General features: G+C 51.1%; 47 protein-coding genes (1 of these 47 only partly in view). 25 read left to right on the top strand and 22 right to left on the bottom strand.

The features are described 5' to 3' along the window. The 6 genes from OZ401_RS22025 to OZ401_RS22000 all read left to right on the top strand — a co-directional run. Positions 1–998, top strand: the 3' portion of a protein-coding gene (locus OZ401_RS22025; RefSeq protein ID WP_341470683.1) for a nuclease-related domain-containing protein. The gene continues 46 nt to the left of window position 1, outside the view; the window shows 998 of its 1,044 coding nt (coding positions 47–1,044); the start codon falls outside the window, past its left edge; it ends in the stop codon at positions 996–998. 8 nt (positions 999–1,006) lie between these two features. Next, the gene (locus OZ401_RS22020; protein ID WP_341470682.1) at positions 1,007–1,510 is read left to right on the top strand and encodes a PaaI family thioesterase; all 504 of its coding nucleotides are present in this window, start codon (positions 1,007–1,009) and stop codon (positions 1,508–1,510) included. A gap of 1 nt (position 1,511) precedes the next feature. Next, a complete protein-coding gene (holB, locus tag OZ401_RS22015) occupies positions 1,512–2,555 on the top strand; it encodes a DNA polymerase III subunit delta' (RefSeq protein WP_341470681.1) in 1,044 nt (347 codons plus the stop codon). A 207-nt stretch (positions 2,556–2,762) separates the two neighbouring features. Beyond that, positions 2,763–3,695: a PSP1 domain-containing protein gene (locus tag OZ401_RS22010; RefSeq protein WP_341470680.1), complete on the top strand. Its 933-nt coding sequence runs from the start codon at positions 2,763–2,765 to the stop codon at positions 3,693–3,695. A 2-nt stretch (positions 3,696–3,697) separates the two neighbouring features. Further along, on the top strand, positions 3,698–4,234 hold the full coding sequence (locus tag OZ401_RS22005) for an NUDIX hydrolase (RefSeq protein WP_341470679.1): 537 nt from the start codon (positions 3,698–3,700) through the stop codon (positions 4,232–4,234). Positions 4,235–4,239: 5 nt separating this feature from the next. Next, positions 4,240–4,848, top strand: coding sequence for a hypothetical protein (locus tag OZ401_RS22000; protein ID WP_341470678.1), 609 nt, complete (start codon positions 4,240–4,242; stop codon positions 4,846–4,848). A 146-nt stretch (positions 4,849–4,994) separates the two neighbouring features. On the opposite strand, the gene OZ401_RS21995 is transcribed toward OZ401_RS22000, so the two are convergent. The 4 genes from OZ401_RS21995 to OZ401_RS21980 all read right to left on the bottom strand — a co-directional run bounded on the left by OZ401_RS21995 (position 4,995) and on the right by OZ401_RS21980 (position 11,254). Then, a complete protein-coding gene (locus OZ401_RS21995; RefSeq protein ID WP_341470677.1) occupies positions 4,995–6,443 on the bottom strand; it encodes a DUF512 domain-containing protein in 1,449 nt (482 codons plus the stop codon). 332 nt (positions 6,444–6,775) lie between these two features. Further along, the gene (locus OZ401_RS21990; protein ID WP_341470676.1) at positions 6,776–8,311 is read right to left on the bottom strand and encodes a site-2 protease family protein; all 1,536 of its coding nucleotides are present in this window, start codon (positions 8,309–8,311) and stop codon (positions 6,776–6,778) included. 26 nt (positions 8,312–8,337) lie between these two features. After that, a complete protein-coding gene (locus OZ401_RS21985) occupies positions 8,338–9,549 on the bottom strand; it encodes a 1-deoxy-D-xylulose-5-phosphate reductoisomerase (protein WP_341470675.1) in 1,212 nt (403 codons plus the stop codon). Positions 9,550–9,847: 298 nt separating this feature from the next. Then, a complete protein-coding gene (locus tag OZ401_RS21980) occupies positions 9,848–11,254 on the bottom strand; it encodes a C39 family peptidase (protein WP_341470674.1) in 1,407 nt (468 codons plus the stop codon). Between the two features lie 347 nt (positions 11,255–11,601). Between OZ401_RS21980 and OZ401_RS21975 the strand changes: the two genes are divergently transcribed. The 3 genes from OZ401_RS21975 (at position 11,602) to OZ401_RS21965 (ending at position 14,967) form a co-directional block, all read left to right on the top strand. Next, the gene (locus tag OZ401_RS21975) at positions 11,602–13,401 is read left to right on the top strand and encodes a hypothetical protein (RefSeq protein ID WP_341470673.1); all 1,800 of its coding nucleotides are present in this window, start codon (positions 11,602–11,604) and stop codon (positions 13,399–13,401) included. Further along, entirely contained in the window at positions 13,392–13,520 is a 129-nt protein-coding gene (locus tag OZ401_RS21970; RefSeq protein WP_341470672.1) for a hypothetical protein, read from the top strand. The genes OZ401_RS21975 and OZ401_RS21970 overlap by 10 nt, the downstream gene beginning before the upstream one ends. Before the next feature lie 85 nt (positions 13,521–13,605). After that, positions 13,606–14,967, top strand: a complete 1,362-nt coding sequence (locus OZ401_RS21965; RefSeq protein ID WP_341470671.1) for a hypothetical protein — start codon at positions 13,606–13,608, stop codon at positions 14,965–14,967. A 104-nt stretch (positions 14,968–15,071) separates the two neighbouring features. Here the strand turns inward: OZ401_RS21965 and OZ401_RS21960 are convergent, their stop codons facing one another. After that, positions 15,072–15,698: a hypothetical protein gene (locus OZ401_RS21960; RefSeq protein ID WP_341470670.1), complete on the bottom strand. Its 627-nt coding sequence runs from the start codon at positions 15,696–15,698 to the stop codon at positions 15,072–15,074. A 282-nt stretch (positions 15,699–15,980) separates the two neighbouring features. Further along, positions 15,981–16,895 carry a DMT family transporter gene (locus tag OZ401_RS21955; protein ID WP_341470669.1) on the bottom strand — a complete coding sequence of 305 codons (915 nt, stop codon included), beginning with the start codon at positions 16,893–16,895 and terminating at the stop codon, positions 15,981–15,983. Between the two features lie 383 nt (positions 16,896–17,278). Between OZ401_RS21955 and OZ401_RS21950 the strand changes: the two genes are divergently transcribed. The 3 genes from OZ401_RS21950 to OZ401_RS21940 all read left to right on the top strand — a co-directional run bounded on the left by OZ401_RS21950 (position 17,279) and on the right by OZ401_RS21940 (position 22,046). Beyond that, positions 17,279–18,373, top strand: a complete 1,095-nt coding sequence (locus OZ401_RS21950; protein ID WP_341470668.1) for a threonine aldolase family protein — start codon at positions 17,279–17,281, stop codon at positions 18,371–18,373. Between the two features lie 74 nt (positions 18,374–18,447). After that, positions 18,448–21,291, top strand: coding sequence for a DUF6311 domain-containing protein (locus tag OZ401_RS21945; protein ID WP_341470667.1), 2,844 nt, complete (start codon positions 18,448–18,450; stop codon positions 21,289–21,291). 71 nt (positions 21,292–21,362) lie between these two features. Then, positions 21,363–22,046 (top strand): IS1096 element passenger TnpR family protein, encoded by a 684-nt coding sequence (locus tag OZ401_RS21940; RefSeq protein ID WP_341470666.1) that lies wholly within the window; start codon positions 21,363–21,365, stop codon positions 22,044–22,046. 25 nt (positions 22,047–22,071) lie between these two features. Here OZ401_RS21940 and OZ401_RS21935 read toward each other — a convergent pair whose 3' ends face one another. Beyond that, positions 22,072–22,740: a Uma2 family endonuclease gene (locus OZ401_RS21935; protein ID WP_341470665.1), complete on the bottom strand. Its 669-nt coding sequence runs from the start codon at positions 22,738–22,740 to the stop codon at positions 22,072–22,074. Between the two features lie 53 nt (positions 22,741–22,793). Then, positions 22,794–23,588, bottom strand: coding sequence for an IS5 family transposase (locus OZ401_RS21930; protein ID WP_341469196.1), 795 nt, complete (start codon positions 23,586–23,588; stop codon positions 22,794–22,796). 326 nt (positions 23,589–23,914) lie between these two features. On the opposite strand from OZ401_RS21930, the gene OZ401_RS21925 reads away from it, so the two are divergent. The 5 genes from OZ401_RS21925 (at position 23,915) to OZ401_RS21905 (ending at position 31,523) form a co-directional block, all read left to right on the top strand. Then, positions 23,915–24,502 (top strand): hypothetical protein, encoded by a 588-nt coding sequence (locus tag OZ401_RS21925; protein WP_341470664.1) that lies wholly within the window; start codon positions 23,915–23,917, stop codon positions 24,500–24,502. Between the two features lie 54 nt (positions 24,503–24,556). Further along, positions 24,557–25,792: a transthyretin-like family protein gene (locus tag OZ401_RS21920; RefSeq protein WP_341470663.1), complete on the top strand. Its 1,236-nt coding sequence runs from the start codon at positions 24,557–24,559 to the stop codon at positions 25,790–25,792. A 326-nt stretch (positions 25,793–26,118) separates the two neighbouring features. Beyond that, positions 26,119–27,729: an MDR family MFS transporter gene (locus OZ401_RS21915; RefSeq protein WP_341470662.1), complete on the top strand. Its 1,611-nt coding sequence runs from the start codon at positions 26,119–26,121 to the stop codon at positions 27,727–27,729. Between the two features lie 244 nt (positions 27,730–27,973). Continuing rightward, the gene (locus OZ401_RS21910; RefSeq protein ID WP_341470661.1) at positions 27,974–29,827 is read left to right on the top strand and encodes a hypothetical protein; all 1,854 of its coding nucleotides are present in this window, start codon (positions 27,974–27,976) and stop codon (positions 29,825–29,827) included. A 406-nt stretch (positions 29,828–30,233) separates the two neighbouring features. Further along, positions 30,234–31,523, top strand: a complete 1,290-nt coding sequence (locus OZ401_RS21905) for a HEAT repeat domain-containing protein (RefSeq protein ID WP_341470660.1) — start codon at positions 30,234–30,236, stop codon at positions 31,521–31,523. A 3-nt stretch (positions 31,524–31,526) separates the two neighbouring features. Here the strand turns inward: OZ401_RS21905 and OZ401_RS21900 are convergent, their stop codons facing one another. Next, positions 31,527–32,795, bottom strand: coding sequence for an IS4 family transposase (locus OZ401_RS21900; protein ID WP_341468347.1), 1,269 nt, complete (start codon positions 32,793–32,795; stop codon positions 31,527–31,529). Between the two features lie 131 nt (positions 32,796–32,926). Here OZ401_RS21900 and OZ401_RS21895 point away from each other — a divergent pair, with 131 nt between their 5' ends. The 3 genes from OZ401_RS21895 to OZ401_RS21885 all read left to right on the top strand — a co-directional run bounded on the left by OZ401_RS21895 (position 32,927) and on the right by OZ401_RS21885 (position 35,729). After that, positions 32,927–33,520 carry a HEAT repeat domain-containing protein gene (locus tag OZ401_RS21895; protein WP_341470659.1) on the top strand — a complete coding sequence of 198 codons (594 nt, stop codon included), beginning with the start codon at positions 32,927–32,929 and terminating at the stop codon, positions 33,518–33,520. Positions 33,521–34,212: 692 nt separating this feature from the next. Beyond that, complete coding sequence (locus tag OZ401_RS21890) at positions 34,213–34,662, top strand: hotdog fold thioesterase (RefSeq protein ID WP_341470658.1); 450 nt, start codon at positions 34,213–34,215, stop codon at positions 34,660–34,662. Between the two features lie 221 nt (positions 34,663–34,883). Next, entirely contained in the window at positions 34,884–35,729 is an 846-nt protein-coding gene (locus tag OZ401_RS21885; RefSeq protein ID WP_341470657.1) for a class I SAM-dependent methyltransferase, read from the top strand. A 61-nt stretch (positions 35,730–35,790) separates the two neighbouring features. Here OZ401_RS21885 and OZ401_RS21880 read toward each other — a convergent pair whose 3' ends face one another. Continuing rightward, entirely contained in the window at positions 35,791–35,994 is a 204-nt protein-coding gene (locus tag OZ401_RS21880) for a hypothetical protein (RefSeq protein WP_341470656.1), read from the bottom strand. A gap of 457 nt (positions 35,995–36,451) precedes the next feature. On the opposite strand from OZ401_RS21880, the gene OZ401_RS21875 reads away from it, so the two are divergent. Further along, positions 36,452–37,249: an SDR family NAD(P)-dependent oxidoreductase gene (locus OZ401_RS21875; protein ID WP_341470655.1), complete on the top strand. Its 798-nt coding sequence runs from the start codon at positions 36,452–36,454 to the stop codon at positions 37,247–37,249. Between the two features lie 124 nt (positions 37,250–37,373). Here OZ401_RS21875 and OZ401_RS21870 read toward each other — a convergent pair whose 3' ends face one another. Beyond that, the gene (locus tag OZ401_RS21870) at positions 37,374–38,801 is read right to left on the bottom strand and encodes an SUMF1/EgtB/PvdO family nonheme iron enzyme (RefSeq protein ID WP_341470654.1); all 1,428 of its coding nucleotides are present in this window, start codon (positions 38,799–38,801) and stop codon (positions 37,374–37,376) included. 380 nt (positions 38,802–39,181) lie between these two features. Here OZ401_RS21870 and OZ401_RS21865 point away from each other — a divergent pair, with 380 nt between their 5' ends. Next, positions 39,182–40,453, top strand: a complete 1,272-nt coding sequence (locus tag OZ401_RS21865; protein ID WP_341470653.1) for a glycosyltransferase — start codon at positions 39,182–39,184, stop codon at positions 40,451–40,453. A gap of 149 nt (positions 40,454–40,602) precedes the next feature. Here the strand turns inward: OZ401_RS21865 and OZ401_RS21860 are convergent, their stop codons facing one another. The 9 genes from OZ401_RS21860 to OZ401_RS21820 form a co-directional block, all read right to left on the bottom strand. Next, positions 40,603–41,112: a hypothetical protein gene (locus OZ401_RS21860; RefSeq protein ID WP_341470652.1), complete on the bottom strand. Its 510-nt coding sequence runs from the start codon at positions 41,110–41,112 to the stop codon at positions 40,603–40,605. A 223-nt stretch (positions 41,113–41,335) separates the two neighbouring features. Next, positions 41,336–42,892 carry an acyl-CoA carboxylase subunit beta gene (locus OZ401_RS21855; RefSeq protein ID WP_342399008.1) on the bottom strand — a complete coding sequence of 519 codons (1,557 nt, stop codon included), beginning with the start codon at positions 42,890–42,892 and terminating at the stop codon, positions 41,336–41,338. 147 nt (positions 42,893–43,039) lie between these two features. Next, complete coding sequence (locus OZ401_RS21850) at positions 43,040–44,041, bottom strand: WD40 repeat domain-containing protein (RefSeq protein WP_341470651.1); 1,002 nt, start codon at positions 44,039–44,041, stop codon at positions 43,040–43,042. Positions 44,042–44,159: 118 nt separating this feature from the next. Further along, positions 44,160–45,545: an SUMF1/EgtB/PvdO family nonheme iron enzyme gene (locus OZ401_RS21845; RefSeq protein ID WP_341470650.1), complete on the bottom strand. Its 1,386-nt coding sequence runs from the start codon at positions 45,543–45,545 to the stop codon at positions 44,160–44,162. 144 nt (positions 45,546–45,689) lie between these two features. Beyond that, entirely contained in the window at positions 45,690–47,486 is a 1,797-nt protein-coding gene (locus OZ401_RS21840; protein WP_341470649.1) for an SUMF1/EgtB/PvdO family nonheme iron enzyme, read from the bottom strand. 131 nt (positions 47,487–47,617) lie between these two features. After that, positions 47,618–49,159 carry an ABC transporter substrate-binding protein gene (locus OZ401_RS21835; protein ID WP_341470648.1) on the bottom strand — a complete coding sequence of 514 codons (1,542 nt, stop codon included), beginning with the start codon at positions 49,157–49,159 and terminating at the stop codon, positions 47,618–47,620. Between the two features lie 10 nt (positions 49,160–49,169). Continuing rightward, on the bottom strand, positions 49,170–50,030 hold the full coding sequence (locus OZ401_RS21830; RefSeq protein ID WP_341470647.1) for a ParB/RepB/Spo0J family partition protein: 861 nt from the start codon (positions 50,028–50,030) through the stop codon (positions 49,170–49,172). Continuing rightward, positions 50,008–50,784: a ParA family protein gene (locus OZ401_RS21825; protein ID WP_341470646.1), complete on the bottom strand. Its 777-nt coding sequence runs from the start codon at positions 50,782–50,784 to the stop codon at positions 50,008–50,010. The genes OZ401_RS21830 and OZ401_RS21825 overlap by 23 nt, the downstream gene beginning before the upstream one ends. 334 nt (positions 50,785–51,118) lie before the next feature. Next, on the bottom strand, positions 51,119–51,373 hold the full coding sequence (locus OZ401_RS21820; RefSeq protein WP_341470645.1) for a hypothetical protein: 255 nt from the start codon (positions 51,371–51,373) through the stop codon (positions 51,119–51,121). 362 nt (positions 51,374–51,735) lie between these two features. On the opposite strand from OZ401_RS21820, the gene OZ401_RS21815 reads away from it, so the two are divergent. The 3 genes from OZ401_RS21815 (at position 51,736) to OZ401_RS21805 (ending at position 55,040) form a co-directional block, all read left to right on the top strand. Continuing rightward, positions 51,736–52,905, top strand: a complete 1,170-nt coding sequence (locus tag OZ401_RS21815) for a tetratricopeptide repeat protein (protein WP_341470644.1) — start codon at positions 51,736–51,738, stop codon at positions 52,903–52,905. 116 nt (positions 52,906–53,021) lie between these two features. Beyond that, complete coding sequence (locus OZ401_RS21810) at positions 53,022–54,593, top strand: tetratricopeptide repeat protein (RefSeq protein WP_341470643.1); 1,572 nt, start codon at positions 53,022–53,024, stop codon at positions 54,591–54,593. A gap of 138 nt (positions 54,594–54,731) precedes the next feature. Next, positions 54,732–55,040 (top strand): Nif11-like leader peptide family RiPP precursor, encoded by a 309-nt coding sequence (locus tag OZ401_RS21805; RefSeq protein ID WP_341470642.1) that lies wholly within the window; start codon positions 54,732–54,734, stop codon positions 55,038–55,040. A gap of 59 nt (positions 55,041–55,099) precedes the next feature. Here the strand turns inward: OZ401_RS21805 and OZ401_RS21800 are convergent, their stop codons facing one another. Together OZ401_RS21800 and OZ401_RS21795 are read right to left on the bottom strand one after the other, a co-directional pair. Next, entirely contained in the window at positions 55,100–56,518 is a 1,419-nt protein-coding gene (locus tag OZ401_RS21800) for an AlbA family DNA-binding domain-containing protein (RefSeq protein ID WP_341470641.1), read from the bottom strand. Between the two features lie 233 nt (positions 56,519–56,751). Then, on the bottom strand, positions 56,752–57,618 hold the full coding sequence (locus OZ401_RS21795; protein WP_341470640.1) for a hypothetical protein: 867 nt from the start codon (positions 57,616–57,618) through the stop codon (positions 56,752–56,754). Between the last annotated feature and the right edge of the window lie 53 nt (positions 57,619–57,671).

Genomic DNA, 57,671 nt, shown 5'->3' with positions numbered 1-57,671 from the left:
ATAATCGCATCATGTTCTGGGGGGGTGTAGCAGGGCTACTTGGCTCTATGCTAACCCTACTAATAGCCGGTGGTAGCCCACAGGGCGCTTTTTTTATCATCATTTTTGGCTATCCCCTACTCTTTCTAGGGATTTTTCTAAGTAAACGTGGCGCTTATAACAATCGCCGCCACGCTGTCGGCGGTTACAGGCTCTTATCCGAAGAACAGGATATTGATAGACAGCTTAAAGGCTCGCCTTCCCGCTTCCACCTTTACAACTATCTGAATATCGCCGGAATCTCGATTGAGCATATGCTGGTCACTCCGCAGGGTATCATCCTTATTAATATGAAGGGGCAACTGGGCAAGTTAAAAGCCGGACGCGACCTTTATCGCATGAAACGCGGTTTTGTAAATTCTATCGGCACTATTGGCGAACCCGGTATCGGTAATCCAAGCCAAGAACTGAGCCGCCAATGCAAACGGCTGCGCACTTGGTTTGAGCAAAAAGGTTTTGATATACCCACCGATGGCATCGTAGTGCTTAATAACCCTCGCGCTACCATTGAAAACGTTTCAGAAATGAGCTTCCCGGTCTGCATGAACAGTGATTTGCGAGAAGCAGTGCGCCAATGGCAAACCGAATTGAGCATGACCGCAGAGGAGCAGTTTGAAATAGAAAAACTGCTGATCGGGCAATTACCGCAAGAAGAACAGGCAGAAGCGCTGGAATTATTGAGCATGCCCGCCCATAAGCGCCTCCAAATGGAACGAGAGCAGGAATTAGCGGTAGAAGCCGCGCGAGTTGCCAAAACCAAAGTAAAAGATGAGAAGAAGAAACCGAGCGAGCGCAAACCGAGCGCGGGCGCAGCGCCACAGCCCGGTCAGCGGGTTGGCTTGAACGGCAAACCGCTCCCGGCTAAAGTGTCCGAAGAAAAACCCCGCAAGGCAGCGGTAGAACCCTTGAAAAAGCCAAATCCGGGCGCATTCGGAGACCCTGCTAAGCGTAGGAAATAGTTTAAGCGATGAATGACCTAGATTCCGGCGAAGTTTCGCGTCAACCCGCTTCGGATTTCTGCTTTGTGTGTGGTAGAAATAACCCTGCCGGGTTGCGGCTGGATTTCTACAATAACAAAACGCAGGTCTGGACTGAATTTACGCCCTCGGAATACTACCAGAGTTGGCCCGGTATCTTACATGGTGGCATCATCACCACCGTTTTAGATGAAACCATATCCCGCGTGGCTTTTCTCTATGATAAGTGGGTTTCAACCGGAAAGCTCGAAGTAAAATTCCGTAAGCCGACTCCTTTAGGTCAAAAATTGCGTATCAGCGGCGAATTAGTGCGCGATGCCGGACGGGCAATGGAAATGCGCGGACGAATCCAAGTCGTTGAAACAGGCGAAGTTACCGCCGAAGCAAGCGGCTTATTCGTGCGTTTACCCGATGCAACCCGCCACGAAATTATCAAATCGGTGGGCGGAGATTTCGCCGAATGGGAAGAGTGGCTGGCAAAAAACAGGCAGTGATATGATTGGACACGGCTGGGCAGTTAGTTTTCTGCAAAATTGCATAGACACCGAAAAAGTTACCCACGCTTACCTGTTACGAGGTCCGGCGGGAGTCGGCAAGTTTAGGTTGGCGTTGGATTTTGCCCTCGCGCTCGGTTGCGAAAACCCTCCTGCAAAAAAATATGGCTTGCGCTATTGCGGCGAGTGTCGCCCCTGTCGCCTCATCGAAGAAAACAAACACTCTGACGTTACAGTATTAGGGCTGGAATGGCAAACCCGCAGCGAGGGAGTCAAAGAGGGTAACGCCGGGCAAAACCTAAAAATAGACTCGGTGCGCTATATCAGCCATGAAGTTAGTCGCCCCCCCCATGAAATAGGCTGGCGCGTCATCATCATCCGCGATGCCGAAACAATGCAAACCGCTGCCGCCAACGCTTTCCTCAAAACGCTAGAAGAACCGCCCGACCGCGCCGTTTTGATTTTGCTGGCGGATAGTGATCGCCCAATGCTCCCAACTATCGTAAGCCGTTGCCAAATAATCGAGTTGCGACCTGTGCCACGCGAGGAAATTGCCCGGTCATTACTTAGCGAAGGGGCAAGCAAAAATGAGGCGCATATGCTCGCGGCGTTGTCTGCCGGAAGACCCGGTTGGGCGTTGGAGGAGTATCGCGACACTACCAAACAGCGCATCAATGACCGCGATGAAGCCTTGATGCACCTTGAAGAATTGCTACCTGCCGACCGGGTTAAACGGCTGTCCTTTGCCGATACGCTTACCGCGCGTTGGCAAAGCGGCGGCAATAAGCGCACCTCGGTGCTGGTCATGTTAAATATTTGGTTGGGTTGGTGGCGAGATTTGGCGTTGGTGCGCCAGAATCTACCTGCGCATATTTCTAATGTAGATAAGCTGGATACCTTAAAAGAGCAAGCCGGGCGTTTTTCGCCCATTCAAATAAAAGATATGCTTTTAGGTATCACCCACGCGCAGGCAGAACTCGAAGCGAATGTGATGCCGCGCCTTGCGTTAGGCGATTTGTTCATCAATAAATTGCCAAAGGCATAACGTTCCCGGTTCGTAGGGGCGTGGCTCGACACGCCCGCGTGTGGTTGGTAATATCGTTAGGATTGTGGCAAATAAAGAAGGGCGATTCTCGAATCGCCCCTACGAACCAAATCTCATGAGAGTTAATTCATTTCCAATGCGCCCGGCGTTCGGGGGGCTTCTCAATAACCCGCGTTCAATGAGATGTAGTGAAACGGGGAAAAATAAATGACAATTCAAGATATACAAAATCAAAATAAAGATACTTTCCGCACGGTAGCGGTGCGCTTCAAGCCTAACGGTAAACTCCAATACTTCGACCCCGGAGAGCTTGAATTAAAACCCGATGATTGGGTGGTAATTGAGGTTGGGCGCAATACTGAAATGGCGCGAGTAGTTTTGCCGCCGCGCAGTATCACTGCCAGCCAACTCGCCGAACCGCTCAAGCCCATTCTGCGCATTGCCAACGAGGACGATGTAAATCGACAACTCAGCTATCGCGCCCGCAACAAAGAATCGCTGGTGAAATGCGCCGAGCGGGTTAAGGTTTTCCTCATTCCGATGCGCTTGGTAGAGTGTGAGTGGAACTACGATGGCAGCAAGGTAACTTTCTTTTTTACCGCCGACACGCGGGTGGATTTTCGCCAACTGGTGCGTGACCTTGCCAGCATTTTCCGCACTCGCATTGAGTTAAGACAAATCGGGGTGCGCGATAAAGCCAAACTGGTGGGGGGCGTGGGTAAATGCGGTGAAACGCTGTGCTGCTCTACTTGGGCATCAGAATTTCCTCCGGTTTCGATTAAAACTGCCAAAGATCAAGATTTGCCGCTCAATCCCTCGAAAATAACCGGGGTATGCGGTCGTTTGTTATGCTGCCTCAGCTACGAACACCCCATGTACGAAAAAATGAAAGAGAATATGCCAAAAGTGGGCGATCGGGTGTGCGGGGCGCAGGGTAGCGGCGCGGTAGTAGGGCGCAACATTCTCAAGCAAACGGTAACCGTAACCTTTGATAATGGGGCTTTTAGCGAATTACCCCATCGAGAACTGACCATCGAAGAAAAAGAGCAATCCACCTTGGTGGGCGGATACGATGCCGATACCGATACCGTTTTCGAGGTAGAAGACCCCGAAGATTTGCAATTCCTCAAGGAAGATTAAGCGTGGAAAACTGGAAAACTATCGCACGCGAAAAGGTGCTGGAACGCGGTAAGTTTCTGACGGTGGAAGATCATACCGTAGAACTGCCCGATGGGCGCACCATCCCCCAATGGCCGTGGGTAATCACGCCCGATTTTGTGAACGTGCTGGCGGTGACCGAAGATGGGCAATTTCTGTGCTTCCGTCAGACCAAATACGCGGTTGAGGGGATTACGCTGGCAACGGTGGGCGGTTACATCGAACCGGGCGAAGACCCTTTGCTGGCTGCCAAGCGCGAATTGCTGGAAGAGATGGGCTACGAATCGCGCGATTGGGTTTCGTTGGGTAAATATATCGTGGACGGCAATCGCGGCGCGGGTAGTGCGCATCTTTATTTGGCGCGCAACGCCCGTTTTTCGGGTAAAGCCGAAAGCGATGACCTCGAAGAGCTTGAATTGATTTATCTCAACCGCGAAGAAATAGCCGATGCGTTGGTTTCCGGCGAGTTCAAGCTGCTAAGTTGGTCGCTTACCGTCTCGCTCTCACTCAACCACGTTTAAATTCCATGCCGCTACAGAATCGCGTCACCCCTTTTGGCGAAATCATTGCCACCCCAGAACGCGGCGCATTTATGGGTAATCGCGGCTGCTTGCACAATGAACGGCGCGAGTTGGTGCGACCATTCGCCGTGAAGCGTTGGATTATTTGCCTACTGGAATATAAAGGCATAAGGCTGGAAATAATGAAGCCGGGACGCTACACTCAGCTTTTCTTTCTGGATGAAGCCACCGCCCTAGCAGCGGGACATCGCCCCTGCGCCCTGTGTCGTCGCGAAGCCTACCGGGAATTTACCACGCTTTGGCAAACCGCTATTGCGCCCATTCACAGCATTGATGAAGTGGATGCGCTTTTGCACCGAGAGCGCGTGTCGCCCTTAGAAACCCGCCGCGCCCGCTTGGACACCCTACCCGATGGCTGCTTTATCGCCCTAGAGCGCAAACCTTACCTAATTCAAGGGGATTGTTTAGCGGAATGGACGGCAGGCGGTTACATAAAGCGGGTGGCGCGACCAGCCGACCGGGAAGTTAGCGTGCTAACCCCGCCCTCACTGGTGCGAATCATAGCGGCGGGTTATGTTCCCCAAATTCATCAAAGCGTCACCGCGCTATTTTGAGAGAAACCGCGGGCATATGCGTCCAACGAAGGGCGTATTCAAATACGCCCCTACGAATTAAAATCGCCTCGTTCGGATATGGTTCTAGCGTTTGATGGTAAATTCCGCGGGATTTAACTCAACCCTCGTTAAATACGCCCGGCGTTCTAAATCGGTACAACCTTTGAAACGTGAGCGCGGATGGATTCCCAAACCTCGCTCATGTAACTCGCCGTAACCACTTCACGCCCGGTTGCCTGCGCGATGTCGGAGGGAGTAAGGTCATCGAGAAAGCGCGCGCCAAAGCCTTTTTTATCCAACATAACCTGTGGCAAGAACACCAATTCGCCGACCTCATGCCCACTACGCGCAAACTCCAGCAAAGCCTCGCGCACATCGCGCCCGCTCAGCAAACCCGCCACCGTAATGGTTGCGCCAAGCTCAGGGTTTTGCACCGTCAGCAGATTAAGCCGCAAGCCCTCAACCCGATTTAACCGCTCGATGATTGCTTGAAAAGTGGGGGTAATTAGGCGCGCCGTCACCAGCGTAGCGTTAAGCGGCTGCGAAAGAGCGGCGGGTAATTTCTTTTCGGTTTTCTTCCAATCCTCTAGGAAGCGGCGCACCAAGCCGACCCCGTTCTCGATTTGCTCGAAATCCTCGTAGTGGGCGCGTCCCGGCACTTCTTGCCCACACAACAGGTAAAACTCATCGGAAAGATAGAGCAGCGCAACGCCTTTTTCTTTCTTGAATCGCTTCTGGTAAGCGTGCGCCAGCGCAATTACTTTTTCGGCTTCATCCGGGCGATAAGTCCGCATCGGCAGGCTGGCGGTATTTTCAAAGCCGCGCCCATGCGCCCGAAAGCTGCGCCGCCGATCACCTTCATAGCCATCGCCACCCGCCAAACCCACCGGGACAACCGCAATCGTCTGAACCGTAGGGTAGAGCTTCGCCAAATCGGCAATGGTCTTTTCCAGATGCGCCCCATCATTCACGGTTGGCACAATCACCACTTGCGTATGAACCTGAATACCACCCTCGCCCAAGCGTCTGATTTGTTCCAGAATATCCGGCGCAGTGGAATTGCCCAACAAACGGCGGCGCATCGCAAGCTCAGTGCTATGCACCGAAACATACAAGGGCGTTAAACGCTGCTCAAAAATCCGCTGCCAGTCTTCCTCTTTGAGATTGGTTAAGGTCACGAAACCGCCATACATAAAGGAATAACGGTAGTCATCATCTTTTATATAAAGACCGGGGCGAAACCCTTTAGGAGTGCGGTACACAAAGCAGAAGGGGCAATCGTTATTGCAGACGCGAATACCGTCAAAGGTTGGTTCGGCAAATTCCAGACCAAGCGGTTCACCTTCGCGGTTTTTCAAGCGCACCTCAAGCCGGATAGATTTGCCGTTCTCGCCATCCCGCACAAGAGTCAGGCGAGCGCGTGCATCCACCGCTCCAAACTGATAGTCAATCATATCGCGTACGGGCTTGCCGTTTATCGCCAACAAGCGGTCACCCGCTCTTATTCCGGCGCGTTCCGCCACCGAGTCGGCAGCAACCGCGATTATTTTATCTCTTTGGCTTTTTTTGCCAGAGTGATGATTCGATATATCCAACTTCAAGAACCTTATCTAAGTATTTTATCAGGCAACTTGCTCAAGAAGATTAACAATTAAATCCGTAAAAGGGGGTTTGGGGTAAACCCATCAGATTTTACCATCAAACGCGGGCGCATCGCGATGCGCCCCTACGAACCAATTCCCATGGGGGTCGTTTTGTAGGGGCGGTTCGCGAACCGCCCTTCGGAAATCTCACATAGTTACGGATTAATTTCTTAAAGGGCTTGAGCAAATTGTCTCTAATTTAAAAGGGCGCATCGGAATGCGCCCCTACGAACCAATTCCCATGAGAACCGATTTTTATAGCGGTTTTCTTGCCGGATTAAGTCCTAGCTGAAACCAGCCCCGGTAATCAGACGAGCAATATCGTTCCAAGTAAAGACCAGCATGAGTGATAGCAACGCCACCATCCCTACCAGATGCACCATGCCTTCTTTATCGGGCGGCACCCGGCGGCGCGAAACCATCTCTATCAGCACGAAAATGAGCCGTCCGCCATCCAGCGCGGGTAAAGGCAGGATGTTCACAATGCCCAAGTTCACCGATAGCAACGCCATCAGCGAAATCATTGCCATGAAACCGCCCGTATCAACAATCTGGTCGGTTATTTGCGCCATGCCCACCGGTCCGGCAAAGCTCTCCAAACCGATAGAGCCGTTGAAAACCCCTTCGAAGCTACGCGGAATCAAGCCAATGGCGTAGGTGGTTTGTCCCCACGCTTCGCCCACCCACTCCAGAGGATTGAGCGGAACATGCCGCATCTGGCTAATCGGCAAGCCATCTATAATGGTAGAAGGACGCGGCGAACGATTATTTACGCCGCTGGTATCGGTATAATTCGCGATGATGGTAATCGCTTTTTCCGCCTTGCTCTTGGGGTCAATGTAGCTGATTTTTACATCTTGCCCTTGATTGGCGGTCATTATTTTTATGTATTCGGTCGCAGTATTGACCTTCTGATCGTTCAGCGCAATGATTTGAGCATCAACGGGCAATTTCTGGCGCGAGGCATCCGATTCAGTATATACGTAGTTCACGTATAACTTGACTGCCAAAGTGCGGGTTAGAGTCTCGGTTTTGCCGTTGGTAACCCGCTGCACGGTAGCTTCAACCGTACTTTTATCCACATCGCGGGTGTAATTCAGCAAATCCAGATTAGTGGCAAGGGGCTTACCGTCAATCATGGTCAGCACATCGCCCGCCTTCAAATCATAGGCTGGCGCGTCTATCGCAAGCCTTAGCGAGTCGAACACATAGCCCATCTGCACCCCGATTGTACCTTCACCATCGGGAGGGTTGGTGCGTCCTTTAATAGTAGTGCTAACGATTTGATTGCCACGTTTGAGCGTGAAAACAATCGGCTGGCTGCGATTTAAGCGCGTCTCGATAGACACATCACGGGTATTATTAACTTCGGTAGAATTTACCTTCAGGATAATATCCCCCGCCAACAGCCCGGCGGTTGCCGCCGGAGAGCCGGGTTCAACTTTGGAAATGGCAACCGGTCCGGCGGGAACATCCTTGCCGCCACCCGCCAGTATCAGATATATAGCGAACGCCAGCACCAGATTCATAAAAGGCCCGGCGCAAAGCACTATCGCGCGTTGCCATGTGGGCTTTTTGCCAAAGCTGTTGGGGTCGTCACTATCGCCGTTTTCGCCCTCGATTCGGACAAAACCGCCGATAGGGAGCGCGTTTATCGACCATTCCATCCCGTCTTTAGTCTTTTTAGACCAAATTTTGGGCGGAAAGCCAATCCCAAATTCATGTACTTTCATCCCGAACATCCGGGCGGTGATGAAATGCCCGAATTCGTGAATAATAACCATTACCAGAAGAACAGGAATAAACCAGAGCCAGTTCATATATAACTACCTCTAGCCGCTTCCGCCTACCCGATTGAGGCGGCGGAACCACGACTACTGAAATTACTTGCAAAATGGCGCGCCCACCGATCGGCTTCGGCAATATCTTCAAGGGTGGGATGCGCTACAGGGTTATGCGCGTCAAGGGTGCGCTCTACCAAATCGGCAATGCCCAGATAAGTGATTTTGCGCTCATGGAACAAGCGCACCGCTTCCTCATCTGCTGCCGCCAACACGGTAGGATAAGTGCCGCCGCGCCGTCCGGCTTCGTAAGCAAGACGCAACGCGGGGAAACGCTCGGTGTCGGGCAATTCAAAATTCAACTCGCGCAACTTTGTAAAATCAAGGCGGGGGTAATCGTTGGCAAGGCGTTCGGGATAGCCCAAGGCATATTGAATCGGCAAACGCATATCGGGCGTGCCTAATTGCGCCTTCACCGAGCCATCCACGAACTCGACCATGCTGTGGATGATGCTCTGTGAGTGAACCACCACATCTACTTTGTCATAGGGCAAGCCAAAGAGCCAATGCGCCTCGATTACTTCCAAACCTTTGTTAAAAAGTGTCGCCGAATCTATCGTAATTTTAGGACCCATATTCCAGTTGGGGTGCTTCATAGCTTGCTCAACCGTGACATTCGCCATTTGTTCTTTTGTGAAAGAGCGGAAAGGTCCGCCCGAAGCGGTCAGGATGAGGCGGCGCACTTTATCGTTCGCCTGTGACCAATTTTCCTCGCCATGTTCGTTGGCAAGCCCTTCGCCCGACAGCGATTGCCAGATGGCGCTATGCTCGCTATCAATGGGGCGAAGCTGAATACCGCTCTTGTGCGCCTGTTCCGTCACCAATTCTCCCGCCATTACCAGCACTTCTTTATTCGCCAGCGCGACTTGCTTACCCGCTTTTAACGCGGCAAGGGTAGGGGCAAAACCATGCTGCCCGCTGGTAGCGACCACCACAATATCAACTTCGGGATCAAGCGCCAGTTGCACCAGCCCTTCATTGCCATACACTACATCGGGGCGCGGTTCATAGCCGCTCACCTCAAAAGGTTCTTCGGTCTGCCCACCGATACCGACCCGTTTGGGCTTATAAGTGGCTACTTGCTGTTTCAGGGTATCACTTATTCGGCTTGCAGCAATACTGGTTATCTGGAATTTCTCAGGATGGCAACTTATTACATCGAGAGTCTGTTGACCGATCGACCCTGTACAGCCTAATAGCGCAATTCGCTTGGTCATAATATCCTTTTTCCCAACCTCTCCAATATGACAATAAAGAAAGGACACCGATATTTGCCCGATTCATTGTCAATTATAACAGATAAAACAATGCCAACCTTGCCTCGCTTTGTGTAGTATTGCGGTAAAATCAGAGAAGGTGCGCCCGCGTGTGGGAGTGGCACAAAAACGCGGGGACGCGCTTCGAGGTGTTGTTGGGCTTGCTTTTGCGCCGTTGGTCGTATGGAAAAAGGCGACAGCGGCACAGAATTTTGCGTAAAAATCGTCTGTGCCGCACTTCCTGAGTTAATGAAAACCCTTACATCCAAGTTTTCATCATATTGCCAAAGCGGGCTCCGGCTGAACCATTCAAAAGCCTGTCATAGTAATACTTCTGGTTTTTGCCTTTATTCACCGTGAGGGTATTGATTAAGCTGCTATTACTCCACCAACCCCAAGCGCCAAATGGGTCGTTAACAATGATGGTTTTATCAGTTTTGTCGTAGCCGACAATTACTGAAACATGACCACCACCACTATACCAAACCCCATAGATGACAGGGTGGTTGGCATCAATTTCAGCCACGATTTGATCGAAGGTTAGCGTTCCAAGTGCACCGCTGTTCTGTACCCCCCGATCCCTAAGAGCTTTAGACATTAGATCCCATCTAGTTCCATTAGTGGTGTCATAGATACTTTTCAGGGAATTACCGGCATCGTAGGTCGGATTGCTACTCTTACCATAGTAACCGAGTATCATAGCGGTGCTGGAAGGTCCGCAAAGATACCATAAGCCATTAACAAGCTTCCCTTGTGCAGTTATTTGGTTGACATAAGGAACAGTTGTTAGGGTTTTGGTTTGACTTGAATAATTTATTGTCACCGACTGAGATCTGTTGATACACACAGAGCCGTTGCAAACTGTTAGAGAAATCGTCTTTGTACCAGAGGAGTTAAAGTTGGTAGTGAAGCTTGAGCCTGAACCACTGGAAGGATTCCCCCCTGACGCTGACCATGCGCGAGAAGTGATATTACCGCTGGTGGAAGGATTACAACTGAAAGATTGTCCCTGACTGGCTGAAGTAGGACAACCAAGAGCATTAAGCGTCGGTGGTGGGGCAGACCAATTTATAGTAACCGTATTAGAGGTAGTTTGAGTGGCAGAACCATTGAACATACCAATACGGGCACGGTAAGCGTAGCCAACGCCAGAGGCTGAAACTTGAGCAGAGCAACTACGTCCTGAAGAACAGTTCACCACTACTGCGCCATTGCTTGCATTATAGATTTGAGTACCATAGGCTGTTGGACCAACATCATAATTGACATTGGCAGTGAGGGTAACCGACTCGTTAGCTTGCGGATTGGTTTTGCTGGCTGATAGGCTCACAGACCAGTTTAGTGAATAGATAGTAACATTCAGAGCCTTGCTCATACAAAGAGAGCCGTTACAAGCCCGTAGCGTAATTGTTTTAGTGCCTGTTGAGTTAAAGCTAGTGGAGAAGCTTGAGCCTGATCCGCTGGAAGGAGAACCACCCGGCGCTGACCATGAGCGCGAAGTGACCGTACCACTGATTGAGGGATTGCAGTTGAATGACTGCCATTGATCTGCTGAACTCGGGCAACCGACTGAGCTAATCCATGGGGAGGAGGCAGCCGCTACTGAGGTTGCTGGAATTATACTTAGAAACAGGGCAATCCCTAGAAGTATAAAAATGCGTTTCATTAATTAACTCCATATAAAGACTCTACTGTGACGATAGTTAAAACCTTCAGTTCAAAGTTACTGTAACTGTTCTGTAGTTGTGCCTCCTTGAGTAATAAGCTGCATAATATTATTTGCCAAAACCATAAACCTATCTCATAGTAACTTGAATCGGTTTAGGTTTCAATAGAACTTTTAGCGACATGGTACTAGAGCGGAAATAAATTAGGTAGTTAAAAATGTTGATTCTTTAATTAAAAATGGGGGTTATAATAGCTCCGGTTAACAAGGCGTTACTTGGTTTAAAGCAACCTCGTTGTTTATGCTACGTTTCATATTTAGGATAATTATCTATGAAAGGATGCGATATGAAAACGAACTGGAGACTTAGCGCATTATTGGCAATTACTATGTTGGTTACGGTGTGCGCCGCCACGCTAGGAACGGCACAAGCGGCTGACGCGCCACAAGGTTGGCACGATACCGGCACCAATTACCTCAATAAATCTGGCGGATACTGCTTTGACGGAGCGCAACCCAACGTTATTATGTCAACCAACGCCGACCCCAACTGGGAAACGGTAGGCACAAACTCTTACAATCTTGCCACCGGGCAGGTTTCGCATTCCGAGGCAGCCTTCGACTATTGCAATGAATACAACGGTTTTACCTATAAGTTTGATTACAACCAGAATAAAGCGGTGCGCTATAGCAAAGCTGAACCGCAGGGCGTACCGATTGAGCATATTCCCACCGCGCTTGCCACCGATGGCAGCCAACAGGTTTATTCTCTGACAATTAAACCAACCTTTAGTAATAGCAATAACCTTCGCTTTGGCTCGATTTTTGCCAGCGATGACGGCGGCATTAGTTGGGTCGAGCGCGGACAGCAGTTTGACGAACACGTAATGAAACTGGTGACCACCGGAGCAGATGGACGCTCTATCTATGCGCTGGTGGTTGATAGAATAGCGGAAGCATCTTCGCAATACGGCTTTACCATCTATTTCTCGGCGGATGCGGGGGTCACTTGGGAAACCCGTTACCACAGCCCGCTATTAACTTTCTCGCAATGGATCACTTTTTATCAGCCTAGCGGAAACTCTACCCCCGCCAATCTCTTGCAATTCGATATTGGCACAGGGGTACGCAACAGCCTCATCACCACCTATATTTCGTTCGATGGCGCGAAAACTTTCTCGCAACTTATGACCAACAATCAGCCAAACTACGGCTTAGTTTTCTATACCAATAACGGGCTGGTGCGGTTTACTAAATCTCTCCAATTGGAAAGCTCTCGCGATAACGCCCAAAGCTGGCAACCTTTGCCCCTGCCCTATGCCTTGAACGGCATTTATCCGCAGATTTTAAGCATGTCTTCTGCCCAGGATAATTTGTTCATGTCAAACTCTGACGGCAGCGGCGACCTGTGGTATTCTCCCGATGCCGGCAAAAGCTGGCGCAAGCTAGGCGCGAACATGACAAGCTTGGCAATCAGCCCCTATGCGCCCTATTTTATGGTAGGGCTTAAAGACAAGCGACTCTATACCTTCGACCTGAGCTTTGCCGGAAAAGACTTGACCACCAACGCGGCGGCTGGCAACGCTTACTTTTTTACCGAAACTCGTCACAATCTCTCCGGTGTTTTTCTAGATTACTGGCGCATGCACGGGGATGTTCCACAACTCGGTTTCGCCAAAACTGAGCCTTTCCGCGAGGTGAACCCTAGCGATGGCAAGATTTACACCGTCCAATATTTCGAACGGGCGCGTTTAGAGTATCATCCTGAGAATAAAGGCACGCCCTACGAGGTGTTGCTCGGCTTGCTTGGAGTGCAACTCACCGAACCGCAACGGGCGAACGGGCATGGCGCGTTCAACTATTTTGCCGATATGCACTATCCGGGCGCGACCTATTTTCCCCAAACCGGGCACAACCTTCGCAACAGCTTCAAGGCGTACTGGGAAACTTACGGAGGACTCTCGTGGTACGGCTACCCCATCAGCGAGGAGTTCTATGAAGTGAACCCGGATGACGGCAAAACCTACGTGGTGCAATATTTCGAGCGCAATCGCTTCGAATGGCATCCCGAAAACGCCGGAACTCGCTACGAGGTGTTGCTCGGCTTGCTTGGCAACGCCCTTTTGCGTGAGAAGGGTTGGTCGTAACGCGTCCCCGCGCAGTATTTGAATACGCCCGCGATGGGATAAAAACCGGGCGCATCGGAATGCGCCCCTACCAAAACGATGCAATGATACCGACCTTGCGCCACCGACACGATGTATAAGCTACTGACATGCGCGGGCTAAATTCGGTATAATTCAGCGAAATAATAAAGCTAGATGTACACAAGGATTGAAATTGAGGATTCAATGAAACCTTTTGAGCTTGCTAGGTTTCCGAAGCTGTCGCAGCGATTTCCGGCAGCCACTCAGGATTTGCTGAATTATCTAATTCGAGAAGTAGGCGACCAGCAGATTCACTATGTTTTCCACTTTTCGGGACGGCTGGATGAGCGGCGCATGGCGCGGGCGGTGCGCTTGTTGATGGAGCTTGAGCCGACTCTCGGTTGCCGCTTTGTCACCACCGGGGGTTTTCCTTTCTGGCAAAGGCGCAAAGATTTGGATGCGCTGACGCTGTGCCGAGTGGTGAAAACCAACCAGCCCGAAGCGGATATGCTGGCGTTTGCGGCGGAACCCATCGACCCGAAGGTTGACCCGTTGGTGTCGGCATGTATCTTCCGCGCTGTCACCGATACGTTGCATGTGCGGATTAACCATGTGGTGACGGACGCAACCGGGGCGCGTGATGTTTGTTACCTGTTGGCGGCGTTGTACCGTCGTTTGGAACAACAGCCGGAATTTTTCCCGAAGCCAAACAAGGGCAGTCGCAGCCAGCAGCAGTTGTTAAAGCATTTGGGGGCGGAGGCGTTGGTAAAGGCGCTGGTATCGGCAAGACCGTCCGCTATTACGTGGGGTTGCCCCTATGTAGAGGGTGATACTGAGGCTGAACGCCGCTTTGTGCTCAAGCACTTTGCGCCGGAACGGTTTGCGGCAATTCGCGACTATGGCAAGGCGCGTGGGGCAACGGTTAACGATGTGCTGTTGGCGGCATTTTACCGAGCGATGGCGGCATCGAGCGCACCACACGCGGGGCAAGCTTTCAATGTGATGGTTCCAGTTAATTTGCGGCGTTTCATTCCAGAGGGGCGCACCGCTGCCATCTGCAATATGACCGGGGCGGTTTTCCCCTCGCTGGCGTACGAACCGGGCGAATCTTTCGAGGGTACGCTGCTACGAACGCGCAATGCCATGAATCAGTTCAAAGTGGAATATCCCGGCGTTGGCACAATCGCGCTGTTCTCGATGTCAGCAAAGACGGGCTTTCCCCTGATTGAGAAAGCGGCGCGGAAGATACGCGAGAATACGGTGAAAACGGGCAAATCGGTAGGGGTTTTATCCAATTTTGGGATAACCGAGGCGGCGCGCCTTAACTTTGGAGAGGTGGCGGTGGTGGATTCCTACGCTTTAGGTCCGATTGTTTACCCACCGGGCATGTTTATAGCGGTCAGCAGTTTCAAGGAAAAGCTCACCCTGTCGAGCGGTTTCTGCGAAAACGCCACCCTTCGCGACTTCATCGAAGCTTTTCTGGCGCACATGGATTCGGAATTGCCCAACCCAGGCGCGCCACCCGACCCAAGCCTCCGCCAGCGGATAACGGTAAACCAAACCTAGGGCGTATTCAAATCATCTGTTCCAATTCTAGTTTTTTTCATCAGCGGCAAAAGTTAGTGCCGCTTTTGTTTGCTGCATATAGTTAATCCACAATCAAATTAGGCTTAACCAGCAGGCTCTCCGACATACAAGACAAAGAGATTATCAGTAGCTGTTAACTCAGGAACAAGGGGAGACATCAAAGAACTAGGGTACGCAACTACAATTACTACCTTTTTATTTTTCTGGTAAGCTTGTACAAATTGACCGGTTGTTTCCAGACCAGAGAAAGTTCCTGCCGGAAGTAAGGAAACAGCATCAGCCCAACCTGCATCTGAAAATGCCTTGGGTAAGCTATTTTTCAAAGTAGCCATATTGGTAGATACTTTGTAACCACTAACCTTGATATTTTTTATTACTGAACCAAATAACTTCATAGACTGGCTTTGCATATTGTCCGGCAAGGTCACGACAGTAGCACCAGCGAAGGTGGGTAAATCGGCATCCCCACCAGTGGCGGCAGTCGTGGCAACAGTGGTGGTAGCAGCCACTTTGGTAGCACTAGCGGCAGTGATGGTTGCAACAGTCGTGGTGGTTGCAGCCGCTTTGGGAGCAGTAGCAGCAGCAGTGGTGGTAACAGCCGCCGTGGTGGTTGGAACAGTAGTAGCAGTTGGGCTATCCCCACAGGCTGCCAGCACTACCATTAACAGAAGAACTACTACAAGAATACTTAAGTTGCGAAATTTCATCATAATAACTCTCCTTCTGTAATTTGTGCTTTTAAGAGCACAATACCTTAAAGCCTATACCAATAAGCCTAACCTGAGCAGTGTTACGAGGAAGTGCAAAGTAATAGGTTATTTTAGTATTTTCTGTCATAAGTATTAATATTGGTGTATGAAATTCCTATTTCAGGAGAATACGGTACATAGTTATTAAAATACAGTATAGCAGAGTTAAGATTTGAACGTAGAGTTGTCATCACAAAGCGGTGGAAAAAGATAGGGGCGTATTTGAATACGCCCGTGTTTAACTTATTTTGGCAACATCGCTGCATCAGATTTGCGTCCGGCATTGCCACCCAACAAGGGGATTTTAAGCCCTACCACCAAGCCAACCCCTGACAGCACCACCGCAAAACCTAGCAAAGTGCTTAGGCTAAGCGGTTCGTTTAGCAGCAATACCCCCCAAATTACGCCAAAAACCGGAGCGAGGAAGGTTACGGTAAGGGTGCGCGTAGGACCGATATTCGCAATGAGGCGGAAGTAGAGCAGAAAAGCAAAGGCGGTTGAAAATACCGCCAGCGCGGTTACTGCTAGCACTACCGTTAGCGAAGGAAAGTGATTGGGCATCGTAAAGGGCGCAATCGGCAACAGGAAAAGAGCGGCGGATAGCTGACTGCAAGTGGATAATGCCAGCGGGCGCACGCCTTTGGTGGCTATTTTGGTGTAAACGCTTGCCAGTCCGTATGAAGTGGCAGCGAATAGCGAGGAAAGAATGGATAGCACCAAGATTGTATCAAGGGTGAAGGGACTCCAGCCCATGACAATCATAACGCCCGCTAACCCAAGCGCCAGCCCCACCCCTTTTTTGCCCGAAATCGGCTCTTTCAGCCAAGCGGCGGCGACAAGTGCGCCGAAAAGAGGAGTGGAAGCGTTGAGAATCGCGGCGAATCCGGCGGTCAAATGCAATTCGGCGGTGGCTATCAAGGTGAAAGGTAGGGCGGAATTCAGCAGCCCGATAACCAGATAGGGTTTCCAATACTTTCGGATTTCCAAATCAAAGCGGGTGAGGCGAGCGTATGCCAAAAGCAACAGCCCCGCAATCAATACCCGCAGTTCTATAAGCAGCACCGGACCCAGTTCAGGCGCGGCTACTCGCATAAACAGAAAAGAGCCGCCCCACAGGGTTGCCAATACTAATAACATTCCAAGGTCTTTAGCTTTCACTGCGTTAATCCTCCAAGATTGTGTGTTACGTGCCGGTAAGCCTATACCGGGTGGTGTTGTTATCTAGCATAGCAAGCCCAAGGGTTTAATTCTATCCGTATCTTGCGCGTACAGTCCCCGCTAAATGGCGTATTTATAATAGTAGGTGGCGTGCTACTGCCCCTCGTCCTAACCCTGAAATTACATAAATTTTGCCTGATTGGTATATAATCCTTATGGGGCATATGAGGAGAGAGATGTTCAAGGGGACACCCCCTGTGCCCCGTATGGGGTATTGTCACCCCGCACAGTGGTTGCACCCCCGCGCGGATTCCGTCAGTTACATAGGTCATTTACTATTTAACTGAATTGTTACGTGTATCTGTACTAGACCGAGGAATTGCATGAATACTCCTAAAGCTCGTGAGTTACGCGCCCAATGTACGCGCTATCTCACCGGACATAAACCGCTCAACCAGCGCGAATGGTTACTCAGGCTGGCAGAATCGCCTTACGCAACGCTGCGCCCCGACATGTATAATGACGGACCTGCCATGGAAATATTGGAAAAAGAGGTGGCGGAACTATTGGGCAAGCCCGCCGCTATTTTCTTGCCGAAGGGTGTCACCGCGCAATTGGCTGCCTTGAAGGTGTGGACGCAACGTTCGCGCATCAACACGGTAGCAGTGCATCCCAAAAGTCACATTGATTCGAACGAACTAAACGCGATTGAACGCTATATGGGCATAAGTTTATTGCGAGTAGGCACGGATTATCAGCCCTACACCCTGCCCGATCTTGAGAAGTTGAACGAACCGATTGGGGCAATTGTGGTTGAGCTACCGCTGCGTAACGCCGGGTACAAGTTGCCCACTTGGGACGAACTGACGGCAATTTCGGGTTGGGCGCACGAACGGCAAATCCCGCTCCATTTTGACGGGGCGCGCTTGTGGGAATCGGCTTATTACTACGGGCGCACCTGCGCCGAAATAAGCGCGTTGGCAGACTCGGTGTACGTTTCTTTTTACAAGGGCTTGGGCGGAATGGCGGGTTGTGTGCTGGCAGGCGCGCCCGATTTCATTGCCGAGGCGAAGGTGTGGCGCACCCGTTTGGGCGGCAATATCTGGACGGTCTTTCCGTTCGTTTTGTCCGCGTTGGAAGGTTTACACCACCACTTGCCGCGCATGGCTGAATATTGCGGACGCGCCCGTGAAATTGCGGCGTTGTTGTCGCAAATAGCGGGGTTGCGAATTGCGCCGGAACCGCCCCACACCAATGCTTTTCAGCTATTTTTGCCCGCGCCGTTGTCTGCGCTGGAAACTGCCGTGCTACAGCTTGCCGAAACCGAGCGCACATGGCTGTTCGGCTTCTTTCTGGAAAGCGCCATTCCCGGCTATACAGTGACAGAATTTACAGTGGGCGAGGCAACGCTGGAATGGAGCGATGCGGAGATAGTGGCAAGCGTGACGCGCTTGCTCGAACTTGCCAAAATGCGCTAGTATCAGGGTTAACGTTAAGGGTTATGTAGGAACGCGCTTTGTCGCGTCTCTAACATTTGTTGCAGAAGAATCTCGTGAAAACCGAATCGGCAATACTCAAAGTTGAAATTCTCTCGCGTCCCCATGCGTTGAAAAACTGGCAACGACATTTGTTGACGCTGGCTTTTTTTACCGCCATAACCGTGTGGATGCTGTGGAATGTCGTAGCGAACGCCGGACGCAGCCTTGAAGGGTGGGGCGACGCGCTTTTGCAGGTCTGGACGCTCGATTGGGATGCACACGCGCTGGCAACCAACCCCTTCAACCTGTTCAACGCCAATATTTTCTACCCCTACGCCAATTCGCTGGCGTTCAGCGAAAGCCTCATCGGGCAAGCTCTGCTGGTAACCCCCCTTATCTGGCTGACCGGAAACCCGGTGTTGGGCTACAACTTGCTGTTGCTGCTCTCTTTTGTGCTGAGCGGTTGGGCGATGTATTTGCTGGTTTACGAAATGACCGGGAAATGGACGGCTTCGGTAGCGGCGGGTTTAATCTTTGCCTTCTTTCCGCATCGCTTTGGGCAACTCTCCCACTTGCACCTGTTAGCAACCGAATGGATGCCCTTTGGCTTACTATTCCTGCGCCGTTTCGTCCTGCGCAAGCGTCCGCTCGATGCCTTCCTGTTCGCGCTTTTCTTTGCCATGCAAGCTCTTTCCAGCACCTATCTAGGGCTTTTTATGGTGGTGGTGGTGGGGCTGTATCTGCTCTATCATGCCGGATTTGGCGCAAGGGCATTTCTGAAAAAGCCGGGTGAATCGCTTAAAAAGCTGTTCCCGCTTGCCCTTGCGCTGCTTTTAGCCTTCCTGCTAATTCTGCCCTTCTATTTGCCCTATCTCAGCGTTCAGGCTGAGCTTGGTTTCGAGCGTAGCCCTGCCGAAGTAGTAAACTATTCGGCGCAACCCTACTATTATCTGGATGTGGCGAAAGAGAACAAGCTCAACCAATGGCTCTACGCCCCCGCTTTCTCCTTCAACTGGTGGAATAGCGCGCGTGGCGGTGAGCGCGGTTTGTATCTTGGTTTGGTGGCAAGCCTTCTGGCGTTGGCGGGGATGGTGAGGGCATGGCAACGGCGCAAGCTAGAAAAAGATGGGCTATTTTACATTCTGCTGGCAATTCTGGCGATCATTTTCACCTTTGGTCCGATTTGGAACAGCGGGCGATTCGGCGCAATTCCCCTGCCCTACGCCCTGCTCTACTATTTCGTGCCGGGCTTTCAGGGCTTGCGTGTGCCGGTGCGCTTTATCTATGTGGTGGCGCTGGCGGTGGCGGTGCTTGCCGGGTTTGCGGTGGCTACCCTGCAACGGCGTTGGAAATTCAAAACCGCTTATCTTGCCGTTCCCCTGCTTGCCTTGCTCTGTCTGGAATATGTCAGCGATGTTAATTATCTCAACAGCAACGCCCTGCGACAAGACCCGCCCTCGGTGAATCGTTGGTTGGCAGAACACGAAGCGGGCGCGGTGCTAAATGTGCCGCTTTCCAGTAGCGATAGCAGCAACCTGTTCTACCAATATTGGGCGCGTACCGACTGGCAACCGCTCATGAACGGCTTTAGCGGCTTCATGCCCCCCGCTTATGATGCCCTGAAAAAATCCTTCCAGCAAGAATTTCCTAGCCGCCGCCTATTGGAACTGTTGCAGGGGTTGGAGGTGCGCTATCTGGTGATAAACAGTGCGGACTCTACCCTCAAGCCGTTGTGGAGTCGCATTGAGCAAGGGTTGGCGAGTGAGTTTTCCGGTCAAGTGTCGCTGGCAGCCCGTTTCGACAGTACCTATATCTATGAGCTTAAAACCGATAAATGGGTGCGCAACCTTTCGCAATGGGTAAAACCGGACGACCCGCTCTATTTCGTGGGCTACAACCGCAGCGACCCGCAATTGCTGGAATTGCCCGCTTACTACCTGACCCATAGCGGCGTTACCAAAGCCGAAAAGCTGTACGGCACAATCAACGTGGGCTTTAAGTCCTTGTCGCCACTTCCCTCCGGGCAGAAAGCCGCCTTCTTGTTGCTTCAAGCGGGCGAAGACCCCACCCTTTACGGCTTCCAGCGCGAGGATTTGCTCTACCGCAACAGCCTGTTAGAACTGTACCGTAGTAGTCCGCAACTGCTGGCGCGTTTGGATTTTACCCGCAGTAACGCCACGGGCAATATCGCTTTCGGGCAGACTCCGAGCGCAGCGGCGCATGTGCGGGTGGCGTTTGCTGCAACCGCTCCGGCACAGGTGGTTTTGAAAGCGGGTAGCCTTTCGCAGAGTTTTACGCTGGCGGCGGGCTTGTCGGTGGTGACAATGAACAGCGGCACAGCCCGCGAACTCAGCTTCACGGGCGATAAGGTGATGGTGGCTTGGGCGGAATTGTGGCAAGGCGATTCGCCCGATAGCGGTAAAGTGGAATTGCGCCCGGACGTGGCATTGGTGACCGCAAGCGCACAGCGGCAGGACAATAGCGGGGTGGCGCAGGTGCGGTTGGTTTCGGCTGGCGGTAGCTACACTGCTACGCTGGATGTGTATAACTATCCGTGGGGGTCGCACCCTTCCGGTCACTATGGCTATTGGTCGGTGGCGGTGCAGGGCGTGGGCGGAACGCTGGAATACAAGCTGGACTTACCTACCAAAGTTATGTCAACTAGCCTAAACGGGCAAACGGTGACGAATTACCCGCCCAATCCTAAAGATTTGGATATTAACAGCTACGGGCGCATCGGCGATTTTCGCGCCAACCTGACGCTCTATGCCGGAAACAAGTTGCTCGGCAGCGTGCGCCTCTTTGATTTTACCCTCTGGGCGGATGGCGATCGCGCCGACCCTTCCAAACGCCGCCTGACCGATTTCAAGGGTTACGACACGCCCATCAGTTTCTTAGTGCTGCCGCCTACCCCCTAAGCCTTAAGCAATATTTTGTATAATACAGCTGCATTTATTTAATACCTAGATGGAGGAGGTTAAACAAAGCTATGGCAAGAGTAAGTTCAAAAGGGAAGTGCGAGTTTTGCCAGACTGAATTCAGTAAAGCCGGAATGACCAAGCATCTTACCAGTTGCCCGTCCCGCTTTAAGGCTGGCGTTACGCCCACCGACAAACCTAGCAAGCTGCTGCATCTGGTGGTGACATCCAAAGACTCGCCTTTGTATTGGCTGCACCTTGAAATCAGGGCGGATACTTCGCTGGTTACCCTCGATGAATATTTGCGGGCTATTTGGGTGGAGTGTTGCGGGCATCTCAGCGCATTCACCATTGGCGATGAATCTTATATCAGTTCAGTTGATCCCGATTATGACACGGGCGACGAAGACATGTGGGACGTTAAGCTTGAAAATGTAGTGGCGGTGGGGCAATCCTTCGATTACGAGTATGATTTCGGCTCTACCACCGAGCTAAAATTAAAGGTGGTGGGCGAGCGCGAAGGCATTTTGCCGCTTAGTAGCCCCATTCAGTTGTTGGCACGCAACAATGCGCCCGAATTTGCCTGCGAAGTTTGCGGTGAACCCGCTACCTCGATTTGCAGCCAATGTATTTGGGAAGACGATGGCAGCGGTTTTGTGTGCGAAGAGCATGAAGAAGACCATGAGTGCGAAGAAGATATGCTGCTGCCAGTGGTAAACTCGCCTCGCATGGGGGTGTGCGCCTATTGCGGCTGAAATCCACCGGAACGCATGGGGAGTGTTATTCGCCCTCAAACTCGACTCTGGCGTAAAGCGCGTGCAAGGGCAGCGATAGGCTCAATTCCTGCAACGTCAGCGCATCTTCCGATTCCAACAAGATGCGCTGCACCCATTCGCCCTCGCCCACCTTTGAGTAATATTCGAGGCGCACTTGTTCAGAATCGAGCATCACATAGGCTTTCAAACTGGGGATTTTCTGGTACTGCTCAAGCTTGAAACTGCGGTCATAATTGCGGGTAGAGGGGCTTAATACTTCGAACAAAACGGTGGGATTAGCCACGGTAAAGCGATCACCTTTGTAATATTCCAGTTTACCGCACACTATGCTGCAATCGGGATAGGTGATGAAATCTTCAGTGGTTTGCTTTTTCGTCCGACTTTTAGAAATACCTCCGGTGGCAATACCGATTTTCAAATCGCTGTTAAAGGCTTCGCAGTCCCTACCACGCAACGCCACGCTCAATTCGGTCAGAAGATTGGTAGCAATGCGGCTATGGTTGGGACTGTCCCCGCCATCGCATAAATCTGTCCGTTGTAGAAATCGCGCTTGCTCTCGGCGCGTGGTTCTTCCCGAAGATATTCCTCTAGCGTATAATCCTGCCGATTTGGAATGAGCTAACCCCCTTCTTTGCTGCCATATCCGCTCAATTATAGCACGGTGGGAAAACAACTCAAGAAAGATAGTTCGTAGGTTTGAAGCTAAGAGCCATTCTTAAAACTAGATCAAGGCGAAAGTTTAGAAAGCCTTTTGAGAGCCAAACGGATCATAGAAATGTAAATATTGGCTTCCGAATGCTGTGGTAAACGCTCATACTCTTTCGCCATTCGTCGGTTCCGCCCGATCCAGGCATGCGTCCGTTCTACTACCCAACGACGCGGTTGTACCTTAAAACCTTTAATATCGTCGGTGCGTTTGACTATTTCCAGTTCAAAATCGAACATTCCAGCCACCCACTCTACCAACTTTCCGCTGTAACCTCCATCCGCCCATACCAACTTCAGGGTACGGCATTTATTCTCAGCAGTGGCCAGCACTTCTATTGCCCCATCTCGATCTTGTATATTCGCAGCTTGTACTTTGACCACGATCGGAAAGCCCAAGGTGTCCACCAGCAGGTGCCGCTTGCGCCCATTCACCTTTTTTCCTGCATCGTAACCCCGTATTCCTCCAACTTCGGTGGTTTTTACTGACTGGCTATCGATGATACCAGCGCTGGGTTGGGGATTTCGTCCTGCCTTAACTCGCACTTTTTGGTGTAGTGCCTCGTAAATACGTTGCCAAAGACCGTTCCAGCGCCACAGACGGTAGTAGTGATAGACTGTTTTCCAATGAGGAAACTCTTGTGGAAGCATTTCCCATTGGCAACCAGTTTTGAGTAAGTAGAAGATGGCGCAGACTATTTCACGATAGGGATGTACTCTGGGACGACCTTCTCGACTGTTAGGGGGGAAATATGGCATAATGATTTCCCACTCGGCATCGCTCGGGTCGGTAGGGTAAGCTTTTCTTGTACTCATAATACGAGCTTACCCATTATTCTTTTTTATTTCAACTTTCTTCTTTACTCAGTTTTAAGAAACGCTCTAAGCAAGGGATTTTAAATCCTATTTCTTATGGATTTCCTAGAATCTCGAACTTTAAATTAATATAAGATTAGCATTTAAACTATTAGATGGGTTTTTTCCTAGTAGTGACTGAACTACACCTAGTTTTCATATTGCAAAGTTGTATACTGAATTCTTGCGAGGAATAATGGTTGTTTATTATAAACTCATTGTTACTTCTATTGCTTTTGGGTATTAAAGCGGCGCTATTTTATATTTAGTAGCAAGAAGAGGAAATCATGTCACAGTCAAAGTTTTCGCTCGAAGATGATTTCAAATTAGGTGAGGCAAAGGATTTAATGCGTGGTGGTCGTTTTCAGGAAGCCCTGATGCAATTGTACAGCCTTGCATCCTATCATCCAGAGAATGAGGAAATTCGAGGCTTGATTGAACGCTGTTTGGAAAAACAGCAACCACCCAAGCCCGCCCAACAAGCTCCTGCATCACCACCGCCTCCTGTAGTACCACAAGTTATAGTAGTGCAAGCCCCACCTCCACAGCCAGTTTATTATCCTGCCCCGGTTTACTACCAGCGCAGAAAACCCTCGAACTCAGGCGGTATAGTGCTTTATACGCTTTTTATTGGTTTCTGGTTTGCGTTCGTTTGGGCTTTTGGCGGTCTGGTGTTATATCTCATCCCCCCCTCAAAACAGTTAGGTACGCGAGTACTCAACCGCACTAGGCAGGTTTTATTTCTGGAGTCGGTTGCCGGCAAAGACCTGAATGCCGATCCGCCTATATGGACTTATATAATGGGAGCTTTTTTCGCGCTCAGTTTGGTGATAAGCATGCTACAGAATATCGGTATCGTCCCCCGAACTAAATAATCGGGTGGCTGAGCGTATTTTTAGACTAAAAAACAACAAGGGAGATTTCACTTTATGAGGAAACGACTTTCCGCGCTAATCTTTGTGTTTACTATTGCATCATTGATGTTCATTCCTATCTCGGTTTCTGTAGCCGCGCCAGCCTATGGCAATGATAAGTTCAAACAGCTATGGCAATATAGCGACAAACTGGTGGATGAAGTGCCGGGCGCAGGTAGGGGTTTCACTTGGGGACCTAACAGTTTTGGAATACTTGAAGAAGATTATCAGGAAGCGCCATCGGGTAAGCGACAGGTACAATATTTTGACAAGAGCCGTATGGAAATCTCTACTGACGGGCAGTTTGTCACTAACGGGTTACTTACCAAAGAACTTGTGACTGGACAACGTCAGGACGGAAATGCTAAGTTCTCCACATTACAACCAAGTACAAGCCAAGTAGCAGGGGATGATAACAGCGGCGGTGGTAATGCAATTGCGCCCACCTACGCCAGTTTCAAAAACGTGGTGACTTTTAATCCCGGAGAAAATACCGCAACAGATAAGACAGGGAAAATAGCCAATCTTGGGATTAATCGAGAAGGGGTAGTAAAAACCCTTGATAGCGTACCTGCTCAAATAACAATCGGTTCTTATGAATCTACGCTTGGTCATAACATCCCGCAGGTATTTGTGGATTTCCAAAATCTCACCGGGCGAATTTGGCTCAACTCAAAATTTGTAATAGGGCGAGTTTATACCGATAACCCAATTGCCAATGTGTTCGGCTACCCAATTTCTGAGGCTTATTGGGCAAAAGCGGTTGTAGCCGGACAGGAAAGAGATGTTTTAATCCAACTATTTGAGCGGCGCGTGCTGACCTATACGCCAGACAACCCGTTAGAATTTAGAGTTGAAATGGGCAACATCGGGCAGCATTATTTCCAATGGCGCTATATTCAGGGGGTAGCAAACAATAGCGCCAGTTGTACAGGCGATAAACCGCCAGTTAGCCCTAACCTGAGTATCAACGCCAGCCTTGCTCAGCCAAGTATTTCTGGTGGAAACCAAACTCTATGTGTAGCCGCAAACAAAAATGGGCAGCCCGTTGCAGGCGCTAAAGTAACCTATTCCGTTGCTTACAAGTCTAAACGAAGTGATTTTACAGGCAACGACACAGGCGCAGATGGAAAATCTAGCACAGTTTGGGACGTGGGCGGACCGACTAAAGGTTTTGAAGTAAAAGTAACAGTTAAGGTAACTTATGGGTCTGAAACCGCTACCACTACGGTTAGTTGGACACCGCAATAAGTAGGTACTGATACAACTGTAAAAGAAGAAGTTAGGGCGGTTCGTTTAGAGGCGAACTGCCCTTTTTACATAAGCAAACACGCTCTTATAATATAGAAGCAACCCCCTTTTTCCTTCCCTCAAATTTAATTCTAAATACCATTGACATATCAACGATTCTTTATTATCATTGTCACATCAATGATTGCTGTATCAATCATTGTCGCATCAAGCATGTGTGGTGAGGAAACGAGCCATCCTAGTACCCAAACATATAGAGAAATTTAATCGTACAACCCAAACAGGGGTTCAAAGCCCTTGCCTGACTAGCTAAAGGATTATTGAAAGTGGCTGTAAAAGAACTGTCCGCGGAAAAGCCGCAACCATCAGAAAATAAACGTTTAATACTGGCTCTATCGGGCATAATCATGAGCATCTTGCTGGCTGCGCTCGATCAGACCATCGTGAACCCGGCGTTGCCGCGCATCGTGGAAGAACTGCAAGGCTTTTCGCTGTTCGCGTGGGTCAGCACCGCCTACCTGCTCACCTCCACCGCTACTATCCCGATTGCCGGAAGGCTCGGCGACATGTTCGGACGCAGAACCTTATTGTTGCCCGCGGTATTTGTTTTCGTGGCTGGTTCTGCTCTGAGCGGCGCAGCTCCTTCGATGCTTTGGCTGGTAATATTCCGAGGCTTTCAGGGCATCGGCGCGGGCATGTTGCAATCCAACGCCTTCGCGATGGTCGCCGAACTCTTCCCCGACTCCGCCAAACGCGCGCGCTGGCAAGGCTTGATTGCCGCCGTTTTCGGGCTATCCTCGGTAGTCGGTCCCGCGTTGGGCGGCTTCATCACCGATAATCTCGATTGGCGTTGGGTGTTCTATGTGAACGTACCGGTAGGAGCGGTGGCAGTGCTGGCGCTCATCTTCAATCTGCCAAAATCCACGCCTAAAGGGGCGCGCAAAGTCGATTGGCTAGGCTCATTCTTCATGACCGGCTCAGTAGTCAGCTTGCTGCTTGCGCTCACTTGGGGCGGACATGCCGAACCACGCGGTTACGCTTGGAACAGCCCGCAAATTCTGGGCTTGCTAGGGGCAGCGTTGACGCTGTTGGTGGTCTTTATCTTCGTAGAAACGCGCGTTACCGAACCGATTTTGCCCCTCAAGTTGTTCGCCAACAAAGGGGTACGCACAATGGCATTGGTCAGCTTTACTTCCAGCGCAACCCTGCTTGGCACAACTCTATTCATCCCGCTCTTTATTCAGGTGGTGAAGGGACAATCCGCTGCCAGTTCGGGCGCAATCACTACCCCGTTGGCATTGGCAATGGTCACCGCCAACATCCTGACCGGGCAGTTCATCGGGCGCGTGGGCTATCTCAAATTGCCTTTCATCAGCGGTAGCCTGACCGTACTGGTAGGAATGTCGCTCTTGCTCACCATCAATACCGACTCGCCGCTGTGGTCGGTTACAATCTTTATGATGATAATCGGCTTTGGGCTAGGACAGGTGATGCCGAGTATGACCATTGTAGTGCAAGAATCGGTGTCGCGGCGCGAAATAGGGGTGGGCATTGCCACCGTACAGTTCTTCCGCTCAATCGGCAGCACCATGGGCGTAGCGGTAATCGGCACAATCGTCACCAACAGCTACGCTTCGGCAATCACCGCCGCGCCTGCCGCTGCCGGGTTACCAGCCAAACTGCTGGAAACTATCTCAGAACCGCAAAACCTGTTAAACAAGGGAGTCGCGGGAAATCTGCCCGAATCGCTGGTGGATACGGTACGCACTACCCTAACCGCCGCCATTCACAACGGCTTGTTCATCACTACCGGACTGGCGGTGGTAGTATTGCTAGGCGCATTGATGGTGCCTGCCATTCGCGTCAAATCCGGCTTGAAGAAGCGGCAACCTACCGAAACACCCGTTGTCGTGAAAAAAGAAGAATTGGCAGCCTAAAAAAGATTAGAGGCAAGGGGTTAACACCTCTTGCCTATTCACCTATATAATAGAAGAAACCTCCCTTTACTTCCCCCCAAATTAAGCCCAAATAGCGTTAATATAGCAGTAGTTGATGGCTCAAGCTTTGTCGCAGCAAGTTTGGCTGAATTTTGCCAAATTAAGTCAGGTTCAAAGAACCTAATGCCCGGTTCTACGTTTCATATAAATAGGGCGAGTGGTGGGAATTATGAAAGGATGGGACATGAAAAGAAACTTGAGCATTAACACGCTACTGGCAATTATTATGCTGTTAACGGTGGTCGCTACCACTGCGGGAACAGCACAAGCGGCAGACCCTCCCGCCGGGTGGCACGATACCAGCGTTAGCCTCAAATATTCCAACGCCTTCTATTCTCCGGCGCGTTGCTTTGACGGCACAAGCCCCAATGTTTACCACTTTAGCGGGTTATACTCGGATTACCCGGACTTCGGCACAGTAAGCGTGAACCTCGCTACGGGCGCGTATGACCACAGCCCCAACTATTTTATCCTTTGTAATCCCTATACCGGCTATTCTTACAGACTTGCGGACGAGGGTAGCGGCGTGGTGTACTCCCCCGCTTTCCCGAACGGGCGCACTATTGCCCATCAGGTAACGCATTATGCCACCGATGGCTCGCTTTACGTCTATAGTTTGCAAGTAAATTCGCAGACGGTGAACGGGAAAGTCGTTTACACCAGCACTTTCTTTGCCAGCAGCGACGGCGGTTTGAATTGGACGGAAGGGGCGCAACAGCTTGGCGGGATTTTGCGTGGCATCACCGTTGCAAAAGCGGACGGACGCGCCCTCTACGGCTTTTCGCAGGTGAAAGATGCCGTTGCGCCCAACAAGATGAAATACGCCATCTATTTTTCGGCAGACGCGGGCGCAACATGGGAGAAACGCTCGGAACATGAATCCACCGGGATTTATTTTGAGCCGCAAGTGTGGTTTCCGCCCTTGCCCGGTTTCCGTCCCCCGGTGGATTATCTGGCTATGATGATAAGCAACGGCGGCGCAGGTTCGAGCGGCGGCTCTACCAACTACCTCTCAACCGATGGCGGGCGCACTTTCCAAACGATGGGCAGCAGCGGAATGTCCGGCAGCGTCTCAACTTTCTACAGTGCGGACGGCATCCTACGACTGAAAGCGGCTTATATGGGCAGTTACCAACTTGAGCGCAGCAAGGATGGCGGCGCTACATGGCAGAGTTTGCCGATACCCGCCGAATTATTGGGCGATGGCAAGGGCGTGCCGCCTAGCCTAACGGTTCAGGCAATATCGGATGCACCTTCCAGCTTCCTGATAGGCTTCACCAACCTGAGCGGGAATCTTTGGTACAGCGGCGACAGCGGCACAAGCTGGCAAAAACTCGGCGCGAACATGTCGATTCTGGATGTTACGCCCTACGCCCCTTTCAAGCTGTTGGCGCAACGCGATGGTCGGCTGTACACGCTGGAGTTACCCGCGCAATCGAGCCGCAACATGACCAACCCCGCCCCCGCAGACAAGGGCTATTATTTCGTAGAAACGCGCCACAACCTCTCGCCCTTGTTCCGCCAATATTGGGAGGCGAACGGTGGTACAGCGCAATTCGGTTACGCCAAAACCGAGCCTTTCCGCGAGGTGAACCCTAGCGATGGCAAAATCTACGTGGTGCAATACTTCGAGCGCAACCGCTTCGAGTATCACCCTGAGAATAAAGGCACACCCTACGAGATATTGCTCGGCTTGTTGGGGGTGCAGTTTACCGAGCAGCAACGGGCAAGCGGGAACGGCGCGTTCAACCGCTTCGAGGATATGCGCTATCCGGGCGCAACCTATTTCCCCCAAACCGGGCACAACCTACGCAACAGCTTTAAGGCGTATTGGGATAAGAACGGGGGACTTTCGATGTATGGCTACCCCATCAGTGAGGAATTCAACGAGGTGAACCCGGATGACGGCAAAACCTATGTGGTGCAATATTTCGAGCGCAACCGCTTCGAGTGGCATCCCGAAAACACCGGGACGCGCTTCGAGGTGTTGCTCGGCTTGCTCGGCAACGCCCTTTTGCGCCAGAAGGGGTGGCAGTAATCCAACGCGGGCGTATTCCGCTGCGCCCTTCAACCCATCCCATGAGAGTTTAATGCAGGGGCGATTCTCGAATCGCCTCTCGCCCCTTACCTTCTCCCTCTCTTCCTCATTTCATTACATCATTACAAACGGGGGATATGTCCCTATCGCGCGTTGCCCCAGCGAAAAAGGGCGCATCAGATGCACCTCTATCAACCCAAACCCTCCCCTTCTCCCCACACTACAATCACAATTCAATCGGGGGATATGTCCCATTCGTATGCTTGCCACCTTTCGGGTGGATACGTATTTGAATACGCCCTTCTCTCCAACTTTGCACCTTACCGAAGGTTGTACATTTAAGTTATAGTAACATGTGGGTTGACGATGTTTTCAAATTTTACAGTGCCAGAAAAATTGTAATGCAATGAATGCTATTAATCATTTAGAAATATACGTAAATAAAAGAATAGCGCATCTCGCTGAGATGAATAAGATACCTTCTGACCGGATTGAGCAATTGCACAAAGCGCTTTCCATTTTAGCCTTCAACCTAACTGACTCAAAATATACCTCTGGTAACAAATCAAACGATGCAACCTATACGCCAGTTTGGGCTGACGCAATTGATTTAAATATCGCTCTGAAATGGCTTTTTCGGATTAAAACACGAAAAGATTCGCCTCAAAAAGAAGCACCTTTGAGGATAGAAGAAAAGCAAGAAGCAGAAGAATTGTTGGGTTGGGCTACAACTGCCGGGTTAATATTTCAGACAGAGCAGTTGGTATGTTTCAAAGGCGTACGGTTACAAAATTACTTTTGTGCTAAGTTTTGCACTTCACAATTATTAGAACCAGAATTTCTTGATAGGGTGAGGCTTAAACAATTCAAAGAAATGTTGCCAATGTGGGCTGCATTTGATTCAACGTTAGTACCGAATCTTATTTCTAGACTCCAAGAAGTGAGTGATTATCAGGAACGACTGAATATTGTAAGGGTGTTGGGTTTTATTGGAGATCAAAAAGCAATCGAAATTCTACTCCAAGTCGTGAAAAATAAAGATGAGACAACTAACGGCAAATCCTTTAACATTCGCTCAGAGGCTTCCAAAGCCCTGAGAAGTTTTCGTGATAATAGAATATTACAAGCTCTACTTGAAATAATCCTGGATGAGGAAGAAGACTTCATCTTCAAAATAGCTCTTGTTGAAACAGTCGGTGAATATCCTGAAGCTTTAGAAGAATTGGTTTTGTTCTTGAAGCACTTGAATCCAAAAGTAAGAGAACTAGCGGCAATTGGCTTGAAGAAATTGAGCAATAAAGCTGCAATAGAGCCTTTGCTCACAGCCTTAAATGATTCTTATCCAGAAGTAAGAGAGCAAGTTTTAGCGGTGCTGGAAAAAATAGGCGGCGGAAATAAACTGGTAGAAATCGCTATTATGAACTGTTTACAAGACCGCGAAAATAAAGTGCGGGGTGCAGCGATTGAAGCGTTATACCGGATTGATCCGCCAAATGCAGCAGTTCCATTAGCGAATTTATTGCTGAAAGAAAATGAAGTCAGGGTTCTATTAGTTTTATTGGAGCATCTTGGAAAACTCAAGGATACAAGAGCATTACCTGCACTTCTTACAAGGCTGAAGCATCCGGATAAAGAAATCCGTCTGGAAGTGATTTACGCTTTAGACCATAGGTTACAAGTTAAGGTAGCAAAGTAAATGTCAAATAAGAAGAGGTCTTTTGGAAGGGCGTTTGACAATCCCTAATAACTTGGCATTTTGAGCCAGATACTGAGAAACACTCAAGGTTTCTCCCCGCTTTAAGGCCTGGCTGTAATGGTATAACCCCCGATAGACCATTTCTACTGAGATTGCCTTAAAAGGTTGTTTTAGTTCTTCCGCTACGCTGTCGGTCAAGTCTATCAAAACACAATACAATAACCAGGTAGCCCAGACCTGCAGGCAGATCGCATTTATGCTGCCGGCGTGAAAATAAGCCAGACCCAACTGCCGTTTTACTACCTTAAAAGCCTCCTCGATCCGCCACCGCTGGCGATAAAGATAGGCTATCGTAGCTCCAGTTAAACGGGACCTCTCCAACACATTGCTCAAATAACAATAACTTTTCCCCTCCCATTCCACTGCCACCAGACGCAGTACCTGCTCACTTTTCTCTTCTTTGGAACCCACCGCGATCAACCACTCCCGCACTCCCTCCTCATTGGTTAGCGCTTGCACCACCCGGTAGTCCATCCTACTTTTTACCCGTGTCACAAAGTACTTGTGCTCCACCGTCAACTGCCGGTAACGGCCATAATTTACAAAGCCCAGATCAAACAGCGTCAAACTCTCTGTTTCCAAAGTCTCGATAATGGCTTCCCACCAGCTCTGATCGTGGGCTGCGCTATTTTCACCATACCAGATTTTGAGGGGTAACTGGCTGGCTACATCCAGCAAACCCATCATTTTCCCCGCTAAGACGCTGCCTTCTATTTCTCGCAGTAAACCGGTTTTCTTGATCAAAGCATCCAGGGTGGAACCATCCACCGCGGCCACCCGGCTGAAGTGGGCTAAAACCCTTTGCAGCTCAGGTGGCAGAGGACGCTGACGCTGGCGCCAACGCTGGTGCATCAGGGGCAGCACTTCGTTTAGGACCGCTTCAAACAGAGCCGCTGGCATTTCCCGCAGGCGTTGACTGATCGCTTGCTGAGTGACCCTGATCGGCGGCTGCCATAACATTCCTTCTTGCTTGATTACTCTGACCGCTTCAGAGACGGCCCCGATCTGACGCCAGATCAGACTGAGGACGAAAGCCAGCATTACTGGCAGGGTCAGAGTACGCGCCCGTAAGCCCATTTCCTGATAGAGCCGGATCAGACTAAAAGTGTTGGGTTGCACCACTTCCGCCAGCAGTTGCTCGATTTCTTCGGGCGGGGGAGCGATCGTGGGTCTTTTTGAGCGATCAAGGGCGATGGCTCTGGTATGCCGCACACTACTCGCTTTTTTTGGTGGTTTTTCTTCTTTTTCCATCGCCCTATTGTAATTGGAATAGGGCTTTTTTTCACCTCGTATTGATTTGACTTATCTCCTAATCCCTTAACTTGTAACTGATGGCTTTAGACATGATTGGAGATAGCAATGCTTTTGAGGCTCTTCTCAATATCATGGATGATTCTGCTGAGGATGATGAAATTAAAAGCGCCAGTATTCTTGCTTTAGGAAAAATAGGTAGAGGTAGAGCGGTAAAGCCACTACTTACCTATATACACATACATAATGAAAGCAAATGGCAGCAGGTAATTGTATGGGCATTAGGTGAGACTAAGGATGATGGGGCAATTGGATTTCTTCTCAATAGCCTAAAAAGTGAAGATGCTTGGCTTAGAATGAGAAGTGTAAGTGCGCTAGGAACAATTGCTAGTCCGCAAGTAGTAGGTTATTTGATAGAAGCCTTAAAAGATGAAAGTTTAGTTGTACGGGCTAGTGCAGCAAAGGCTTTAAGCGATTTGAATGAGAAAAAAGCGGTTGAACCGCTCATTTTAATTTGCCAAAATAGGCCAATTAATGTAGAAATAGTCGAAGCTCTAGCCAAGTTCGAAGATATTACTATCTTACCGACCCTTAGTTGGCTATATCGAAATCACTCGCAGGAATCAATAAGAAGAGTAGCTTGGGAAAAGATTAAAAAACTTGAAGTAAGTCAAATAATGCTATAGTTGTCACGGGCGCGGGTGTAGTGGTGACCACCTACACGGATACCAGACAAGCATTTACGCTTACAACAATCCTCTCAGATATTCCGTTACCCCCACACGTATAAACCCATCGGGGGGGGGGATATGTCCCCATCGCCCATTGCCACAACCCTATCGATAAACGCCACCAAACGCCGAGCGCATCAAGACAATTAGAACCACCATTCGGTAACAATTTGCTCAAGTCCCTTTCCCTTCTCCTCATTTCACCACAAGCGGGGATATGTCCTTATCGTGCGTTGCCCCCGTTCGGGTAAGGACGCATTCTACGCCCTTTTTCACCTATCGCGGGCGTATTCAAATACGCCCCTACCAACCCGAACCCCCAAACCCTTGCCCTCTCCTCACCATACCACAAACGGGGGATATGTCTCTATCGCCACGAATATGGTTTGCCGATTCCGCTTTTCCTTAAGGGCGGAAAGGCTTATAATTCTCGTTGCCCAAATGCGATGGGCAGCGAATTAATACAAGGGGTTGAAACTCCTTGCCAAAGCAAAAGAGCGGTTTTCCCGATTCTACCGATTGGGGATATGTTGGTTTAACATGGGTTCACAATTGAACCTGTTAGCCGGATTCCATAATATAACGATTGTTATATTTATGAGGCATGCGAATTTGTAACGCTTGTTATATGACAAGGGGGATATGTGGTGCAACTTCCAGAAGATAAGTACGAAGCAGCGAAATTAATCAATCAGCAATATAAGGATAATACCCTGCACGGCTCGCTTGATATTGAGATTGTCGAAGCCAGCCCGGAGAAAATGGTCGGCACGATGCAGGTCAACTCCAAAAACCATCAGCCTTTTGGCTTGCTACACGGGGGCGCGAATGTGGCGCTTGCCGAATCGCTGGCTTCACTGGGCGCGTGGCTGAACCTGCCCGATCGCACCACCCATGTAGCGGTGGGGCAAGAAATCAACGCCAACCACCTGCGCCCCATCGGAGACGGGATGGTGACAGGCGAGGCGATACCGCTGCATCGAGGACGCAGTTCGCAAGTGTGGGACATAAAAATCTACGATGAAAAACGGCGGTTGGTGTGCGTCTCGCGTTGCACCGTCGCCGTAACCGAAATCAAGCAAAAACCGAACCTCTAAGTTCCGAGCGGGGTTCTCAGGGGTGGCAACCCCTAAAATTCCCTCTCTCCTTTCCCCCTTGAGGGGGCAGGGGATTCTGAGCGGGGTTCTCAGGGGTGGCAACCCCTGTGCGGGGTCAAAGGGGTGTCCCCTAAAATTCCCTCTCTCCTTTCCCCCTTGAGGGGGGCAGGGGGTGATAAATATCAACCAAAAACCGACATCCGGTGAGAAAGCAGGCTAAAGTGAGCGCGGAAAAAGCAAGTTTCGACCCCAAACGTTTCAAGCAGCAAGAGCGGGCGGGCTTTAATCTGGTGGCAGAACGTTACGAGCGCGGGGTTGAGGTGAACCGAGGCGCGTTGGAACGGATGGTAGAATTGGCGCGATTGGAAACGGGCGGGCGCGTGCTGGATGTGGCGTGCGGTCCCGGTTTGGTGTCGCGCTACGCTGCCCGAAAAGTAGGGGCGCAAGGGGCGATTATCGGCATTGACATTGCGGAACAGGCGTTGGAAATCGGGCGCAAGCGGGCGCAAGGCGAAGGGCTGGAAAACATCAGCTTTACGGTGATGGATGCCGAGCATTTGGCAGCAGCAGACGAGAGTTTCGATGCCGTCCTGATTGGGCTAGGGCTGATGCACTTTCCGCACCCAGAAAAGGCGTTGCTGGAGGCTTGGCGCGTGCTGAAGCCGGGCGGGCGCGTAGCGGTTACAGTGTGGGGCGAAGAACATGAGGTGGATTTCCTCCGTCTGGCGTTGCTGGCAATAACGCGCCAATTTCCGCCGCCTCGCGTAGAACGTCCTTCTATGTTTCGCTTTGGTGCGCCGGGCGTGGTGGAAGGGTTGTTGCATGCGTGTGGCTTCGGCGAGGCGCGGGTGGAACGGCTCAACGCCAGCCTGACCGTAGCGGGGGCAGAGGAATATTGGCAGGGATTTTTGGACGCAGCGGGAATAACCACCGTCTCCCTTGCCAAGCAACCGCCCGAAGTGATGGAACAACTGGTGGCGCAAACTCGGCAGGATTTACAGGCATATCGGCAGGGCGAGAGCTACGTGTTAAATAACGTCTCGCTGGCAGGGGTAGCGGTAAAATAGAGGTACGCAAAGGGCGGTTCACCGAGTATTGGCAAACCGCCCCGCACAAGGTAGCAAGCTATTAGATAGCCCCACCCGGCATGATTTTTTGCACCGCAGGCAGCAATTCATTTGGCAAACCGACTCTGGCTATGGGCGATTTCCCACTCCAAAAGCCACCGCCACCGCCCGCCACATTATCAAGGTCGTTCTCGGATAATTCTTTTTCGGCTTCACCATCAGGCTGAATCGGCTCTTTTTCAGAGACAGGCTTATTATTTTCCATTCGATTTTGCTCCTACTCTTTTGATGCAAATAACTCTCGGCGACAACATAATTTCAGTTATATAGTAAGCTAATACGGTTAGAGCAGATATGATGTTTATCACTAAAGCCGCTTTGTTGCTTTAAAGCCTGTTCAGGCCTAAATCTTTCTAGTTTTTCGCCCCTGCCCGTACTATTTACGGGGGATATGTAGATTGGCATCCAGAAAAGCCTTTTTCTCTAACGACCTCTAGCCGCTTGAAAGTTTAATAGAATTTCCGTAACTATTTACCCCCTGCCCCCTCAAGGGGGAAATTGGAAAGAGGAGTTCAAGTGGACACCCCTGAAAACCCCGCGCGGAACGGCGCATTACAAATCCTCAAAAGAAACGCAAGCTACAGGCATTTGCGCTTTTCTGAGGCATAATAAAGCTGGTTAAAGAATCATATACCCGCAAATTGACATAGGAAAGGCTTGGCATGAAAAGCATTGTGATTACCGGCAGCAGCACAGGCATTGGCTACGGTTTGGCGCAAGAATTTCTCAAACAAGGGCAGCGCGTTACCATCAGCGCGCATATTCCGGCAGAAGTAGCCGCAGCCGAGAAAAGTCTGGCAGCGCGATTCGGAGCGGCGCGGGTTAAGAGCCATGTTTGCAATGTGAGCGACCCGGTACAGCTTCAAGGACTGTGGGATGCCGCTATCAACAACTATGGCAAGGTGGACATCTGGATTAATAACGCCGGGATGGGCTATCCCCGCGAATTTTTCTGGGATGTGCCAACCGATACCATTAATGCGGTAATTCGCACCAACTTGCTAGGCGAGATGTTCGGCTCGAAAGTGGCGTTTAAGGGGATGTTGGCACAAGGCTCAGGTCAGATTTACAACATGATGGGCATGGGCGATAGCGGACCGGTTGTGCCGAAAACGATTATCTACGCCTCCAGCAAAGCGGGCGTATCCTATTTTACCAAAGGGCTAATCATCGAGGCTGCCAAAACACCCGTGAAAGTGTGCTACCTGAGTCCCGGCATCGTGGTCACCGATTTGATGCAGCCGGGTTTGGAGGGCGAAGGCTCGGAGAGAGCGCGGAAGTTTTTCAATATAATGGGCGATCGAGTGGAAACGGTTACGCCGTGGCTGGTCAAGAAAATGCTGGCAAATCAGAAGCACGGTGCATACATTAACTGGCTACCCAATCGCAAGTTGGTATGGCGAGTGCTACGCGCCCCCTTCACCCACCGCAATATCTACGTACCCACGCAACCCGCATGAGTTGGGGTTAAAACCGGGCATCTTGTGGGAGAGAGCTATTGCTCTCGATAATCGAGGGTAAAACCCTCTCCCACACAAATACCGATTCCCTTAGTGGCGTATTTGAATACGCCCTGCCTTTAATTCAGAGTTCAGAGGGACGCATAGGGGCACACAACACCACCCGAAGACCGCGATAAAAGTTACCTTTGTAAGGAAAGTTGAAGAGGCGGTACGCACAGGACGCATCATCTCGATCGTAGTAGAAAGACCCGCCCCGCAGAACTCTATAGGCATTGCTCTCGTCCACCGCCACTTCCGAAGGCTTCTGGTACTCGTTCTGACACCACTCCCATACATTCCCACTCATGTCTAGCGCCCCGCATGCCGCCGCCCCCTGCGGGTACATCCCCACCGCCGTTGTGCGTGCCAAGTCCGCTTCATTAGTATTAGCGTAGCCCTCTTGCCACGCGCCCCACGGGTATGCTCGTTGTTGGTTGCCCCCTTGCGCCGCCCATTGCCATTCCCATTCCAGCGGCAAACGCACTTGCGCGTTCTGCCCCACCACCAAGGGGCTATTCCCTCCGCCCGGATTGGGCAATTGCCAACCCTGCATGCGCTTGTTCAGCCACCGCCCAAACGCCACCGCTTGATACCACGACATATTATCTCGCGGTATGTTCAAGCCTTTCTGCCTTTGCTCCCTCAACTCTTGCGGCTGGTACTCTTGCGGGAAGCCCTGCCACCACTCGCGGTTCTGGTAGCCGTCCGTTGCTTTCACAAAGGCTTCATATTGGGCAAAGGTTACTTGGTATTGCGCTATGTAGAAGGGTTGCACTTCAAAGGTCTGTTTCTCAATCTTCAGCTTGCCACCCGGCGCAACCGCCAGCCACGCTATGTCCGGGATTCCATCCTCGCGCACACTTACACCCTTACGAGGGTCGCCGATTTCACTCAACCTATCCCCGATTTCCATGCGGCGTTTGTGAGTCGTGTTGGGCGCGGCGATTTCATCGAGCAACCGTTCCGCTTCGGTTTTGGACGGGGCGGGCGCAGGCGCAAGTTTTGGCTCTACCGCTTTTATTACGGGCGGGACGGGCGGCTTTTGAATAGGAGGTGAGGCAACGGGCGGTTCGGGTAGTACAATGCCGAAATTCTTAGCATGGAGGCGCAACCCTTTCAACAGCATTTCGCGCCCACGCTCATCGTAGAACCTCGCCGCTTGCCACCGACTCAACCTTCGCGGGATTTCGCACTCCGCCAGTTTCAAGGGGATGATGTTGCTCAACCCTTCCGGCATATATTTGGCATAGAATAGCGCGGTTTCTATCTCTGCCTGTACATAGCCGATTTTTGCCACCGATTCGGGCGTAAGACACACCAAAATGATGTGGCTTTCTTCCAATGCCTTCTCAATGGCGTACTGCCACGGCTGTCCCGGATATAATTCTTCTTCGTCCAACCATGGTTCAATCCAGTTTTCGGCTTTAAGGCGCTGGTACAATTCGCGCACTATGGGCTTATCCCCGGAGGAGTGGCACAGAAAGACTTTTAGTTTGGCGGGGTCGGGCATTGTTTGCGCTCCGGTGTAGGGTTTAGCTCTAACGCAACTACAGTTTAATTATACCCAAACGGGCGGGGTTTTGCTACAACAAAAACACGGGCGTAGCAAGGGCAATAGCCCTCTCCCATACAACCCCAATCCGAACCTTAATCCCAATGGCGGGGATATGTCCTTATTCGCCTCGCACAAAGCCAATCAGAACGCCTCAAACCGAACCGAAATGGTTTTTTTCATAGAAACCTCTTGACAGCGCATAATTTAAATGATATTAACTTACACGTAAGTAAGTTATATTATGCGGGGATGAGTACCAGAAACGCCAGTGTATTAGAGTGCGCCGCCTTATGCCCCGAATGAGCTATATTTATTAATTATTTGGTAGGTGTTGAATGTTAATTTCGATTTTGACCACCGGCACGCGCGGCGATACGCAACCCTATATTGCGCTTGGGCTGGCGTTGCAAAAGGCAGGACATCAGGTGCGGGTTGCCGCCTTTGAGAACTACGAATCTTTTGTTAAAGAGCATGGGCTGGAATTTTATCCCATCAAGGGCGATGTTTCCAAAGTGACCACCACCGATAGCTCGATTGCGGCGATGAAAGCGGACAATCCGCTCAAGGTTTTATTCAGCTTTAACAAACTTAAAGCGCTTGTATTTGATTTGCAAAAGGATTTTTTCAACGCTTGTGTCGGCGCAGACGCGGTTGTTTACCATCCGGGCGCAGCAATCGGGTATTTTATCGCGCAGCGGCTTAAAATCCCCGCGATTCTTGCTACGCCTTTTCCCATGACTCCCACCAGAGATTATCCCGCCCTGATTTTCTACAACACCCCGCGTTTGGGCAAAACTTTTAACCTTGCCACGCACAAGATATTTGGGAAGATTATGTGGTTCGCTTCCAGTTCGCCTGTCAAACAATACTGGAAGCAGGAATTTGGTCACGCGCCTGAGAATTTTACCTCGCCCTTCGACAAGCAAAACACGCAGAGTTTACCGACAATAGTTTCTTGCAGCAACTTTGTTTTCCCACGCCCAAACGACTGGTCAGAGCATGTTTATAACACGGGCTACTGGTTTTTAGAGGAGGAGGCAGCTTGGAAGCCTTCCCCCGCCTTGCTGAATTTTTTGGAGAAAGGCGCACCGCCGGTATATGTGGGCTTTGGCAGCATCGGCGACCCGGCTTTAGCAGCGCAAACCACCGCGTTGGTCATCAAAGCGTTGAAACTTAGCGGGCAGCGCGGGATTCTGGCAACCGGTTGGAGCGGCTTGTCCAACCTTGCGGATATACCACCGGAGATATTTATACTCGAAAGCGTCCCGCACTCGTGGTTATTCCCGCGCATGGCAGCAGTGGTGCATCATGGGGGGGCGGGCACTACCGCCGCCGGTTTGTGGGCAGGCGTGCCGAGCGTATTAATTCCTTCCGGCAACGACCAATTTGCGTGGGGGCGGCGTGTTTTTGAACTGGGTGTAGGCGCAAAGCCCATACCGAGGAAAAAGCTCACCGCCGAGAAATTAGCCGAGGCAATCAGTTTCGCGCTAACTAAAGAGATAAAAGATGCCGCAAAGGAATTGGGCATGAAGATACAGGGCGAGAACGGCGCAGAAGCGGCAGCTCAAATCATCAGCAATTGCGTGGCGCAAAAAACGCCCGCTTGAGCATGCTACCTCTGAATCATAATAGCGGTTCGCAGCTTTTTAAGGCACGCGCGAGCCGCTTTACCGATTTTCTTAGAGGCGCATTCCGTTGCACCCCAACCCCTCTATCTTGGGGGATATGTCCCTATCCGCCTTCTCTCTCGGCAAAGTTAGCGATCGAGCCAGCCTATCAAGGTTTTTACGCCGTAATGGGTAAGGTTGTTCATGGGGGCAAATTTATCAGAACTCATATTTTCCGAATCTAGCGTAACATCCACCGTAACCGGATTGCCGTACCTTGCGACATTTGGCTGAAGCGCCGCCTGAAGCTGTTGTTTGCTCATCACCGGCTTAACCTTTTTGTCGTGCAGCAGCCGCACATAGATAGTAACTTGCCCCTGCGCGTTTTCAAAACAAACCGCCAGCAAGTGCAAATACTGGCGGTGTTCTGAGCCACCCGTGAGAGATTTTATGTAATTATCCAGCCCGGCTACCTCCACGATTAGCCCCGCCACGGCATAAACTTGCTCAGGGCGAATTATGCCATGCCCGGCGGTAAAAAAGACGAACTGGTTGCTATTCCAGTCCATCAAATTAGCCTGAGCAGCGTTCACCTCGAAACTGAGAACCATATTGGGCGGCAATTGAAAAGTGTTTTCTGCATTTCTATAATCAGACATACAAATTCTCCGGCGCACTCAAGTTTATCTGCTAAAATTATTCGTAACCATTCACCCCCTAACCCCTCAAGAGAGAGGGTGAGTTCAAGGGGACACCCACCTGTGCCCCGTATGGGGTATGCCACCCCGCACAAGGGGTTGCACCCCTGAGAACCCCGCTCGGATTCCTTTAGTTACATAGATCTATTTTCTATCTGGCTGAATTGTTACAATTATTCGCCACTTACACCGGATAGACGGGGTTGCGGCGGCGCGTAAACTCCACGTTTTTATCGGCGTAAAGGTCGTAGCGGCGCAATAATTCCGCGCGCAAATCGTCGCCCGAAATTATCGTATCCACAAGCATTTCGCTGGCAAGGTGGAATATATCAATGTCCTTGCGGTACGCCTCGCGCTTACTTTGCACAAAATCGTCCCGCTGCTCTTCCGGCAATTCCATAATCTGGTTTAAATAAACCGCGTTCACGGCTGCTTCGGGACCCATCACCGCAATTTGGGCGGTGGGCAGCGCAATGGTGCAATCCGGTTCAAAGGCGGGACCGCACATAGCGTACAAGCCCGCGCCGTAGGATTTGCGAATTACCACGCAGATTTTCGGCACAGTCGCTTCCGAAACGGCGGCAATCATTTTCGCGCCATGCCGGATGATGCCCTGCCGCTCGACCTTGCTGCCGATCATAAAGCCCGGCACGTCCGAGAGGAACAGCAGCGGAATGTTGAAAGCGTTGCACAGCCAGATAAAACGTGCGGCTTTGTCGGCGGAATCCACGAACAGCACGCCGCCCTTCTCGCGACTCTGGTTCGCCAGTATCCCAACGGCGCGTCCACCGATACGGGCAAATCCGGTTATCAACTCGCGGGCGAACAGTCGCTTCATCTCAAAGAAACTGCCCTCGTCTATCAGGCGATTGATAACATCCATCATGTTAAAGGCTTTGTTCTGGTTCGAGGGTACAATCGCGCTGATGGGCTTGCCGGGCGTGGCTTCTTTAGCTTCTATTAGAGGGGGTTTTTGCTGCCAATTGGGGGGGAAATAGCTCAGGTAACGGCGAGCGGCGGCTATCGCTTCTTCCTCATTTTTCACCAACATATCGCCGCAACCGCTTTCGGTGCAGTGCATTCGCGCCCCGCCCATCTCCTCCAATGTCACCTTCTCACCGATGACCATTTCCGCCATGCGCGGTGAGCCGAGATACATGCTGGCGTTGCCGTCCACCATGATCACGATGTCGCAGAAAGCGGGGATATATGCGCCACCCGCCGCGCTCGGTCCGAACAATAGGCAGATTTGCGGCACAACTCCGCTCATCTTCACCTCGTTATAGAAAATCTTTCCGGCGTGACGCTCACCGGGGAACATCAGCACTTGGTCGGTGATACGCGCCCCTGCGCTATCCACCAGATAAAGCATCGGTATCTCGTATTCTTGCGCCTTCTCCTGAATGTGCAGAATCTTGGCAACGGTTTTCCAGCCCCAACTTCCGGCTTTCACGGTGGGGTCGTTCGCCATCAACGCTACCTTGCGTCCTTCGATTTTGCCGAAGCCGATTATTACGCCATCTGCCGCCAAATCGTGCTTGTCCCAATTTGCCAGCAAGCGGTCTTCCACGAAAGAATCGGCATCCAGCAACAGCTTGAGCCGTTCGCGCACAAAGATTTTCTTCTGTTCGGGCAACTTCTCGCGATACTTCTTGAGTCCGCCGGAACGAGCGCGGGCGGTACGTTCACGCAGGGCTTCTTCCAGCACATTATCGGTGGGTATGTTGGTATCGTGGCTCACTTTTCCTCACGTCCTTGTTCAGGTAAGATTGATTTTCAGCCTTCTAATTGTGATGCAGAAGCGCACAGGTGTCAACTTAGATTGGAGTAAAACCGAGCGCATCGGAATGCGCCGAACGTCATAGAAGGGGTTTAATATGGTAGAAGTCTAGCCCATTCCCCACAGCTTGATGAAGCCATCCTCACCCCCGCTGGCGAAGCTCTTCCCATCCGGACTGAATGTTACCGATTCGACAGGCCTAGAATGCCCGCTGATGGTGTTGAGTAGTTTGCCCGTTGCGCTGTCCCACAGCTTGATGCTTTTATCATCACTCCCGTTGGCGAGGCTCTTCCCGTCCGGGCTGAATGCTACCGATGTGACAATGTAACCATTGGGGAGAGTGCGCACTTCCTTGCCCGTTGCCATGTCCCACAGTTTGATATCCCACCCCTTACCGCTGGCGAGGTTCTTCCCGTCCGGACTGAATGCTACCGATCTGACACCACCAGATTTATCGCCGAGGGTGTTAAGTAGCTTGCCCGTTGCCATGTCCCACAGCTTGATGAAGCCATCCTCACTCCCGCTGGCAAGGGTCTTGCCGTCCGGACTGAATGCTACCGAGTCGACCCAGTACGAATGCCCGCTGAGGGTGTTGAGTAGCTTGCCCGTTGCGCTGTCCCACAGTTTGATGCTGTTATCATCACTCCCGCTGGCAAGGGTCTTGCCGTCCGGGCTGAATGCTACCGATGTAACAGGCTGAGAATGCCCGGTGATGGTGTTAAGTAGCTTGCCCGTTGCTATGTCCCACAACTTGATGCTGTAATCCCAACTCCCACTGGCAAGGGTTTTGCCGTCCGGACTGAATGCTACCGGTGAGGAACCACCAGTAAGGGTGCGCACTTCCTTGCCCGTTGCCATGTCCCACAGTTTGATGCTTTTATCCGAACTCCCACTCCCACTGACGAGAGTCTTCCCATCCGGGCTGAATGCTACCGAATAGACACCGTCAGAATGACCAGTGAGAGTGCTCAGCAAACTAACTGAGGCTGCATTACTAGGGTTTATTACCGTTGCCGCGCCCGCACTGGTGGTAGTCTCGCCACAAGCTGTCAGCAATGTAGGAACCAATAAGGCTAATACGGTAAGTAGGTATAGGCTAAGTCTCTTCATAAAACGTTCCTTTCTTTAGCGTGATGTAGCCACAACTTATCTAGGGCAATAGCCCTCTCCCACAGAACCCGTTTCCCGTAGGAGCGAATTTGAATACGCCCGGCGTTTGGTTCAGAGTTCAAAGACCCGCGATAGGGAACGACACCACCAACCGAAACCCGATATAGGCACCGCCGCCGCTCGGATAGCCACGGCTGCGGTACATGCAGGACGCACGACCTCGATCGTTGTCGCAAGAACCGCCCCGCAGTGTCCGATCTTCCCCGCTCACGTCCACACCCAATACCTCCAGCTTACCGTACTTGTTCTGACACCACTCCAACACGTTCCCGCTCATATCCATTGCCCCACATACTGCCGCCCCCTGCGGGTACATGCCCACCGCTGTGGTTCGCCGTAAATTCGCTTCCCTTGTATTAGCCCACGTACCCCACGGGTATTGTCGCTTTTCCTCGCCCGCTTGCGCTGCCCACTGCCATTCCCATTCTGTTGGCAAACGCATTTGCATGTTATTCCCGATGATTAATGGGTTACCAGCCCCGCCCGGATTTGGAAATTTCCAGCCCTGCATGCGCTTGTTCAGCCACCGCCCAAACGCCACCGCCTGAAACCACGAAATAGTATCGCGTGGGTTACTTAATATTTTGGTGCGCTGCTCTTGTAGCGGTTGCCGCTCATAGCGCTTTGGGAAACCTTGCCACCACTCTCGGTTCTTGTAGCCATCTTTAGCTTTCACAAACGCTTGATACTGCGCATAGGTTACTTGGTATTGGGCTATATAGAAGGGTTGCACCTCAAAATTACAGTCCTTTATATCAAAGAGTCCTTGTTGAATCTTAATTATCAGAGTACCGCCCGGCGCAACGGGTAGCCACGCTATGTCGGGAAGTCCGTCTTCGCGCACGCCCACCCCGCGCCGGGTGTCGCCGATTTGCTGACGGCGGGTGTGGCTCGTATTTATATCGGCGATTTCCCGCAGCATCATTTCCCGTTCGCTTTCGGGCGTGGTGGGTTTTGGCTCTGCTATTTTTATAACGGGCGAAGTGGCAACAGGCTTGCCGTTATTATTTAGTACGCCCACCTGCTCGGCGCGTGCTTGCAGCGATTTTATCAAACGCTCATGTCCGCGCTCATCGTAGTAATTCACCCACTGCCATTCTCGCAATCGGCGCGGTATCTCACATTCGGTCAATTTGAGCGGGATGATAAATATCCGGCTTTCCGACATATAATCCGCGTAGGTCAACGCCACCTTGATTTCGCGCTGCACGTAGCCCTCTTTGTCAATCGAAGCGGGCGAAAGGCACACCAAAATTATATGGCTCTGTTCTACTGCCTTCTCGATTTCATCGCGCCAAGTCTGTCCGGGCAGCAATTCCTCCTCGTCCAGCCAAGGATGAAGCCAGCTTTCGGCTTTGAGGCGTTGGTATAGGGCGCGTACCGCCTCTTTATCCCCAGACGAGTGACACAAAAACACTTTCAGTTTGGGGGGTACGTTGGGCATGTTTGCGCTCCGGCATAAAGTTTATCTGTATCGCAACTGTGGTTTAATTATACCCAATCGGGCGGGGTAATGCTACTTGCCTGATTGTTGGTTCGGATATGTAGTAGGGGCGTATTTGAATACGCCCGGCGTTTGGTCCAGATTTCAAAGACCCGCGATAGGGGACGACACCACCAACCGAAAGCCAAAACTGCTACCCCCGCCGCCCGGGCTGCTGTTGGCGCGGTACGCACAGAACGCACCGGCTCGACCGCCGCCGAAAGACCCGCCCCGCACCACTCGACTGTTCCCGCTCCCATCCGCCAATACTTCCCCTAGCTTTTCCCATTTGTTTTGGCACCACTCCCATACGTTCCCGCTCATGTCCATTGCCCCGCATGCCGCCGCCCTCTGCCGGTACATGCCCACCGCCACCGCCCGCTTCAAACACGCCTCAGAAGTATTGGCGTAACCCTCCTGCCACGCGCCCCACGGGTATTGTCGCTTCTCGTCGCCCCCTTGCGCCGCCCACTGCCATTCCCATTCCGTAGGCAAGCGCACCTGCGCGTTATTCCCGAAAATTAAAGGGTTGCCAGTCCCGCGCGGATTGGGCAATTGCCAGCCCCGCATGCGTCGATTCAGCCACCGCCCAAACGCTACCGCCCGATACCATGATATGTTATCGCGTGGGTTGCTTGAACCTTTTTGACATTGCTCGTTCAGCTCTTGCGGTTGGTATTCTTTTGGGAAGCCCTGCCACCACTCCGCGCTGTAGTAGCCGTCCTTTGCTTGCACAAAGGCCTCATACTGAGCAAAGGTTACTTGGTATTGGGCGATATAGAAGGGTTGTATCTCAAAGGTCTGTTTCTCAATCTCCAGTTTACCGCCCGGATGCACTGCCAGCCATGCGATGTCGGGCAGTCCGTCATCACGCACGCCCACCCCGCGCCGGGTGTCGCCGATTTCGCTCAACCTGTCGCCGATTTGCATGCGGTGGGTGTGGCTCGTAAACGGGTCAGCTATTTCCCGCAGTATCATTTCGCGCTCGCTATCGGGCGTGATGGGTTTTGGTTCGGCTATTTTTATAACGGGTTGGGATGGAGTTACAACAGGCGCAGGGGTGGGTGATGAAACGGGCGGAGTTGGAATAGCAGATACAGACTGAGCAGTCTGCAACCGCTTTTCCAGATCGGCAATTTCCTCGCGCGTATCTTCAAGCTGAATTATCAGATGAACTGGGGCATGGAGGCTTCCGAAGCCAACGTACTGTTCCTCCAGCACCGCCAGTCTGCGTTTAGTTACAACTAGCTGTTTTTGCAATCTCTCCTTCTCGGTAGGTTCCGCTCCACTAGGTGAGGCTACAGCAGGTACGAGCGAGGGAGTGTGACTCACTAACAGGCGTATTACTATTGCTTCCAGATCGGTCTCGAACTTCTCTTTGAACTCAGCAGGGTGCGCGTAGTTGTTCACGCCGCGCCGGATGCGCCCGTTGGCAGGGTCATAGAACAAATCGCTCTTGAAAAAGTTTTGCACCTTCTTGTACTGGGTGATGCCTTCATCATCGTCCGCATCGAATAGCTTTTTCTCAGTACGGCGGTAGATGATAGTTGTGGTTTGAGGGTTGCTCAGCGCGTCCATCAGTTCGTAATGAGTACCGGAGTGGTAATCCACGCCTTCATATTGGAAAGGCGTACCCATGCGCGACCACAGAATTACCACCACAATATCGCATTGGGAGGGCATGGGCAAGCCTGCGTTAATCGCTTCCTGCGGAGATATGCTGGCAAGCATCGGCGTACCTGCGCCCGGCTTATCCCACGCCACCGGACGAAAACTCACTTTTTCTCGCAAAGAGGGGCGGTGTATCAGCCGTTCTAGCACTTCCAGCGCCATTTTGCGTTCTTCATTGACATCGCCCGGCGAGGAGAGAAACACCCGCATATTGGTAATCTGCTCTGGCATCAATATTCTCCGGCATAAAGTTTATCTGTATCGCAACTGTGGTTTAATTATACCCAAACGGGCGGTAATTCGCTACTTTGAATAAAACGCGGGCGCATCGGAATGCGCCTCTATGCTTGCATCTTACCGGGCTATTGCTTCAGAACCTCCGCCCAGATTTTATCGGCTTCGAAAAGAGCTTGCGCGGGGGGGGTTGTGCCGCTCCAGATTTTGCGCTGTGCATCGGTTAGAGCGGTGAGCAGTTTGGCGCGATTATCGGCGGAAAGCGGGTAGGGTAGCAGCTTTTCGGGGGGCTTGGCATTGGAAAGAGCCGAAGCGGTAAGAGAACGCGCCTGAGCCAGCAAATCGGCGGTATCGGTGATGAACGGGTCGGAGAGCGCCTTTTGAACGGTAGGCACAGCCGTAAAAGGCGACATAATGCGGGCGAAATTTAGCTGATTCTGGTCGTTGGAGAGAAAGCCCGCGAAATCCACCGCCCGACTCTTATTCTTCGCGCTCTTTGGCACGACCCAAACCCCCTTGCTCTGATACGGCACGATGCCCGGCTTGGAAACGGGATTGAGCGTTACCAATGTATTCTGGCTGTAATTCGACGCGCTAATACCCTTGAGAGCCGCCAGCGAATCGCCTCCATCCATCCACACCGCCAGCGTACCGCCAATAAAGCGATTGAGCGCGTCCTGCGAATTGCCGTCCAACGCCTCGCGCATCAAAGCCCCACTCTTGAGATTGCTCTGATAGTTAAGCCAACGCGCCTGCGTTACCGGGTTATTGAAAGCGGGCGTGCGACTTGAGCCTTCACCCTGAAATAGCGGCAAATCTTCCAGCAAAAAATCGGTGAGGGGGTCGGGCTTGAGCCAAACGGCGCGAACCTCATCGGGCGTTTTCTTGACTATCGTGGGCATAATCGCATCCCAATCGTCAAAAGTGCGGGGGAGTTTTGCCGCATCCAGCCCCGCCAGCGACCACAAACGCTTGTTGATAAGGGTCAAACGCGTCTCGGCAAGCCACGGCATACAGTAATAAACGGTAGCCACCTTGCAAGTATCGAGCGCGGCAGGCACAAAATCGGCGCGGCGTGAGGTGAACTCGGAGTAGTCGTTGAACGCCTCCAGATAGCCGGAAGCGGCGTACTGGTAAAGGTCGGTGGGACTAACCAGAACCAAATCGGGCGTTGTGATACCCTTATCGAGCGTACCTTTCCACGCCTGCTCCAGCTTGGCGGACAAATCGTTGCCCCAATCGCGCCACTCAAATGTCACCAACGGGTACAGCTTGCGGTACTCGTCAATAACACTGGCGAGGGCTTTTTCATTATCGAAATTGCCCTTCCAACCCCCCGTCCACACGCTAACGATAATGCGACCGAGTGGCTTGTCGGCTATCCCGCGATTAGCCCCGCTCGCCGCATCGGTTGCGCCCGGCGCGGGTGTGCCGACATTTTCCAGTCCAATTTGAACAGTGGTCATATTTTGGTTCGTGTTCTCGCTGCACGCCGATAGAAACAGCGTTAGAGTAAGCAGCAGCACCACCACCCGTATCAGATTATTGTAAAAAAGCCTTTTTGAAAAACCCTTGCCAGATTTCATTTGAAAAATACCTATGTAGGGGCGCATTCCGATGCGCCCGGTTTTAACGATACGAGGACGTGTTCCCGTTCCCGTAGGGCGCATGTTTCACGTTTTACATTTCGTCAAGACGGTACTTAATGACCTGAATTTCTTCTTCCAGTTCGTTAATCGCCTTTATCAGCGCGTGACGCTCGTCCGAAGGAGCGTTCTCAATTTTGCTGCGCGTATTCCTGATAAAATCGGTCAGGCGGCGGATGGGTTGTACCAACGGGAAGTTGCGGTAATTGTCCTTTTCGCGGACACTTTCCACCGCTCTGTCCTTTTCGCGGACGGTCTGAGCAACGCCCTCGCCCATCTCGTTTGCGCCCATACCCATACGCGCCAGCAAAGTCGCCTCGTGCAAACCCAAACGCTCGCTTTGCACTTGCGCCAGAATGTGCGGATTTTTCAGTAGCAGCAAACGCGCCTCAACATAGCTTTTGCTCTTGTTGACCAGTTCGGCGGTCTGACGGATGCTATAGCCGTATTCCTTGCTCAACACTTCGAAATAACGCGCCTCGTCTTCAAAGCTCAAATCTTCGCGCTGGATATTCTCGACCAGCGAAATGATACGCGCCTCGGCATCGTTTAGCTCGCGCACAATCGCCGGAATCTGAGTCAGCCCTGCTGCTTGTGCCGCCAGATAACGCCGCTCACCCACCACGATTTCGTACTCATCGCCGATGGGGCGCACAATCGGCGGTTGCAAGATGCCACGCGCTTTAACATCCTCAATAAGCTCGCGCATGCCCTGTTCGCTGCGATTGCGGCGCGGGTTGTTGGGGTTCGGGCGCACCCGCGTTAGGTCAAGCAGACGCGCCTCTTTCATCGCTTCTTCGCCCACGTCCTGAGTGCGTTGGGTCAGTCGCGCAAAGGGGCTTTCCTTTACCAAGCGTCGTTTTAAGGGGGCTTTATCGGGCTTTTCGGTTGACACGTTCTTCTACCTCCTGCGCCAGATTGATGTAGTCTTCGGCGGCTTCGGGTGCATAATATATAACGCTACGTCCTGAGAGGGGCGCTTCGGCGATTTTGATGTTCTGTCGGATGGGGGTATTAAACACCTGCTCTTTGAAGTAATTCTTTACTTCTTCCTCTATTTCGCGGCTCAAGCGAGTGCGGTTGGTGAAGGTGAGCAACACGCCCAACACTTCCAGATGGGGGTTCAAATCTTCGCGAATGACGTTGATCATTTCCATCAATTGCGGCACACCGTAGAGGGCGTAAGCTTGCGTTTGCACCGGAACCAGCACGTAATCGCAAGCGGCTAGGGCGTTGGTGACCACCAAGCCGAGGCTAGGAGGGCAATCTATCAGCACATAATCGAACTGTTCTTGCAAAACTTCGAGCTTGCGCTTTAGCAGCCATTCGCGCCCATGCCGACTGACCAGTTCCATTTCCAGCGTTACCATCGAGATATGCGCGGGCGCAACCAACAGCCCATCCACTTCGTAGGTCACATCTCCCAAGGCGATATTGCGATCGGTAAACACATGGTACATCGAGTGTTCCAATTCGTGCGGGTCGATACCCACACCGCTGCTCAGGTTCGCTTGCGGGTCGAGGTCGATCAACAGCACGCGCTTGCCTAGCTTAGTCAACGCCGCGCCCAAATTGATGGTGGTGGTGGTTTTGGCAGTACCGCCCTTATTCTGTGAGATGGCAATTATAACCGGCTTCCGGTCAGCCATTTTTATCACACCTTTCTTTTACCTATTAGTATGCAGATTTATTCTATCATATCTGTGTGGCTTTTGGGCTAGCGTTTTTAGGGCGCAAGGCAGGGTGAGGGAGTTTTACTCTCGTTACTATGCGGGGACGTTGGCAGAGTCGATGCGCCTGCGAGGAGTGTAACAAAACAGGCGCACCTTAAGCAAACCTCGGCTTTAAGGTTGCATTTGGCAAAATATACCTACCGGAGAGAGGTTTTCAGACCCCGGCTTATATCCCGTATTCAATGTTCACAATTAGGGGGTGGTTACTGCTCTGGAACCATCCGAGCGAAGCGGTTGTCGTTAAACGCGGTTAGCGTCTGGCAATTTTGAGGATTTCAGATTTTTCAGCAAGGGAAAAATGCACGTTGCTGGTTATAATTTCATCCCAAATGCTGCCGGCTACGCTGGTAGGGGCGGTGAAGCCTTCGGGCCCACTGTCCAATTCCAGTACGCAATCTTCCAGAATCTGGTCGAAATTCACGCCTGTTTTGCGCACGATTAGGTCGGCTCGCATAGTAGCCCATTTTGCTGCTGAAGTGTAAATGTTGTCAACTAATGTAGTCATAGTGTTTCTCCCTTACCGGGGATAGAAGAAGATCGCCCGGCGCGATTTTTAACTCCCTTATAGATTAACTCTCCTTAAGCTAAATAGCAAGTAGTTTAAGTTACTTTTCTAAACCGGATTTAGCCATCAATATTCACAGAAAATTAATTATTGTAAGGAGAGGCAGAGAAGTAACTTTACATAACGTATCTTACCTCGTTGTAGCGGTCAGTTTAAGCATGCGGTATAATCAGCGTTAAACAGCGAGGCAACATTATTGCGTTTAGAAAGCACTCATCTATGGCAGCGGCAAGCGACAACTCCAAACTAAAAGTATTCCTGTGCCACTCTTTGTGCATTCCAGTAAAAGGGAGTACCGTACAATGAACGAAAAAGACCATTTGCAAAATATACTGGATGAAACCGAACGCCGTCTGTTAGTATTAGAGCAGCAATATGCTCAATTCGGTAGCCTCCATGCTCCACCATACCTGATAACCCAAATTGAAGATACCAAAAGGGAAATTGCTGTTCTAGAATGGCGTTTGCAAACTGCTCAATCTGCGCTTGTTACAAACCCACCGGATCAGTTTGACGAATTATTCGCGCAACTGGAAGCAGCAGAAAAGGCAGAAGAATGGGATAGAGCAATTCGGCTGGGCAACCGCTTACTAAAGCTGGATGCGGGACACCGCCAAGTACGGGCTAAAATTGCTGCCGCTTATTATGCGCGGGGTACAAGCTACAGGGAAACAGGCGACTATGATCAGGCAATAGCCGAGTTCAGCCAAGCCATTAATTTCAATAAAGGGCAGGCTGATTACTACTTTTGGCGTGCTTTCGCTTACGGTGAAATCAAAGAAGAGCAAAAAGCTATTGAGGATTATAAACAAGCCATTCGCCTCAACCCTAATTTTGCTCTTATTCAGAATGAACCTGATTCCAGTTGCGTTATACTCAAGGAGTACCAACGCGCAATCCAAAACTTAACTCAGACAATCAGCCTCAACCCAAATGCATTTGCTTACAACAGTCGGGGCATCGCTTACTTTGATCTAAAAGAGTACCAGCACGCGATTGAGAACTTCGATCATGCTATCCGCCTCGACCCAGATGATGCCACTGCCTACTACAACCGGGGCATCGCTTACCAGAATCTTAAAGAATACCAGCGTGCAATCCAAGACTACGACCAAACCATTCGCCTCGATACTAATTATACCGATGCCTACTACAACCGAGGTAACGTTTATTTTGAAATGAAAGAATATCAGCGCGCTATTCAGGACTACGACCAAGCCATTCGCCTCAACCCTGAGTATATTAATGTCTACTACAACCGAGGCATCGCTTACTTTGATCTAAAAGAGTACCAGCGCGCGATAGAGGACTACGACCAAGTCGTTCGCCGTGAGCCTGATTATGCCTTCGCCTACCACAACCGGGGCAACGCTTACATGAGCCTGAATAATAAAGAGGCAGCCCGGCGCGATTATCAGAAAGCCGCCGACTTGGGATATGAGCCTGCTAAAGCGGAATTGATGAAGTTGTAGGGAGCAAATTGTTCTTCCTAAATCGCTTTTGAGCCTTCTAGCAGTCAGTTTAAGCATGCGGTATAATCAGCGTTAAACAGCGAGGCAACCTTATTGCGTTTAGAAAGCACTCATCTATGGCAGCGGCAAGCGACAACTCCAAACTAAAAGTATTCCTGTGCCACTCTTCTGGCGATAAAAAGGCGGTGCGCGAACTGTACCAACGCCTCAAAGCCGAAAGCTGGATTCACCCGTGGCTGGACGAAGAAGAATTGCTACCGGGGCAGACTTGGCGCGATGAAATCGAGAAAGCAGTAGAGCAGAGCCATATAATCTTGGTGTGCCTCTCCCCCGCTTCCATTGACAAAGAGGGTTACGTGCAGCGCGAAATCAAGGTGGCGTTAAGCTACGCGGATTACATGCCGGAAAATCGGATATTTATCATCCCCCTCAAATTGACCGATTGCGAGATACCGCGCCGACTCAAAGAATGGCAGTGGGTTAACTACTACGATGAGCGTGGACATGAGCGGTTGATAAAATCGCTGCAATTACGCGCCGAAAGTCTCAGCATTGCGGTAGCGGGAACGCTCAAAGTAACAAAACCGCCTGCATCGCTGCCCACCCACGATTCTGACCCATTTGATGAACTGTTTGCGCAATTGGAAGCAGCGGAAAAGGCGAAGGAGTGGGATAAAGCAATTCGGCTAGGTAACCGCTTGCTAACGCTGGATGCGGGACATCGGCAAGTACGAACGAAAATTGCCAACGCTTATTATGAGCGGGGTACAAACTACAGGGAAACAGGCGACTATGAGCAAGCAATAGCCGATTTCAGCCAAGCCATTAATTTCAATAAAGGGCAAGCTGATTACTACTTTTGGCGTGCTTTCGCTTACGGTGAAATCAAAGAAGAGCAGAAAGCTTTTGAGGATTATAAACAAGCCATCCGACTCGACCCAAATGATGCCATCGCCTACTACAATCGAGGTAACGCTTATTATAAGTTTAAAGAATACCAGCGTGCTATTCAAGACTATGACCAAGCTATTCGCCTCGACCAAAATTTAGCCAGTGCCTACCACAACCGGGGTAGCACTTACGATTGTCTAAACGAGTACCAACGTGCCATTCAGGACTATGACCAAGCCATTCGCCTTGACCCTAATTTTGCCATCGCCTACTACAACCGAGGTTTGGCTTACAAAAATCTAAACGAGTACCAACGTGCTATTCAGGACTATGACCAAGCCATTCGCCTTGACCCTAATTTAGCAGTTGCCTACAACAACCGGGGCTTAGCTTACAAAAATCTAAACGAGTACCAACGTGCCATTCAGGACTATGACCAAGCTATACGCCTTGACCCTAATTTAGCAGTTGCCTACAACAACCGGGGCTTAGCTTACAAAAATCTAAACGAGTATCAACGTGCTATTCAGGACTATGACCAAGCTATACGTCTTGACCCTAATTATGTTCTTGCTTACCAAAACCGATGCAGTGTTTTCTTTGAACTAAAAGAATACCAACGCGCCATTCAGGATTTTGACCAAGCCATTCGTCTCGATCCTAATGATGATCTTTCTTACTACGGGCGGGGTTTGGCTTATAAGAAGCTAAATAATAAAGAGGCAGCCCGGCGCGATTTCCAAAAAGCCGCCGACTTGGGAGATGAGGATGCTAAAGCGGAGTTGATGAAGTTGTAGGGCGCGAATTGCTCTTCATTATTGTACTCTCCCACGCCCCATGACCAATTTCTTAGCTTCAAACCGCTAAAAGCATGCTATGATTTATAGTGTGGGGATTTGAAAAAATTAGCACTCCACGCATAGGAGGTGTACGCTATGTCCAAAGCAACCGCCCTAGCCTTTATCGAACAACTTGAGGTAAATGCTGCCTTGAAACAGCACTTTGACAGCCTTGCCACCGGGGATGTGAAAAGCTTGTTGAAAATGGCATCCGCCGCCGGATTTGCCTTCTCCGAAGCCGATTGGAAAGATGCGCTACAGTCGAAGCTCACCCCTGAGCTTTCTGCCGATGATTTGGAACATGTGGCGGGGGGCGCTTCCGAATTTTTCCAGCAACCCGACCACAAAATTATTGGCGGTCAGGCTGCGTTAATCAAATGGTATAATGTTGGATTTAAATTCTAATCCGCCAATTTTCTCTGAAGGATATGAGAAAGGGGTTGAGCCTAGCGTTCAACCCTTTTTTAGCGCAGATACTTGCGACTGCGGCGATAGCCCGATGCGCGTAACGTGCCTTGCTCTACCAACGCTTCGAGGTCGCGCATGGCGGTGCTTTCGGATACGCCCGTGAGTTCGCGATACTCGCGGTTGGTGATTGCGCCCTGCTGCTGGATATACTCAAGGGCGCACGCCTGTCGCAGCGATTGTGCCGTCAGGTTTTGGGCGGTCATCTTCACCGCTTCGGGCGCGATTGGAGGCGGGGGCGCACTTTGGCGGGAGGCGTTTGCCTTGCGGAAAGTGACGACAAACTCGCCGCGCTCATCAAAAGCGGGTTCGGGATGCCCTGCCGCGCGCATCTGATTAATCATAAAGCTGATGCCTGTGCCGAGTCGTTCCATGTAACCGCCCGGCAACTCGCGCAGGATGTTCGCCAGCGTGGGGTTGCGGGGACGTGAGGCGGACGCGCCATGCTGCAACTCGTCCAGCCGAATGCCGGGAACCAGCAAGCCGGGACTATGCACTTCCACCCGATCGAGATAGAAGAAAATCCGCACCGCTTCCCCGCTCAAGCTGTAATCGCGATGCACCAGCGCGTTCACCACCGCCTCGCGCAACGCCCCGATGGGATATTCTGGCTCGTCAATGCGACTGAATCCCTCTATGCGACCCGCCATTATCATGTGGCGTTGGAGGAAAGCTTCGGCTTGCTCGATTTGGTCGCGGATTGTGCCATGAAAGATACGGCGGTCGAGGAAACGACGCGCGCCCAAACTGTCCCCGAAAAGGACACAGACCGTTTCGGCTTGCATCAAGAACTCGTGGGGGTCGCGCCCGAACAGCAGCAGCCCGGCGTTGGTGGGACGTATTACCGCGCCATCCTCTGCCGCTGCGCCCGTTTTCAGCAAAAGGCGGGGGAGGTCGTCATTCTGTCGCCGTCCGCTCTGACGCAATTCGGCGTACTCGCGCACCTGTTCCGGGTCGAGGTCGTCCAGTGTGGCGAACGGCACGGGGCGCAATTCCCACGAGAGGCTGCCGCGCCGATGAAAGAAGCGTTCGATTTCTTCCGCTTCCATCGGGATGGTGTGCGTGCCACGCCGCACCAGAAATTGCCCACCCGACTGATAGAGCCTGCCATCGTTGGGCGGCACACTCACGATTAGCACTTTCTTGCCGTGATAATCCAGCGTTTCCGGCTCAATCGGCAAGGCTGGTTTGCAATAACGCCCCGCTTGCAGCAATAAATCCTTCGCCTCTGACGGATTTTTCACGCCCACCACGCGCCAACTCTTATCCTCTACGCCCAGAATGAGGTATCCGCCCGCACCGTTGGCAAAACCGCACAGCCGATTGGCAATGTCGGGATAGCGTGGCGCGTCCAGCTTGAACTCAACCGTATCGTTTTCGCCGCCCGCCAGCAATTCTTCAAATTCCGCAATATCCATGCAATACCGCCATTAATTCCGTCATTAATTCCGTCAAACATGATGGAATTATAGCAGAAAGCATGGCGGAATTATTAGGCGGGAGGCTGAAGGGGGGCAATTGGAATGTAGGTTTAGAGCACAATGTCAAAACGTTATGCTCTAAAATGCTAGTTTCAGTCCCCTTCAACAAGAGGGGAGATTCTTTTTCATCCAACAAGCTCTTTTTTAAATAAAGAGTAAGCTCTCACTCTCTAAGATATTTCAAGCGTCCAGTCACCTTGAGCCTTGATATTTACAAAGTAATATCCCTTATCGATTTTCTGAGATTTTTCGCCTTGATAAACACCAATTGCATTAGCCAATAAAGCCATCATAGAACCATCCGACGCGCTCATTATTGTAATGATAAAATTACTTTTACCGTTATACGAAGATTTAAATATTGAAAGCCCGGATTTAGGCACTTCCATAATAAAAGCAAAATCCCCGCTACCCTTATAAGGTCCAGTTAAATACCCTTCAGCTTTTACATTAGCAATATCCGCAACTTCGATTGTCCAAGCACCGCTGGATTGTATTTCCATAGCATAGTCACTTGTTGCTTCAACTGCCACATATTGGACACCCGAATAATTACCAATTGCATTAAGTGGATATGCTATAAGATCGCCGGAGCTAGTCATAAATTTAACGATAAAATTGCTGCTACCCTTATAGTTTCCGGTGATGCGAGCAATACCTTTAGATAACGTAATACCCGTTATTACTTTATTTCCGTTTCCTGTGAAAGTCTTGGGTTTTGGTAGAGCGGCGATAGTTGCTTGATAATTTATGGTTGCTTGAGCGGCGGCAGTAGCGGTTGCCTGAGTTTGAGCGGTGGCAGTAGCTAAGGCGTTGCTTGTTGCGGTCGCTTGAGCCACTGCTGTGGCTGTAGATATTGCGGATACGGTAGCAATAATATCTGGAGTAGCGGTAGGAAGGGGTGTTGCCGTAGGCGGTGGCGCAGGTGTAGCGGTTGCTGCTGGCGTTTGAGTAGGTGGTATAGCGGTTGAAGTAGCCACATCCCCACACCCGGCAAGCATTAAAACAAATAGAATTAGAATAGTCAGTTTTTTCAATTGCTTAGCTCCCTATAGTTTTGTCCAATATTTAATGAGTTTAGTATAGTGTG

Origin of the sequence: Candidatus Chlorohelix allophototropha, assembly GCF_030389965.1 — a bacterium.
Lineage (GTDB): Bacteria > Chloroflexota > Chloroflexia > Chloroheliales > Chloroheliaceae > Chlorohelix > Chlorohelix allophototropha.
The sequence above is the reverse complement of the archived record's forward strand: the minus strand, read 5'-3'. Positions and strand labels throughout refer to the sequence as shown.

Excerpts from the sequence above, each read along its gene's own strand:
- OZ401_RS21985 (WP_341470675.1), bottom strand. The coding sequence starts at position 9,549 with ATGACCAAGCGAATTGCGCTATTAGGCTGTACAGGGTCGATCGGTCAA.
- OZ401_RS21875 (WP_341470655.1), top strand. The coding sequence starts at position 36,452 with ATGAAAAGCATTGTGATTACCGGCAGCAGCACAGGCATTGGCTACGGT.
- OZ401_RS21845 (WP_341470650.1), bottom strand. The coding sequence starts at position 45,545 with ATGCCCAACGTACCCCCCAAACTGAAAGTGTTTTTGTGTCACTCGTCT.
- OZ401_RS21880 (WP_341470656.1), bottom strand. The coding sequence starts at position 35,994 with ATGGAAAATAATAAGCCTGTCTCTGAAAAAGAGCCGATTCAGCCTGAT.
- OZ401_RS21835 (WP_341470648.1), bottom strand. The coding sequence starts at position 49,159 with ATGCGCCCTACGGGAACGGGAACACGTCCTCGTATCGTTAAAACCGGG.
- OZ401_RS21810 (WP_341470643.1), top strand. The coding sequence starts at position 53,022 with ATGGCAGCGGCAAGCGACAACTCCAAACTAAAAGTATTCCTGTGCCAC.
- OZ401_RS21930 (WP_341469196.1), bottom strand. The coding sequence starts at position 23,588 with ATGAGTACAAGAAAAGCTTACCCTACCGACCCGAGCGATGCCGAGTGG.
- OZ401_RS21820 (WP_341470645.1), bottom strand. The coding sequence starts at position 51,373 with ATGACTACATTAGTTGACAACATTTACACTTCAGCAGCAAAATGGGCT.
- OZ401_RS21990 (WP_341470676.1), bottom strand. The coding sequence starts at position 8,311 with ATGAACTGGCTCTGGTTTATTCCTGTTCTTCTGGTAATGGTTATTATT.
- OZ401_RS21840 (WP_341470649.1), bottom strand. The coding sequence starts at position 47,486 with ATGCCAGAGCAGATTACCAATATGCGGGTGTTTCTCTCCTCGCCGGGC.
- OZ401_RS21920 (WP_341470663.1), top strand. The coding sequence starts at position 24,557 with ATGAGGAAACGACTTTCCGCGCTAATCTTTGTGTTTACTATTGCATCA.
- OZ401_RS21805 (WP_341470642.1), top strand. The coding sequence starts at position 54,732 with ATGTCCAAAGCAACCGCCCTAGCCTTTATCGAACAACTTGAGGTAAAT.
- OZ401_RS21870 (WP_341470654.1), bottom strand. The coding sequence starts at position 38,801 with ATGCCCGACCCCGCCAAACTAAAAGTCTTTCTGTGCCACTCCTCCGGG.
- OZ401_RS21905 (WP_341470660.1), top strand. The coding sequence starts at position 30,234 with ATGAATGCTATTAATCATTTAGAAATATACGTAAATAAAAGAATAGCG.
- OZ401_RS21865 (WP_341470653.1), top strand. The coding sequence starts at position 39,182 with ATGTTAATTTCGATTTTGACCACCGGCACGCGCGGCGATACGCAACCC.
- OZ401_RS21860 (WP_341470652.1), bottom strand. The coding sequence starts at position 41,112 with ATGTCTGATTATAGAAATGCAGAAAACACTTTTCAATTGCCGCCCAAT.
- OZ401_RS21850 (WP_341470651.1), bottom strand. The coding sequence starts at position 44,041 with ATGAAGAGACTTAGCCTATACCTACTTACCGTATTAGCCTTATTGGTT.
- OZ401_RS21965 (WP_341470671.1), top strand. The coding sequence starts at position 13,606 with ATGAAACCTTTTGAGCTTGCTAGGTTTCCGAAGCTGTCGCAGCGATTT.
- OZ401_RS21910 (WP_341470661.1), top strand. The coding sequence starts at position 27,974 with ATGAAAAGAAACTTGAGCATTAACACGCTACTGGCAATTATTATGCTG.
- OZ401_RS21940 (WP_341470666.1), top strand. The coding sequence starts at position 21,363 with ATGGCAAGAGTAAGTTCAAAAGGGAAGTGCGAGTTTTGCCAGACTGAA.
- OZ401_RS21960 (WP_341470670.1), bottom strand. The coding sequence starts at position 15,698 with ATGATGAAATTTCGCAACTTAAGTATTCTTGTAGTAGTTCTTCTGTTA.
- OZ401_RS21815 (WP_341470644.1), top strand. The coding sequence starts at position 51,736 with ATGAACGAAAAAGACCATTTGCAAAATATACTGGATGAAACCGAACGC.
- OZ401_RS21925 (WP_341470664.1), top strand. The coding sequence starts at position 23,915 with ATGTCACAGTCAAAGTTTTCGCTCGAAGATGATTTCAAATTAGGTGAG.
- holB (WP_341470681.1), top strand. The coding sequence starts at position 1,512 with ATGATTGGACACGGCTGGGCAGTTAGTTTTCTGCAAAATTGCATAGAC.
- OZ401_RS22000 (WP_341470678.1), top strand. The coding sequence starts at position 4,240 with ATGCCGCTACAGAATCGCGTCACCCCTTTTGGCGAAATCATTGCCACC.
- OZ401_RS21800 (WP_341470641.1), bottom strand. The coding sequence starts at position 56,518 with ATGGATATTGCGGAATTTGAAGAATTGCTGGCGGGCGGCGAAAACGAT.
- OZ401_RS21975 (WP_341470673.1), top strand. The coding sequence starts at position 11,602 with ATGAAAACGAACTGGAGACTTAGCGCATTATTGGCAATTACTATGTTG.
- OZ401_RS21950 (WP_341470668.1), top strand. The coding sequence starts at position 17,279 with ATGAATACTCCTAAAGCTCGTGAGTTACGCGCCCAATGTACGCGCTAT.
- OZ401_RS21825 (WP_341470646.1), bottom strand. The coding sequence starts at position 50,784 with ATGGCTGACCGGAAGCCGGTTATAATTGCCATCTCACAGAATAAGGGC.
- OZ401_RS21980 (WP_341470674.1), bottom strand. The coding sequence starts at position 11,254 with ATGAAACGCATTTTTATACTTCTAGGGATTGCCCTGTTTCTAAGTATA.
- OZ401_RS21895 (WP_341470659.1), top strand. The coding sequence starts at position 32,927 with ATGATTGGAGATAGCAATGCTTTTGAGGCTCTTCTCAATATCATGGAT.
- OZ401_RS22010 (WP_341470680.1), top strand. The coding sequence starts at position 2,763 with ATGACAATTCAAGATATACAAAATCAAAATAAAGATACTTTCCGCACG.
- OZ401_RS22020 (WP_341470682.1), top strand. The coding sequence starts at position 1,007 with ATGAATGACCTAGATTCCGGCGAAGTTTCGCGTCAACCCGCTTCGGAT.